Source organism: Aquitalea aquatilis, from assembly GCF_005155025.1.
In the GTDB taxonomy this organism is placed as follows: Bacteria; Pseudomonadota; Gammaproteobacteria; order Burkholderiales; family Chromobacteriaceae; genus Aquitalea; species Aquitalea aquatilis.
Genome location: NZ_CP039731.1, coordinates 2,802,590 through 2,855,586 on the forward strand (window position 1 = coordinate 2,802,590; position 52,997 = coordinate 2,855,586).

Annotated in this window: 64 protein-coding genes, 13 tRNA genes and 1 pseudogene (1 of these 78 cut by a window edge); 41 read left to right on the forward strand and 37 right to left on the reverse strand. The window is 54.7% G+C overall.

Annotated features, from left to right (window positions below):
• Window positions 1–863: the 5' portion of a PilZ domain-containing protein gene (locus tag FAZ30_RS13095; protein ID WP_233578515.1), read on the reverse strand. The gene continues 577 nt to the left of window position 1, outside the view; the window shows 863 of its 1,440 coding nt (coding positions 1–863); it begins with the start codon at window positions 861–863; the stop codon falls past the left edge of the window.
• A 209-nt stretch (window positions 864–1,072) separates the two neighbouring features.
• Between FAZ30_RS13095 and FAZ30_RS13100 the strand changes: the two genes are divergently transcribed.
• A complete protein-coding gene (locus FAZ30_RS13100; RefSeq protein ID WP_168190841.1) occupies window positions 1,073–3,274 on the forward strand; it encodes a patatin-like phospholipase family protein in 2,202 nt (733 codons plus the stop codon).
• A gap of 76 nt (window positions 3,275–3,350) precedes the next feature.
• On the opposite strand, the gene trpC is transcribed toward FAZ30_RS13100, so the two are convergent.
• The 4 genes from trpC to yjgA all read right to left on the reverse strand — a co-directional run bounded on the left by trpC (window position 3,351) and on the right by yjgA (window position 6,398).
• On the reverse strand, window positions 3,351–4,151 hold the full coding sequence (trpC, locus tag FAZ30_RS13105; protein WP_137009566.1) for an indole-3-glycerol phosphate synthase TrpC: 801 nt from the start codon (window positions 4,149–4,151) through the stop codon (window positions 3,351–3,353).
• A 119-nt stretch (window positions 4,152–4,270) separates the two neighbouring features.
• Window positions 4,271–5,254 (reverse strand): YheT family hydrolase, encoded by a 984-nt coding sequence (locus tag FAZ30_RS13110; RefSeq protein WP_137009567.1) that lies wholly within the window; start codon window positions 5,252–5,254, stop codon window positions 4,271–4,273.
• Complete coding sequence (gene mog / locus FAZ30_RS13115; RefSeq protein WP_137009568.1) at window positions 5,254–5,835, reverse strand: molybdopterin adenylyltransferase; 582 nt, start codon at window positions 5,833–5,835, stop codon at window positions 5,254–5,256. Before mog ends, FAZ30_RS13110 begins: the two co-directional genes overlap by 1 nt.
• Complete coding sequence (gene yjgA / locus FAZ30_RS13120; RefSeq protein WP_103526338.1) at window positions 5,835–6,398, reverse strand: ribosome biogenesis factor YjgA; 564 nt, start codon at window positions 6,396–6,398, stop codon at window positions 5,835–5,837. Before yjgA ends, mog begins: the two co-directional genes overlap by 1 nt.
• Before the next feature lie 126 nt (window positions 6,399–6,524).
• Here yjgA and pmbA point away from each other — a divergent pair, with 126 nt between their 5' ends.
• From pmbA to FAZ30_RS13135, 3 genes are all read left to right on the forward strand, one after another.
• Window positions 6,525–7,883, forward strand: a complete 1,359-nt coding sequence (pmbA, locus tag FAZ30_RS13125; RefSeq protein ID WP_168190842.1) for a metalloprotease PmbA — start codon at window positions 6,525–6,527, stop codon at window positions 7,881–7,883.
• A gap of 87 nt (window positions 7,884–7,970) precedes the next feature.
• The gene (locus FAZ30_RS13130) at window positions 7,971–9,110 is read left to right on the forward strand and encodes a patatin-like phospholipase family protein (RefSeq protein WP_124644220.1); all 1,140 of its coding nucleotides are present in this window, start codon (window positions 7,971–7,973) and stop codon (window positions 9,108–9,110) included.
• A gap of 60 nt (window positions 9,111–9,170) precedes the next feature.
• Window positions 9,171–9,665 (forward strand): disulfide bond formation protein B, encoded by a 495-nt coding sequence (locus FAZ30_RS13135; RefSeq protein WP_233578513.1) that lies wholly within the window; start codon window positions 9,171–9,173, stop codon window positions 9,663–9,665.
• A gap of 299 nt (window positions 9,666–9,964) precedes the next feature.
• On the opposite strand, the gene FAZ30_RS13140 is transcribed toward FAZ30_RS13135, so the two are convergent.
• From FAZ30_RS13140 to FAZ30_RS13195, 12 genes are all read right to left on the reverse strand, one after another.
• Window positions 9,965–10,041 (reverse strand) — tRNA-Asp (locus FAZ30_RS13140).
• 5 nt (window positions 10,042–10,046) lie between these two features.
• Window positions 10,047–10,122: transfer RNA gene (locus FAZ30_RS13145), tRNA-Val, on the reverse strand.
• 25 nt (window positions 10,123–10,147) lie between these two features.
• Window positions 10,148–10,224: transfer RNA gene (locus FAZ30_RS13150), tRNA-Asp, on the reverse strand.
• A 6-nt stretch (window positions 10,225–10,230) separates the two neighbouring features.
• Window positions 10,231–10,306: transfer RNA gene (locus FAZ30_RS13155), tRNA-Val, on the reverse strand.
• Window positions 10,307–10,331: 25 nt separating this feature from the next.
• Window positions 10,332–10,408: transfer RNA gene (locus FAZ30_RS13160), tRNA-Asp, on the reverse strand.
• 6 nt (window positions 10,409–10,414) lie between these two features.
• Window positions 10,415–10,490, reverse strand: a tRNA-Val gene (locus FAZ30_RS13165).
• A gap of 25 nt (window positions 10,491–10,515) precedes the next feature.
• A tRNA-Asp gene (locus FAZ30_RS13170) sits at window positions 10,516–10,592 on the reverse strand.
• 4 nt (window positions 10,593–10,596) lie between these two features.
• Window positions 10,597–10,672 (reverse strand) — tRNA-Val (locus FAZ30_RS13175).
• A gap of 26 nt (window positions 10,673–10,698) precedes the next feature.
• Window positions 10,699–10,775: transfer RNA gene (locus tag FAZ30_RS13180), tRNA-Asp, on the reverse strand.
• 5 nt (window positions 10,776–10,780) lie between these two features.
• Window positions 10,781–10,856: transfer RNA gene (locus FAZ30_RS13185), tRNA-Val, on the reverse strand.
• Between the two features lie 26 nt (window positions 10,857–10,882).
• Window positions 10,883–10,959, reverse strand: a tRNA-Asp gene (locus FAZ30_RS13190).
• A 4-nt stretch (window positions 10,960–10,963) separates the two neighbouring features.
• Window positions 10,964–11,039: transfer RNA gene (locus FAZ30_RS13195), tRNA-Val, on the reverse strand.
• 218 nt (window positions 11,040–11,257) lie between these two features.
• Between FAZ30_RS13195 and FAZ30_RS13200 the strand changes: the two genes are divergently transcribed.
• Both FAZ30_RS13200 and tilS read left to right on the forward strand, forming a co-directional pair.
• A complete protein-coding gene (locus FAZ30_RS13200) occupies window positions 11,258–12,223 on the forward strand; it encodes an acetyl-CoA carboxylase carboxyltransferase subunit alpha (protein WP_124643324.1) in 966 nt (321 codons plus the stop codon).
• Window positions 12,213–13,526, forward strand: a complete 1,314-nt coding sequence (gene tilS, locus FAZ30_RS13205; protein ID WP_255424576.1) for a tRNA lysidine(34) synthetase TilS — start codon at window positions 12,213–12,215, stop codon at window positions 13,524–13,526. Before FAZ30_RS13200 ends, tilS begins: the two co-directional genes overlap by 11 nt.
• A 46-nt stretch (window positions 13,527–13,572) precedes the next feature.
• On the opposite strand, the gene FAZ30_RS13210 is transcribed toward tilS, so the two are convergent.
• Window positions 13,573–14,262: a Bax inhibitor-1 family protein gene (locus FAZ30_RS13210; protein WP_137009569.1), complete on the reverse strand. Its 690-nt coding sequence runs from the start codon at window positions 14,260–14,262 to the stop codon at window positions 13,573–13,575.
• 166 nt (window positions 14,263–14,428) lie between these two features.
• Here FAZ30_RS13210 and FAZ30_RS13215 point away from each other — a divergent pair.
• Window positions 14,429–14,513 (forward strand) — tRNA-Leu (locus FAZ30_RS13215).
• A gap of 154 nt (window positions 14,514–14,667) precedes the next feature.
• The gene (locus tag FAZ30_RS13220) at window positions 14,668–15,669 is read left to right on the forward strand and encodes a site-specific integrase (protein ID WP_137009570.1); all 1,002 of its coding nucleotides are present in this window, start codon (window positions 14,668–14,670) and stop codon (window positions 15,667–15,669) included.
• Here FAZ30_RS13220 and FAZ30_RS13225 read toward each other — a convergent pair.
• From FAZ30_RS13225 to FAZ30_RS13310, 19 genes and pseudogenes are all read right to left on the reverse strand, one after another.
• A complete protein-coding gene (locus FAZ30_RS13225; RefSeq protein ID WP_137009571.1) occupies window positions 15,666–15,947 on the reverse strand; it encodes a helix-turn-helix transcriptional regulator in 282 nt (93 codons plus the stop codon). The two genes, FAZ30_RS13220 and FAZ30_RS13225, sit on opposite strands and share 4 nt — an antisense overlap.
• A gap of 60 nt (window positions 15,948–16,007) precedes the next feature.
• Window positions 16,008–16,472, reverse strand: coding sequence for a hypothetical protein (locus FAZ30_RS13230; RefSeq protein WP_137009572.1), 465 nt, complete (start codon window positions 16,470–16,472; stop codon window positions 16,008–16,010).
• 108 nt (window positions 16,473–16,580) lie between these two features.
• A complete protein-coding gene (locus tag FAZ30_RS13235) occupies window positions 16,581–16,799 on the reverse strand; it encodes a hypothetical protein (RefSeq protein ID WP_137009573.1) in 219 nt (72 codons plus the stop codon).
• Window positions 16,799–17,422, reverse strand: coding sequence for an ASCH domain-containing protein (locus tag FAZ30_RS13240; protein WP_137009574.1), 624 nt, complete (start codon window positions 17,420–17,422; stop codon window positions 16,799–16,801). The genes FAZ30_RS13235 and FAZ30_RS13240 overlap by 1 nt, the downstream gene beginning before the upstream one ends.
• The gene (locus FAZ30_RS13245) at window positions 17,419–18,138 is read right to left on the reverse strand and encodes a phiTE_015 family protein (RefSeq protein WP_137009575.1); all 720 of its coding nucleotides are present in this window, start codon (window positions 18,136–18,138) and stop codon (window positions 17,419–17,421) included. Before FAZ30_RS13245 ends, FAZ30_RS13240 begins: the two co-directional genes overlap by 4 nt.
• Before the next feature lie 36 nt (window positions 18,139–18,174).
• The gene (locus FAZ30_RS13250; RefSeq protein WP_137009576.1) at window positions 18,175–19,122 is read right to left on the reverse strand and encodes a phosphoadenosine phosphosulfate reductase domain-containing protein; all 948 of its coding nucleotides are present in this window, start codon (window positions 19,120–19,122) and stop codon (window positions 18,175–18,177) included.
• A pseudogene (locus FAZ30_RS20585) lies at window positions 19,119–19,825 on the reverse strand (DUF2786 domain-containing protein). The gene FAZ30_RS13250 and the pseudogene FAZ30_RS20585 overlap by 4 nt, the downstream one beginning before the upstream one ends.
• Complete coding sequence (locus FAZ30_RS13260) at window positions 19,822–20,742, reverse strand: DNA cytosine methyltransferase (RefSeq protein ID WP_137009578.1); 921 nt, start codon at window positions 20,740–20,742, stop codon at window positions 19,822–19,824. The pseudogene FAZ30_RS20585 and the gene FAZ30_RS13260 overlap by 4 nt, the downstream one beginning before the upstream one ends.
• On the reverse strand, window positions 20,739–21,242 hold the full coding sequence (locus FAZ30_RS13265) for a hypothetical protein (RefSeq protein ID WP_137009579.1): 504 nt from the start codon (window positions 21,240–21,242) through the stop codon (window positions 20,739–20,741). Before FAZ30_RS13265 ends, FAZ30_RS13260 begins: the two co-directional genes overlap by 4 nt.
• Before the next feature lie 71 nt (window positions 21,243–21,313).
• Window positions 21,314–21,568 (reverse strand): hypothetical protein, encoded by a 255-nt coding sequence (locus FAZ30_RS13270; protein WP_137009580.1) that lies wholly within the window; start codon window positions 21,566–21,568, stop codon window positions 21,314–21,316.
• A 79-nt stretch (window positions 21,569–21,647) separates the two neighbouring features.
• Window positions 21,648–22,298, reverse strand: a complete 651-nt coding sequence (locus FAZ30_RS13275) for an AAA family ATPase (RefSeq protein ID WP_168190843.1) — start codon at window positions 22,296–22,298, stop codon at window positions 21,648–21,650.
• Between the two features lie 625 nt (window positions 22,299–22,923).
• Entirely contained in the window at window positions 22,924–23,196 is a 273-nt protein-coding gene (locus FAZ30_RS13280; RefSeq protein ID WP_137009582.1) for a hypothetical protein, read from the reverse strand.
• Window positions 23,193–23,435, reverse strand: coding sequence for a helix-turn-helix domain-containing protein (locus FAZ30_RS13285; RefSeq protein WP_137009583.1), 243 nt, complete (start codon window positions 23,433–23,435; stop codon window positions 23,193–23,195). The genes FAZ30_RS13280 and FAZ30_RS13285 overlap by 4 nt, the downstream gene beginning before the upstream one ends.
• On the reverse strand, window positions 23,428–23,730 hold the full coding sequence (locus tag FAZ30_RS13290; RefSeq protein ID WP_137009584.1) for a hypothetical protein: 303 nt from the start codon (window positions 23,728–23,730) through the stop codon (window positions 23,428–23,430). The genes FAZ30_RS13285 and FAZ30_RS13290 overlap by 8 nt, the downstream gene beginning before the upstream one ends.
• A 114-nt stretch (window positions 23,731–23,844) precedes the next feature.
• Window positions 23,845–24,198 (reverse strand): hypothetical protein, encoded by a 354-nt coding sequence (locus tag FAZ30_RS13295; protein WP_137009585.1) that lies wholly within the window; start codon window positions 24,196–24,198, stop codon window positions 23,845–23,847.
• A 95-nt stretch (window positions 24,199–24,293) separates the two neighbouring features.
• Complete coding sequence (locus FAZ30_RS13300; protein ID WP_137009586.1) at window positions 24,294–24,482, reverse strand: hypothetical protein; 189 nt, start codon at window positions 24,480–24,482, stop codon at window positions 24,294–24,296.
• Complete coding sequence (locus tag FAZ30_RS20420) at window positions 24,479–24,628, reverse strand: hypothetical protein (protein ID WP_168190844.1); 150 nt, start codon at window positions 24,626–24,628, stop codon at window positions 24,479–24,481. Before FAZ30_RS20420 ends, FAZ30_RS13300 begins: the two co-directional genes overlap by 4 nt.
• Window positions 24,629–25,403: 775 nt before the next feature.
• A complete protein-coding gene (locus FAZ30_RS13305) occupies window positions 25,404–26,555 on the reverse strand; it encodes a type I restriction endonuclease (protein WP_137009587.1) in 1,152 nt (383 codons plus the stop codon).
• Between the two features lie 20 nt (window positions 26,556–26,575).
• Entirely contained in the window at window positions 26,576–27,292 is a 717-nt protein-coding gene (locus tag FAZ30_RS13310; protein WP_137009588.1) for a S24 family peptidase, read from the reverse strand.
• A 260-nt stretch (window positions 27,293–27,552) separates the two neighbouring features.
• On the opposite strand from FAZ30_RS13310, the gene FAZ30_RS13315 reads away from it, so the two are divergent.
• The 33 genes from FAZ30_RS13315 to FAZ30_RS13470 all read left to right on the forward strand — a co-directional run bounded on the left by FAZ30_RS13315 (window position 27,553) and on the right by FAZ30_RS13470 (window position 52,977).
• Window positions 27,553–28,338: a hypothetical protein gene (locus FAZ30_RS13315; RefSeq protein ID WP_137009589.1), complete on the forward strand. Its 786-nt coding sequence runs from the start codon at window positions 27,553–27,555 to the stop codon at window positions 28,336–28,338.
• 180 nt (window positions 28,339–28,518) lie between these two features.
• Entirely contained in the window at window positions 28,519–28,776 is a 258-nt protein-coding gene (locus tag FAZ30_RS13320; protein WP_137009590.1) for a hypothetical protein, read from the forward strand.
• Window positions 28,776–29,732: a hypothetical protein gene (locus tag FAZ30_RS13325; RefSeq protein ID WP_137009591.1), complete on the forward strand. Its 957-nt coding sequence runs from the start codon at window positions 28,776–28,778 to the stop codon at window positions 29,730–29,732. The genes FAZ30_RS13320 and FAZ30_RS13325 overlap by 1 nt, the downstream gene beginning before the upstream one ends.
• Before the next feature lie 119 nt (window positions 29,733–29,851).
• On the forward strand, window positions 29,852–30,349 hold the full coding sequence (locus FAZ30_RS13330) for a hypothetical protein (protein ID WP_137009592.1): 498 nt from the start codon (window positions 29,852–29,854) through the stop codon (window positions 30,347–30,349).
• A 370-nt stretch (window positions 30,350–30,719) separates the two neighbouring features.
• Complete coding sequence (locus tag FAZ30_RS20785; protein WP_246043357.1) at window positions 30,720–30,923, forward strand: hypothetical protein; 204 nt, start codon at window positions 30,720–30,722, stop codon at window positions 30,921–30,923.
• 226 nt (window positions 30,924–31,149) lie between these two features.
• Entirely contained in the window at window positions 31,150–31,647 is a 498-nt protein-coding gene (locus FAZ30_RS13340) for a P27 family phage terminase small subunit (protein ID WP_246043358.1), read from the forward strand.
• Between the two features lie 92 nt (window positions 31,648–31,739).
• Window positions 31,740–33,350 (forward strand): terminase large subunit, encoded by a 1,611-nt coding sequence (locus FAZ30_RS13345; RefSeq protein ID WP_137010233.1) that lies wholly within the window; start codon window positions 31,740–31,742, stop codon window positions 33,348–33,350.
• Window positions 33,350–34,615, forward strand: coding sequence for a phage portal protein (locus FAZ30_RS13350; protein ID WP_137009593.1), 1,266 nt, complete (start codon window positions 33,350–33,352; stop codon window positions 34,613–34,615). Before FAZ30_RS13345 ends, FAZ30_RS13350 begins: the two co-directional genes overlap by 1 nt.
• A complete protein-coding gene (locus FAZ30_RS13355) occupies window positions 34,578–35,369 on the forward strand; it encodes a head maturation protease, ClpP-related (protein ID WP_137009594.1) in 792 nt (263 codons plus the stop codon). Before FAZ30_RS13350 ends, FAZ30_RS13355 begins: the two co-directional genes overlap by 38 nt.
• 69 nt (window positions 35,370–35,438) lie before the next feature.
• The gene (locus tag FAZ30_RS13360) at window positions 35,439–36,641 is read left to right on the forward strand and encodes a phage major capsid protein (RefSeq protein ID WP_137009595.1); all 1,203 of its coding nucleotides are present in this window, start codon (window positions 35,439–35,441) and stop codon (window positions 36,639–36,641) included.
• Between the two features lie 56 nt (window positions 36,642–36,697).
• Entirely contained in the window at window positions 36,698–37,087 is a 390-nt protein-coding gene (locus FAZ30_RS20590) for a hypothetical protein (protein WP_205676600.1), read from the forward strand.
• 52 nt (window positions 37,088–37,139) lie between these two features.
• Window positions 37,140–37,694, forward strand: a complete 555-nt coding sequence (locus FAZ30_RS13370; RefSeq protein ID WP_137009596.1) for a head-tail connector protein — start codon at window positions 37,140–37,142, stop codon at window positions 37,692–37,694.
• Window positions 37,687–38,022 carry a head-tail adaptor protein gene (locus FAZ30_RS13375; protein ID WP_168190845.1) on the forward strand — a complete coding sequence of 112 codons (336 nt, stop codon included), beginning with the start codon at window positions 37,687–37,689 and terminating at the stop codon, window positions 38,020–38,022. Before FAZ30_RS13370 ends, FAZ30_RS13375 begins: the two co-directional genes overlap by 8 nt.
• Window positions 38,000–38,488 (forward strand): HK97-gp10 family putative phage morphogenesis protein, encoded by a 489-nt coding sequence (locus FAZ30_RS13380; RefSeq protein WP_168190846.1) that lies wholly within the window; start codon window positions 38,000–38,002, stop codon window positions 38,486–38,488. Before FAZ30_RS13375 ends, FAZ30_RS13380 begins: the two co-directional genes overlap by 23 nt.
• A complete protein-coding gene (locus tag FAZ30_RS13385; RefSeq protein ID WP_137009599.1) occupies window positions 38,485–38,904 on the forward strand; it encodes a hypothetical protein in 420 nt (139 codons plus the stop codon). The genes FAZ30_RS13380 and FAZ30_RS13385 overlap by 4 nt, the downstream gene beginning before the upstream one ends.
• 58 nt (window positions 38,905–38,962) lie before the next feature.
• Complete coding sequence (locus tag FAZ30_RS13390; protein ID WP_137009600.1) at window positions 38,963–39,490, forward strand: hypothetical protein; 528 nt, start codon at window positions 38,963–38,965, stop codon at window positions 39,488–39,490.
• A 78-nt stretch (window positions 39,491–39,568) separates the two neighbouring features.
• The gene (locus FAZ30_RS13395) at window positions 39,569–40,300 is read left to right on the forward strand and encodes a J domain-containing protein (RefSeq protein WP_137009601.1); all 732 of its coding nucleotides are present in this window, start codon (window positions 39,569–39,571) and stop codon (window positions 40,298–40,300) included.
• A gap of 40 nt (window positions 40,301–40,340) precedes the next feature.
• Window positions 40,341–40,640: a hypothetical protein gene (locus FAZ30_RS13400; protein ID WP_137009602.1), complete on the forward strand. Its 300-nt coding sequence runs from the start codon at window positions 40,341–40,343 to the stop codon at window positions 40,638–40,640.
• 117 nt (window positions 40,641–40,757) lie between these two features.
• Window positions 40,758–43,931, forward strand: coding sequence for a tape measure protein (locus tag FAZ30_RS13405; protein ID WP_137009603.1), 3,174 nt, complete (start codon window positions 40,758–40,760; stop codon window positions 43,929–43,931).
• The gene (locus FAZ30_RS13410) at window positions 43,924–44,478 is read left to right on the forward strand and encodes a hypothetical protein (protein WP_137009604.1); all 555 of its coding nucleotides are present in this window, start codon (window positions 43,924–43,926) and stop codon (window positions 44,476–44,478) included. Before FAZ30_RS13405 ends, FAZ30_RS13410 begins: the two co-directional genes overlap by 8 nt.
• Before the next feature lie 9 nt (window positions 44,479–44,487).
• Window positions 44,488–46,713, forward strand: coding sequence for an Ig-like domain-containing protein (locus tag FAZ30_RS13415; protein ID WP_137009605.1), 2,226 nt, complete (start codon window positions 44,488–44,490; stop codon window positions 46,711–46,713).
• Window positions 46,714–46,715: 2 nt separating this feature from the next.
• Window positions 46,716–47,105, forward strand: coding sequence for a hypothetical protein (locus tag FAZ30_RS13420; protein ID WP_137009606.1), 390 nt, complete (start codon window positions 46,716–46,718; stop codon window positions 47,103–47,105).
• A 5-nt stretch (window positions 47,106–47,110) separates the two neighbouring features.
• Window positions 47,111–47,431: a hypothetical protein gene (locus tag FAZ30_RS13425; RefSeq protein WP_137009607.1), complete on the forward strand. Its 321-nt coding sequence runs from the start codon at window positions 47,111–47,113 to the stop codon at window positions 47,429–47,431.
• Window positions 47,428–48,105 (forward strand): hypothetical protein, encoded by a 678-nt coding sequence (locus FAZ30_RS13430; protein ID WP_137009608.1) that lies wholly within the window; start codon window positions 47,428–47,430, stop codon window positions 48,103–48,105. Before FAZ30_RS13425 ends, FAZ30_RS13430 begins: the two co-directional genes overlap by 4 nt.
• Window positions 48,102–49,181 (forward strand): hypothetical protein, encoded by a 1,080-nt coding sequence (locus FAZ30_RS13435; protein ID WP_137009609.1) that lies wholly within the window; start codon window positions 48,102–48,104, stop codon window positions 49,179–49,181. The genes FAZ30_RS13430 and FAZ30_RS13435 overlap by 4 nt, the downstream gene beginning before the upstream one ends.
• A 69-nt stretch (window positions 49,182–49,250) precedes the next feature.
• Complete coding sequence (locus FAZ30_RS13440) at window positions 49,251–49,802, forward strand: hypothetical protein (RefSeq protein WP_137009610.1); 552 nt, start codon at window positions 49,251–49,253, stop codon at window positions 49,800–49,802.
• 1 nt (window position 49,803) lies between these two features.
• Window positions 49,804–49,968: a hypothetical protein gene (locus FAZ30_RS20425; protein WP_168190847.1), complete on the forward strand. Its 165-nt coding sequence runs from the start codon at window positions 49,804–49,806 to the stop codon at window positions 49,966–49,968.
• Window positions 49,969–49,979: 11 nt separating this feature from the next.
• Window positions 49,980–50,468, forward strand: a complete 489-nt coding sequence (locus tag FAZ30_RS13445; RefSeq protein WP_137009611.1) for a hypothetical protein — start codon at window positions 49,980–49,982, stop codon at window positions 50,466–50,468.
• Between the two features lie 349 nt (window positions 50,469–50,817).
• Complete coding sequence (locus FAZ30_RS13450) at window positions 50,818–51,243, forward strand: hypothetical protein (RefSeq protein ID WP_137009612.1); 426 nt, start codon at window positions 50,818–50,820, stop codon at window positions 51,241–51,243.
• Between the two features lie 75 nt (window positions 51,244–51,318).
• Complete coding sequence (locus FAZ30_RS13455; RefSeq protein ID WP_137009613.1) at window positions 51,319–51,618, forward strand: hypothetical protein; 300 nt, start codon at window positions 51,319–51,321, stop codon at window positions 51,616–51,618.
• A 17-nt stretch (window positions 51,619–51,635) separates the two neighbouring features.
• A complete protein-coding gene (locus tag FAZ30_RS13460) occupies window positions 51,636–52,220 on the forward strand; it encodes a transglycosylase SLT domain-containing protein (RefSeq protein ID WP_137009614.1) in 585 nt (194 codons plus the stop codon).
• Window positions 52,221–52,229: 9 nt separating this feature from the next.
• Window positions 52,230–52,496, forward strand: a complete 267-nt coding sequence (locus FAZ30_RS13465; RefSeq protein WP_137009615.1) for a hypothetical protein — start codon at window positions 52,230–52,232, stop codon at window positions 52,494–52,496.
• A gap of 1 nt (window position 52,497) precedes the next feature.
• On the forward strand, window positions 52,498–52,977 hold the full coding sequence (locus tag FAZ30_RS13470; protein WP_137009616.1) for a hypothetical protein: 480 nt from the start codon (window positions 52,498–52,500) through the stop codon (window positions 52,975–52,977).
• The last annotated feature ends 20 nt before the right edge of the window (window positions 52,978–52,997 follow it).

A 52,997-nucleotide genomic window follows, 5' to 3' on the forward strand; every position in this document is an offset into this window, starting at 1 on the left:
TCAGACCAGCGAATGGCCAGTTTTTCGCATAGCGCCAGCCATTCATCCCGTTCCAGCTTGGCATCCAGGGCCCTAAGCGAGGCCGGGATGGTACGGTCGAGATCGAACATCAGGTCGGCCAGGCGGCTGGTCAAGTCGCTGGTGGACCAGTAACGCAGCCATTTGCCGGCCATGCCACGCAGCAGAGGTTGCGGGTGTTCCGGCATGCTCAGGTTGATGACGAATACCGGTTCTTGAGCGGGAGCCTGTTTTTCCAGGCGTATGCCCTGGCTTAGCGGCATCATCATCTGGTCGACGGCAATGATCTCGCGGTGCAGCATATTGTCAGTCTGTGCCAGATAGAGCATGCAGCCCTGCAATAGCAGCTGTTCACAGCTGACTTCAACGGAGGAGTCGGGGTACAGCATCAGAGGCGTGCGGGCAACGCCAGCATCTTCCGCCTGCATGTAGAAGCGGAAGCCTTGTTGCCAGACTGAGCCTTCCGGCTTCAGATAACGCAGCGAATTCCAGGCAATCAGTCGCATCTGGTGATGCAGGCCACGCGCCGTGATCAGCCGGATGTCGGCTTCCATGGCATTGTTGGGAGAGGCCTGATACAGGCGCAGGCAAATCTGGTAGGCGTTGGCCAGTTCGTGCCAGAAGGCCAGAATGGTGGGCAGATAGTTTTTGCTGCCGGGGGCTGCGGCCAGAAAATCCTGACACAGCTGGTGATGAATGTTGTGGGCCTTGTCATCGACGTAGACCAGGGTCTTGATGCGCTCCTTCAACGGAATATCGGTATCCGCGTTGATCTTGGAGACGGCCTTGATGATTTCAACCAGGGCAGTAAAGTATTCCGCCTGCGGCAAATCCCTCACCAGCATGGTCGCTGATTGAGCGATACCGGTTGCCAGGGAGTTTTTAGTGAGCAGGGAACTGACCAGAGATTTAAAATCGAACATTGTGCCTTAAGCTTTATTGGGCTCTATGTTTTGTCGAATGTATGTCACTATATCTTACGTCACCGTGCAGCTTAGGTGAAATAGTAAATTTCCGTTTTTTACTGAATATGCATCCTGCTACAAAAAGAATTTTGAAATTTTCGCTGAAACTGCTGATTCTGGCGCTGCCGCTGTTGGTCGCTGTGCCGCAGGCCCGCGCTTTCGAACTGCCCGCAGATGAAGGGGTGGGTGTAGTGCTGGGTGGCGGCGGTGCGCGCGGTTTTGCGCACCTGGGGGTGCTGCGTGAGTTGCAGCGTCTGCATATTCCCATTCGCTGCATTGCTGGTACTAGTGCGGGCGCGCTGGTTGGTGGCATGTATGCCAATGGCTTGGATCTGGATCAGATGGCTGCGGATTTTCGCGATGCCAACTGGGATCAGATGCTGTCCGGACGCCTGCCGCGCACGGATATTCCCTACGACAAGAAGCGTGATGATTACAAAAACTATCTTGATGTGACCTTTGGCCTGCAGGATGGGCAGCTGCGCGTGCCGCGTAGTGCCATCAATTCGCAGGAAATCGAGATGTTCATCCGCAAGCTCACCCGCGACCGTCAGCTTGATACCTTCGAAAAACTACCCATTCCTTTCCGGGCGGTGGCGACCGACCTGGCCAATGGCGAGGCGGTGGTGTTTGACAAGGGGCCGCTGGCCGAGGCTTTGCGGGCCAGTATGGCGGTGCCGGGGGTGTTTGATCTGGTGGAGACGGATGGTCGGCTGTTGGTGGATGGCGGTCTGGCGCGCAACCTGCCGATTCAGGATGCGCGGCAATGTGCGCGGCACCTGATCGTGGTGGATGTTGGTACGCCACCATTGAAGAAAGACCAGATCAACAGCTTGTTTGATGTGGTGGCGCAAACTTCCAACCTGATGGTCAGCCGCAACGTCAAAGAGCAGATGGCGCTGCTGCAGGCCGGTGATGTGTTGATCCGTCCGGATCTCAATGGCTATAGTGCCGCAGCCTTTGTGGATAATCAGGCCATTATCCAGCGCGGCAAAGCGGCGGCACTTGCTCAGGAGCAGGCCTTGCGCCGCTTTTCTGTCAGCGCCCAGCATTATGCCGCCTGGCGTGAGCGCTTGAAGTTGCCGGCTTATCCTGTGGTGGATGATGTCCAGGTCAAATCAGACAGTCGCTTTGTCAATGTAGATGGGCTGGCAAATAGTGTGGCCGGGATGAAGGAGGGGCAGACGGTTAACGATGTCCGTGAAAAGCTGCGCGAGCTGTTTGCTGCCGGCGATTATGATCAGCTCAGCTACGCCATTGACTCCAGCAACGGGCGCAACATCATGACCGTGATGCCGCTGGAAAAGAATATTGGTCCGAATACGGTACATTTTGGCTTGAGCCTCAATAGTTCTACGCCAGGGGATTCCAATTTCAGCTTTCTGGCGGCGCATCAGCGTAACTGGCTGAACCCGGCTGGTGGCTCTTGGCGTAACGAGATGGTCATCGGCAAGGACAAGCTGTTCAAGACCGAGTTGTATCAGCCATGGTCGTATGACAGCCCCCTGTTTGCGGCCGTATCGCTCAGTTATCACCAGCAGCCTTTGTCATTTTATGATGACAATCACATAAAATATGCCGAAGTGAGCAACGATATCACCATGGTCAATGCAGATATCGGCACCGTACTGGGCCGTTACGGTGAGTTGCGACTTGGCTTGTTTGATTCGCGGGTGGGGAGCTATCTGTCGCTAGGTGATTCCGCACTGTTGAGCGGCACAGTCAATCACAGTTATGCCGGGGTGCGCGGCAAGTTGGTATTCGACCAGTTTGATAATCCGCGCTGGCCGCGATCCGGGTATTTCCTGAATGCCGTGCTGACCTCGTCCTTGCCGGCCATGGGCAGCTATACCGCGAGCCGTGACTATGATGCGGTAGTGGAAGGGGTGAAAACCTTTGGCGACCTGACATTCAGGCTCACTGGCAAGGCCCGGGGCATTGTCAATCGCAAGCCGGATGACTACCGACTGGAGTCGCTGGGCGGCTTTCTGAATCTGACCGGTTATCAGGCGGGGGAGTTGCTGGGCGAGAAGGTGGCCTTGTCACGGCTGATGGTGTACTGGCGCGCATCGTCGCTGCCATCGGCCTTGGGCAGCGGTTTGTATGCTGGGGTGTCGGGCGAGGTGGGGCGCGTGTGGGGTAATCCCTTCGATGGCCATACCACCCAATGGATCCCTGCTGGCTCGGTGTTTCTTGCGGCAGATACCATTTTTGGCCCTTTCTTCCTGGGCGTGGGCAATGCCAAGAATGGCAAACTGAGCGCTTATGTCTACCTGGGTGCGGATTATTGAAACTGGGCACTCGCATAGAAAGCGGCCACCGATTAGGTGGCCGTTTTGCTATTGCCATCTGCGCGGAGGGCGCGCTTCAGTCTTGCGGAAAGAACAGCCCGGCAAGGGCTGCGCCAGGGTCGTCCTGACGCATGAAGGCTTCACCTACCAGGAAACTGTGAACCTGATGGCTGCGCATCAGGCGTACGTCATCGGCGCTGAGGATGCCACTTTCGGTTACTGCAATGCGGCCATTGCTGATGCCAGGCAGTAGCTTGAGCGTAGTGGTCAGGCTGACTTCGAAGGTGCGCAGATTGCGGTTGTTGACGCCGATCAGTTCGGTATCCAGCTGCAGGGCTTGTTCCAGTTCTTCCTCATTGTGAACCTCGACCAGTACCGCCATGCCCAGCTCGCGTGACAGGGCTTCGAAATCGCGCATCTGGGCCAGCGGCAGCGCGGCGGCAATCAGCAGGATACAGTCGGCACCCATGGCGCGGGCCTCATACAGCTGATATTCATCGACCATGAAGTCCTTGCGTAGCACCGGCAAGTGGCAGGCGGCACGGGCGGCTTCCAGATAGGCGGCATCGCCCTGGAAATACTGCTTGTCGGTCAGTACCGACAGGCAGGCTGCACCGGCTGCGGCATAGCTGGCGGCTATGGAGGCCGGGTCGAAGTCGGCACGAATCACGCCCTTGCTCGGGCTGGCTTTCTTGATTTCGGCAATCACCGCCGGCTGACCCAATACATGCTTGGCGCGGATGGAGGCGACAAAGTCGCGTTTGTCGGTGGCACGCAATTCGGCCGCGCGGCGTACTTCGGCCAGCGGGCGGGTTTGCAGGGCGGCGGACACTTCCTGATGCTTGGTGGCAACGATGGTATTGAGGATGTCGGACATTCTGTAAGCCTGTGGTAATGCGTTCAGCCAAAACGGACATCATGCAGAACTGTGCCGGCTTTGGCAATCTTGCCGCAGTGGCCCTGTCTGGCGGAGCCGTTTCGAGGGGGCGGCTGACGCTAAGGTTTGGCTAACGGGTTTGCCTGGCTGCTGCTGTTTTGCAGATGGGGCAGGAAGAAGTCGAGTAGGCGCTGCGGCAGCCAGTGGATATGGCCGGGAAAGCAGCCACTGACAAAGCCGACATGGCCACCGTGCAGCGGGAAGTCTAGCACCACGGTGGGGCTGACCTCGGTCGCGGCAGGTAGGGCCGAGGCAGGCAGAAAGGGGTCATTGCGGGCATTCAGTATCAGTGTGGGGCAGCTGATCTGCCGCAGACGTGGCTTGCTGCTGGCGCGTTGCCAGTAATTGAGTGCCGTGCCATAGCCGTGCAGGGGGGCGGTGACTGCGTCATCAAATTCGACAAAGGTGCGGGCGCGGCGTACCCGCCTCGCGTCGAACAGGCCGGGATGCTGGCGCAGCGTGGCCAGCGCCTTGGGTTTGAGCGTGTTCATGAACATGCGGGTATACAGCAGCCTGCCCAGTCCCCGGTCCAGCCGGGTGCTGGCAGCGACCAGATCCAGCGGGGCAGAGATGGCTGCCGCTGCGAGGGGGAGGGCTGATGGGCCTTCTTCGGCCAGATAGTTCAGCAGCATGCTGCCCCCCAGCGATACCGCAGCCACCGCCATCAGCGGATAGCGTAGCGCCAGGCGCTGGAGAATCCAGCGGATTTCTGCCGCATCACCCGCGTGATAGGCGCGTGGCAAGGGATTATCCATGCCGCCGCAGCCGCGAAAGTGCGGTACGACGCCATGCCAGCCACGTGCGGCTACCGCCTGCATCAAGGCGCGGGCGTAGTGACTGTCGCTGCTGCCCTCCAGGCCATGAAACAGCACGACCAGCGGGCTGCCGCGCCGGCCATCGACAAAATCCAGTGCAATGCTTGCCCCGTCCGGGGTTGGCCACTGTTCGCGCCGATAGGGCGGCCGTGGCGTGCGCAGCATCAGTGCTGGCCAGATGGTTTGGCTATGGCCGTCTGGCAGCCATGCCGGGGCACGGTAGGACATCAGGCCGAGGCGGGTTTCTGTGCCGACTTGGGGCGGAAAGCCTTGACTACCTGTGGCACGGTTTCGACATAAGGGCCGCCGATCAGGTCGAGGCAGTAGGGGACGGCAGCAAAGATGCCGGACACCAGTGTTTCGCCCTGTTCGCCCTTCAGCCCTTCCAGTGTTTCCTTGATCGCCTTGGGCTGGCCGGGCAGATTGAGGATCAGCGTGCTTTTGCGAATGACGCCGACCTGGCGCGACAGGATGGCCGTCGGCACAAAGCGCAGGCTGATCTGGCGCATTTGCTCGCCGAAGCCGGGCATTTCGCGGTCGGCTACTGCCAGCGTGGCATCGGGGGTGACATCGCGCGGAGCCGGGCCAGTGCCGCCCGTGGTCAGCACCAGATGACAGCCTTCCTCATCCACCAGTTGGCGCAGCGTGGATTCGATCTCGGCCTGTTCGTCCGGAATCAGCCGGGTGACGGTGGCAAACTGGCTGGCCAGCGCCTGGGTCAGCCAGTCTTGCAGGGCCGGAATGCCCTGATCCTGATATACGCCGCTACTGGCGCGATCCGAAACCGAAACCAGGCCTATCTTCAGCATTACTCATCTTCTCCGTATTCGTTTGCTTGCTCATCCTGCTGTGCTCGCGGCTTGCCCGGCTCCGGGATGGCCTGCTTGATCAGCTGGAACAGCAGACGGAAGGATTTGGGCGGCTTGTTCTCGGCCTGTTCCTTGCGGGCATTGCGAATTAGCGTGCGCAGCTGCTGCGGGTCGGTGCCGGGGAAGTCGTTGATGAAGGCAGCCGACATCTTGTCATCGCTCATCAGGCGTTCGCGCCAGCGTTCCAGCAAATGTTGCCAGGCAATGTGCTCGGACGATTCGCCCTTGATCACCAGCAGATACTGGCGGATCGGTTCTGCGTCGATGTCGCGCATCAGCTTGCCGATGTATTGCAACTGGCGGCGCAGTGCGCCATGGGCGGTAAAGCGTTTGTAGTCCAGAATGGCAGTCAGCAAATCCTCCGGCAGCTGCATTTTCTTCAGCGTATCCTTGGAGAGTTCGACCAGCTCCTTGCCCAGATCCTGCAGCGCGTCCATGTCGCGTTTGCGCTGGGACTTGCTGATCATGCCGTCAGGCAGGCTGTCGTCCTGGTAATCAGTCATCGTTCAAAAGTCTCTACGGTTTTCAAGGCTGGTATGATACCGGAAAAGACGTGTCGCTTCCCGTGCAAACACGTCGGAGGCGGTGGTGGCTGGCTGCACCACCGCATCGGCAAGGCAAAATACATCATGGTAGATAAGACATTGGCAGACAACACATTCAGTTTCAGCAAAGACGTATTAGCAGGCATCGCCAGTCGTGTACTGGAACTGGCGCAACAGCATGGGGCTTCTGCCGCCGAAACCGATGTTTCCGAAGGGCTGGGCCAGACGGTCAGCGTGCGCCTGGGTGAGGTGGAAACCATCGAGTACAACCAGGACAAGGGTGTATCGGTCACCGTGTATCTGGGGCAGAAAAAAGGCCATGCCAGTACCTCTGATTTTTCCGAAGTAGCCCTGCAGGATACGGTGAAGGCTGCGCTGGATATCGCGCGCTTTACTGCCGAGGACGAGTGTTCCGGGCTGGCTGACCCGCAGTTGCTGGCCACCGATTTTCCCGATCTGGACCTGTTCCACCCCTGGAATCTGCCGGTAGAGCAGGCCATTGAACTGGCGCGTCAGTGTGAAGACGCGGCCAGGGCGGTGGATGTGCGCATTCGCAATTCGGAAGGGGCTTCGGTATCGGCACAAGCCAGCCATTTCATCTATGCCAACAGTCATGGTTTCCTGGCCGGCTATCCCGGCAGCCGCCACAGTATTTCTGCTGCGGTAGTGGCGGAAGAGGCTGGCGCGATGCAGCGCGATTACTGGTACTCGGCTGCGCGTCATCCGGCTGATCTGGACGATCCGCTCAAGATCGGCCGTATCGCCGGCGAACGGGCAGTGCGTCGCCTGTCGGCCCGCCGGGTGAAGACCGGCCAGTACCCGGTGCTGTTCGAGGCACCGGTGGCGGCATCCTTGCTGGGTCACCTGGTATCGGCGATCAGCGGCGGTAATTTGTACCGCAAATCTTCTTTCTTGCTGGATTGCCAGGGACAGCAGATTTTCCATCCCCATATAACGGTCGATGAGGATCCGTTTGTGCTGCGTGGCATGTCGAGCGGGGCTTTTGATAGTGAAGGGGTGGAAACCTCCTCGCGTCGGCTGGTTGATCAGGGGGTGTTGCAGGGTTATATGCTGGCCAGTTACTCAGCCCGCAAGCTGGGTTTGCAGACTACCGGCAATGCTGGCGGCCCGCATAATCTGCTGGTGCACAGCACGGGCGAGAGTTTTGACGAGCTGCTGCAGCAGGTTGGAACCGGTTTGCTGGTCACCGAGCTGCTGGGGCATGGCATCAATACCGTTACGGGTGATTATTCGCGTGGGGCTGCTGGTTTCTGGGTGGAAAATGGTGTGATCGCCTACCCGGTGGAAGAAATCACCATCGCCGGCAATCTGCGCGAGATGTTCCAGCGCATGGTGGCGGTGGGGACGGATACGCTGGCCCGTGGTGGTAGGGTTATGGGTTCGGTGTTGATCGAATCGATGACTGTGGCGGGCGAGGGCTGAGGCCAGTGTGCTGCGGCTGCTTGTCAGAGCAGCCGTTTTCCGGCTATGCCTATAACAACAGATAATGCATCCACAGCGAGGTGCAAGATGGCGGGGAAGAGCAAGATCGGTCTGGTACTGTCGGGAGGCGGTGCCCGCGCCGCCTATCAGGCGGGCGTATTGCTGGCCATTTCGCGCCTGTTGCCGGAGCCGGAGCGCAATCCCTTCCCCATTATCTGCGGTACTTCGGCCGGAGCCATCAATGCCGTGGCCGTGGCTGCCGGGGCGGGGAATTATCGCCAGGCAGTACGATATCTGGCCCAGATGTGGAAGCAGTTGCACATCAATAACGTCTACGATGCCAGCCTGGCGTATTTTCTCAAGACCTTTTTCCATTTTGGCATTTCCATCGCCACGGGTGGCCGGGGGTGGCGTAACCCGCGCAGCTTTCTGGACAATGCGCCATTGCGCGATTTTCTGGCCCGCACCATGCCGCTGGACGGTATTCAGGATTCGCTGGAGCAGAATGCCCTGCAGGCACTGGCGCTGACCGCATCCTGTTTCAGCACCGGCATGTCGGTGACTTTTTTTGAGGGGCAGTCCAGCATCAATGAGTGGTCGCGTCATCAGCGCATGGGCGTACGCGAGAAAATTTCACTGGATCATCTGATGGCCACCTCGGCCATTCCGCTGATCTTTCCCTCGACCCAGATTGGCAAGCTGCATTATTGCGATGGTGCTATTCGGCAGATGACCCCCTTGTCGCCGGCCTTGCATCTGGGGGCGGAAAAGCTGTTTATCGTGGGCTTGAGCAGCCAGCGGCCGACAGGGGTCGAGCGCCGTACCACCGGCCTGGCGCCAAGCCCCGCGCAAATATTCGGCCACCTGCTCAACAGTGTTTTCATCGACAGCATGTCGATGGATATGGAGCGCTTGTTACGGGTGAATCACACGGTGTCTTTGCTGGAGGGTCATCAGGAATTGTGTACGCAAACCAGCCTCAAGCAAGTGGACATTTTCATGTTGAATCCCAGCAAATCACTGGAAAGCATTGCCTACCAGTATGCGCACGAGTTTCCGCCGGTATTGCGCTTTCTGATGAAGGGGGCGGGCGGCACGCGTCAGCGCGGGATGACGCTGGCGACATATTTGCTGTTTGAACCCGGTTATTGCCGCGCATTGATTGCGCTTGGCTACAAGGATGCGCTGAACCAGCGTGAGGCCATCAAACAATTTCTGGAACTTTGAGTCAGTACTAAAATCTCAGAGTTTTTGTATTTCAGCCCAAAACATAAATAAGGGGATGTTGTGAGTATTCGTTTATCGCGCCGACAAGGGTTCTTTCTGGTGGCTGCCGGTTGTGCCGCCGCCATGGGCTTTGCCCTGTATTCGCAGTATGTTTTGCAGCTGGAGCCTTGCCCGTTGTGTATTTTTCAGCGCGTTGGTGTCATTACCGTCGGCCTGATCGCCTTGTTGGCTGCTTTGCATAATCCGGGTCGTGGTGGCTATCGCCTGTGGGCTGGGCTTGGCGTGCTGGCTGCGCTGGCGGGTGGGGCGGTTTCCGTGCGGCAGCTGTGGTTGCAGAGTTTGCCGGAAGATCAGGTGCCGGCGTGTGGGCCTGGGCTGGACTACCTGATGGAAACCTCGCCACTGTGGGATGTGCTGTCCAAAGTATTCAAGGGGAGTGGTGAATGCGCCAAGGTGGACTGGACTTTCCTGGGCCAGGCCATGCCCTTCTGGGTGGCGGTATTTTTTGTCGGCGTCATTGCCATGCAGCTCTGGCTGGCCATGCGCAAGGATTAAACTGCATCATCAATCACAGCCGCTTCGTGTAGCTGACAGAGCCAGTGGTCAAACTGCTGGCGGCATCATTCGGCGAGAAACAACAAAACCCGGCCTGGCCGGGTTTTTTTACGTAAATGGCTGATTATTTCGCAGTCCTGCTCGAATTTCTTCCCCCTGTCGATTGCGGAGGGGCTGCATTCTCGTGATGCTCATGGCGTGAAACATCAGACAACTGGCTGGTCTTGGCAGGAAGGGGCTTGGCGGCGGATAGTGAATGGAAATGCAAAAAAGCAGCCCATGGCTGCTTTTTTTGATATTGGCGGAGTGGACGGGACTCGAACCCGCGACCCCCGGCGTGACAGGCCGGTATTCTAACCAACTGAACTACCACTCCAACCTTGGTGGGCGTTGACGGAGTCGAACCGCCGACATTCTGCTTGTAAGGCAGACGCTCTACCAACTGAGCTAAACGCCCGAAAGGGTTACTGCGACTAATCTGTTGGCGGAGTGGACGGGACTCGAACCCGCGACCCCCGGCGTGACAGGCCGGTATTCTAACCAACTGAACTACCACTCCAAACCTTGGTGGGCGTTGACGGAGTCGAACCGCCGACATTCTGCTTGTAAGGCAGACGCTCTACCAACTGAGCTAAACGCCCGAAAGGGTTACTGCAACTAATCTGTTGGCGGAGTGGACGGGACTCGAACCCGCGACCCCCGGCGTGACAGGCCGGTATTCTAACCAACTGAACTACCACTCCAAACCTTGGTGGGCGTTGACGGAGTCGAACCGCCGACATTCTGCTTGTAAGGCAGACGCTCTACCAACTGAGCTAAACGCCCGAAAGGGTTACTACGACTAATCTGTTGGCGGAGTGGACGGGACTCGAACCCGCGACCCCCGGCGTGACAGGCCGGTATTCTAACCAACTGAACTACCACTCCAACCTGGTGGGCGTTGACGGAGTCGAACCGCCGACATTCTGCTTGTAAGGCAGACGCTCTACCAACTGAGCTAAACGCCCGAAAGGGTTACTGCTACATAATCTGTTGGCGGAGTGGACGGGACTCGAACCCGCGACCCCCGGCGTGACAGGCCGGTATTCTAACCAACTGAACTACCACTCCAACCTTGGTGGGCGTTGACGGAGTCGAACCGCCGACATTCTGCTTGTAAGGCAGACGCTCTACCAACTGAGCTAAACGCCCGAAAGGGTTACTGCTACATAATCTGTTGGCGGAGTGGACGGGACTCGAACCCGCGACCCCCGGCGTGACAGGCCGGTATTCTAACCAACTGAACTACCACTCCAACCTGGTGGGCGTTGACGGAGTCGAACCGCCGACATTCTGCTTGTAAGGCAGACGCTCTACCAACTGAGCTAAACGCCCTGAAACCTTTTCGCTGTCTGCGTTTGCGTCTCAGCGAGGAGGCGAATTAAAGCACAGCCTTTTTTTCAGCGCAAGGGGTAGGTTTCATTTTTTTGCATAAAACGGGCAAATCTCAAATCGGCAGTTCATGCTGATTGAATTTTGTCAGACAGGGGCGTGACGGATTCTTTTGCACTCATGTATGATTGCCCGATTCGCTTAATCGGATGATGTGAATAATGAAGCCGACCTTTCTCGATTTTGAGCAGCCGATTGCCGAGCTCGAGAACAAGATAGAAGAGCTGCGTTTCGTGCAGGATGACTCCGTACTGGATATCTCCGAAGAAATCGCACGCCTGCAAAAGAAGAGTCTGGAACTGACCAAGACTCTATATGCCAAACTGTCCCCCTCGCAGATCTCCCAGGTGGCTCGCCACCCGCAGCGTCCTTATACATTGGACTACCTGCGCAGCATCTTCACTGATTTCGAAGAGCTGCATGGTGATCGATCCTTTGCCGACGACCCGGCAATCGTGGGTGGCTTGGCGCGTTTCAATGGCCAGTCCGTGATGGTGATTGGCCATCAGAAGGGCCGTGATACCAAGGAAAAGATCTACCGCAATTTCGGTATGCCGCGCCCGGAAGGCTATCGCAAGGCCCTGCGCCTGATGAAGCTGGCCGAAAAGTTCGGCATCCCGATCATGACTTTTGTCGATACCCCGGGTGCTTATCCCGGTATTGGTGCAGAAGAGCGCGGCCAGTCCGAAGCCATTGGTCGTAATCTCTACGAGATGGCAAGACTGCGTGTGCCCATTATCTGCACCATTATCGGTGAAGGTGGTTCCGGCGGCGCGCTGGCTATTGCCGTGGGCGATCAGGTCAATATGCTGCAGTACTCTACCTATTCGGTGATTTCGCCCGAAGGCTGTGCTTCCATTTTGTGGAAAACCGCCGAGCGTGCATCCGAAGCGGCCGAGGCGCTGGGCATCACGGCCAATCGTCTGAAAACCCTCGGTCTGATTGACCGCGTGGTGAGCGAGCCGGTTGGTGGTGCACATCGCGATCATGCGCAGATGATGAATGCCATGAAGCGCATGTTGCAGGAGCAGTTGAAGGATTTTGCCAATCGTCCGATCGAGGTGCTGCTGAAAGAGCGTTTCGAGCGTTTGATGAGTTATGGACGTTACAAGGAAGATGCAGCCTGATCTGCTGAAAGCCCTGTTAGCCCACTGGCCGGACAATTTGTCCGGCCTTTGTGCTTTTGAGCTTGGACTGAGTGGTGGGCTCGACTCCATGGTGCTGCTCTCGCTGTTGGCGCGCGCGCGCCAGTACCGGCCGCAGTTGCGGCTGTCGGCGGTGCATGTACATCATGGCCTGAATACGGCGGCAGATGACTGGGTTCTGCACTGTCAGGAAGTGTGCCGACAGTTGGATGTCCCCCTGCGTGTGGCGCGGGTTGCTGTCCGTTGTGCTGCAGGGGAGAGCCTGGAGGCACGGGCTAGGCAACAGCGTTATGAGGTGTATGCCCAGTCGGCGGCCGAGGTGCTGGTGCTGGCGCACCACCTGGATGATCAATCCGAAACCGTGCTATTGCAGCTACTGCGTGGCGGCGGAGTGCGTGCGCTGTCGGGAATGCCGGCATTGCGCAGGCTGGAGCAGCTGCAGCTGTGGCGACCATTGCTTGGTTTTACCCGGCAGCAGCTGGAGCAGTACGCCGCGGAGCAGGGGTTGAGTTGGGTTGATGATGACAGCAATGCGGACATTGCCTACCGCCGTAATTTATTGCGGCACCGCATCATGCCGCTACTGCAGCAGCATGTTCCGTCTTATCGGCAACAGCTTGGTCGCAGTGCCTGGCATATGGCGCAGGCATCGCAGTTGGTGGATGAGGTGGCAGCCGCAGATTTGGCCAGTTGCGCGACAGGTGCTGCGCTGGATGTGGCGCGTGTGCTGTCGCTGTCGCCTGTGCGCCAGGGGTTTTTGCTGATGGCTTGGTTGCGCCGTCTGGGGCAATCGCAAGTGGCACCAGAGCAGCTGCAGGAATTTTTGCGTCAATTGCATATGGCGGCGGCTGCCAGTCAGCCCTGTTTGCAATTGCCGGAGCTGGCCGTGGTGCGTTATCGCCAACAGCTGCATGCGGTGCCGGTGCTACCGCCTCAGTCGGCATGTGCATTGCGGTTTGATCCGGCGCAGCCAGTGTGCCGCCAGCCTGGGTGGGGTGGCAGTTTGCGCTGGGTACAGCGGGGTGGTTTGACTTTGCAGTCACTTGCTGGCGATTTGCAATTGCGTCCGCGCTTGGGTGGTGAGGTGTTGCAACAGGCGGTGGGGCACAAGTCGGTTAAGAAGCTGTTGCAGGAGGCGGGTATTCCACCCTTGCTGCGGCGGCAATGGCCCTTGCTGTATGCCGCGGATGATCGCTTGCTGGCCCTGCCCGGTGTGGCGGTGGCCAGTGATTGTTTCAGTCCTGACGGCTATTGGCCGGAATGGCAGCCTGGATTGAACGATTAAAAAAAGCGCCTCGATGAAGAGGCGCTTTTTGCTGGGGTACTCAGGTTCAGTCACGTTCGCCGCTGAAAGCCATCAGCAACTGCAGCAAGCTGGTAAACAGATTGTAAATGCTGATGTAGATCGACAGTGCGGCCGATACGTAGCTGGTTTCGCCGCCATCCACGACCACCTTGACCTGCCACAGAATCATCAGCGAGCTGAACAAGGCAAAAGCTGCGGCAATGGCCAGCTGCATGCCCGGCATTTGCAGGAAGATGTTGGCCACCACGGCGACCATCAGCACGATGGCGCCGATGGTAAGGAAGCTACCCAGTGCGGACAGATCGCGCTTGGTGGTGCTGGCAATGCCGGCCATGACGACAAAAACCAGCGAAGTGGCTGCGCCGGCAGTCATGATCAGCTGGCCGCCATTGCTGAAACGCAGTGCGAATTGCAGCAAGGGGCCCAGCAGCAGGCCCATCATGAAGGTAAAGCCCAGCATCAGGAACACGCCCAGCGAGTTATTGCGGTTTTTCTCGATGGCAAAAACCAGGCCGTAAAATACCGCCATGATGGCTAGCATGCCCATGATCGGGCTGGCTGCCATGAGGGCGAAATTGAGATGCGTGCCAATCAGGGCACCCATGACAGTGGGGATCATCGAAAGGCCCAGCAGCGCATAGGTATTGCGCAGAACCTTGTTGCGTAGGCCGCTGGTCGTGCTGGTCTGGTAGGTATTGTGCAGGTCCGGTTGCATGCTGCCCTCTCTTGATTTGGATGTTTGTTGCGCTGTTGCAAAACAATATGCCTGCATTGTGACATGAAAACATGACAATGGTTCATTTGACATGGCGCTTGAACCGCAGGGAATCCTGAGGTATATTTGCGGCCTCTTTCGCGGTGCTTTCGAGTGCTGCTGGTGGGCGAGCGTGGCGGAATTGGTAGACGCACTGGATTTAGGTTCCAGCGCCGCAAGGCGTGAGAGTTCGAGTCTCTCCGCTCGCACCACAGAGTTTTTGTCTAGTTGTTCATGTTGTCCTGTAATGCACGCCAGTAAAGGCTTCTAGCTGCTTTCTGGCCCGGCTATCTCCCTGCTTTAATCTGTAAAATTCCGCATTATCCTGTACCATGTGTCGCAATTTTGTCGCATGGATTGTCGCATATGGCTACGTTTGAAAAGCGTAAGGCTGGCTGGCAGGCTCGCGTCCGCAAGGGTGGGCTCAATGAGACAGCCACCTTCAGAACAAAGGCGGAAGCTGCTGCGTGGGCTGCTGCTAAAGAAAATGATCTGGCTGCGGGTCGTGCTGGCTTAGCGCCTAACAGGACGTTCGGCGAATTGCTGCAGCGGTACTCTGAAGAAGTATCTCCATCAAAGCGTGGTGGCCGCTGGGAGCAGATTCGCATTGCTATGCTGATCCGCGACTATACCGCGCTATGTGATACCAGGCTGGCTCAGTTCAATACTGAGACGGTTGCTACGTGGCGTGATGAGCGCCTGAAATCTGTTTCTGAACTATCTGTGATCCGTGAGTGGGCAATTTTGCAGAATGCCTGCAGTGTGGCAGCAAAGGAGTGGCGTTGGTTGCCTCATAATCCAATGCTGCAAGTAAAGAAGCCTACCGCACCAGCGGCAAGAAGCCGCCGGCCGACGGATGATGAGATAGCCAGATTGCAGCTGGCTACTGGGTATGTGTGTGATGAGCGGCCTGAAACGATGATGGCCAGGGTAGGGGCGGTATGGCTGTTTGCAATCGAAACGGCCATGCGGGCGGGGGAAATTTGTAGCATTACGCTGGAGCATGTCCATTTTGATGACAGGATTGTGTACCTGCCAAAAACAAAGAATGGACATGCCCGCGAGGTGCCGCTGACAAGAGAGGCGCTCAGGATACTGAGGCAAGTTGCTGAGGTAACTGATGGCCATGCCACTGTTTTCGGGATTGCGGCGGCGTCGCTTGATGCGCTATTCCGGAAAGCAAAAGCCATGGCCTTGATTGAAGATCTGCACTTCCACGACTCCCGTCGTGAAGCGCTGACTAGAATGGCGAAAAAGGTTGATGTTATGACCTTGGCTAAAATAAGCGGCCATCGAGATTTGCGAATTTTGCAGAATACGTATTACGCTCCGAAAATGAAGGAGTTAGTACATTTGCTGGATGATTAGGCGCGTTTCTTCTCTTGGCGGCTATCTACCCATCTGATTACCTCTGATGCTCTCCAGCGTGGGTTTCTGCGTCCGCCTGTCGATATGTCGATGCATGCCGGGAAATCCGGCTTGCATGCGATATGTTCGGTAAATTGCCGTCGGGAGACAACTAAATATTCTGCGCAGCTATCTGCATCCCATATCTGTTTATCAATCGGCACTACTGGTCTTGGCTTGGATAGTGCAGCAACAAGTGATTTAACAGATTCAGCCAATTCATTCAGATTTTCTTGCATTTCATTTTCCCAATAGAAAAGGCCGCAAGCGGCCTCTTATCTTTTCGTTTGTCCTGGTCGTCAGTCGATAGATTGCATGGCTGGATCTGCTATCAGGGTGATTGGCAGGGCATTCGGATATAGATCGCAGTGAGCAAGTGGCCATTGCGATGGATTTCCGCTTACCTGGTGATCCATCCTGATGAGCTGCACGGCATCGAGCAGTGGGCCATGAACAATGATTGTCAGGTCGCCGCCATGAGAGTTTGTCCGGGGTGTTGCGGGGATGCCGTGCCGCTGCAGCCGGCTGGCCAGCGCTTCTAGCCGGTTGATGCAGCGCTGACTGGCATCGATGGACTGCAGCGCCCAGATTGTTTGCTGAATGACCGACTGTGCAGCCTGGCGCGCTAGTAGGCCGGCTTGCTTCTCTTCCAGCTCCAGCAGGATCTCGGCCAGGGCTGTTTGGAATGGAACGCCCATGGTCGGGATCGCTTTGCGCACCTGATCGAGTGTTACGTCATATTTTCCGTAGGTCCGTTCAGTCATAGCGGCCCCCTATCTTATTGAATTTTTTGAGCGCAATAAGCAAGTTGATAGTTGCAATGACGACTAAGGCTAGTACTGCGAGTCCGCACCAGAAAAGTATATTTTCCATCAGTAATCCCTCTTTTTCTCGTCAAGCACAATCACCAAGTCAACAGATGGCTGTCCAATAACCTTTGCTTTCAGCTGACTGCCTCTGATCATGTGCCCGATACTGGCGATGGCTGAGCGCGTGGCCTGTTCTTTGATTTGCCGTACAGCACAGTCATCACCCCAGCTGCTGGGCACGGTGATTTCAAGGGTTACGGTAACGCGGGCTGTAGCACTCATCACTCACTCTCCACGATTTTGAATTCCACCACCCATACCCAAGGATTCACATCCCAGCTGCCTGGCCCGTTGATTGTTTCCCAAAGGTGTCGATATCGATCTACCCGCCCAACCTGCCCCAATGTGCAACCAGACATACCTTCTGCTAGTGCATCCACTTCGCTGATGTCCTGTAGCCGCTCCATGCGCACGCTGACGATTTCCAGCAGGATGCGGCTGGCCCAGCGCGGCATGTGTATAGAGGGCTTGCACGCACTGGTGATGTTATCGTCTGGATCGATGTATTCATGTATGCCATCTGTTGCCGGATAGCTGATGGCATAGCCTTTGCCAGTATCCCAATCGACAGATCGGAATTCATATCCTTCTGCATACAGTGGCTGAAATTTCTCTCGTACCCACAGCCGGTCACCGGACTGGCCGTATGGGCATTCAGCAAGAATCTGCCGCAGTGCGTTCGGGTACACAAAGTGGCCTGGCCCGCGCAGGCTCTTTACCCCGAGCCAAGGGAAATGCTCTGACGTAGTAGGCGGGTTTTTCATGACTCGCCGTGTCTGCGTTTTGCTGCCATCCAGCAGTGCGCGTACCATAGAAGCGCTAAATAAAATTGGACGTTCTTTCATTCCTTGCCTCCCTTCGGCTGCGGGGTGGAAAGCATGGCTGCGTCAATTGCAGAATCCAACGTGGTTCCAACCAATACTTCCCCATCACCATCTACCGCGCTAATCGGGCAGTCACTGGTTTCGCACAGCCAGCGGTATCGGGCTGCATCAAGCATGGTCGTATCCGGCACCTGCGAGGGCGGGGCAGTGGAGAGCAACACCGTAAAACCATGCGCCATGAAAATTTCGCGGATATGGTCGCGGCTCAGTGTGGACGCCACCGCCTCACCGGCAGGCTGGGCAGTATCGCGCTGTTCTTGAAATAATTCTGTCGTGTAGTCATCAGCAACACTGCAAACGATTTCTGGCAGAGTATTCGGCTTGCTGATTTTCCCGCCGGTTACGTGCATGTAGACCTTCGGGGCAGCGTCCAGCAGCATTGAATAGTCAGCCAGTTCTTTTTTAAGCTGAGAAATGTCGATGGTGCCATTTGGAGCTACGATGTCACGCCACGTCTCATTCCATTCGCGCTCCACTTCATCGGCCACCGCCTCACCGGCAGGCTGGGCGCGGGCGGCTTGCCATGCTGCCCACATTTGCTGTTGATGCAATGGTCCGTATTTTTCGTCATACACCCCGTTATGCATGTCGCGAGTTGGCTGACCTGTGCAATGTTTTGTTGAAAACTTACCGCGATGCCACTCCTCAAACTCCGCCCGCATTTGTTCGTTGCTCATCTCACTCTCCAAAAAAGTTGAGGCCCGGAGGCCTCGTTATTCACACAATCCATAAGCACTGCTACACGCCGTTGGCTCATCCAGATCGGCCAACAAGTCGTACTGACTGCCGCCGCGTGTTGTTCGGCTCCACTCGACCCGAGCCCATACGCTCCCGCCTTTTCGCGCTCGTTCTGCATCGGTGTCATAAAAGAACGATGCCGCGCCTGGCTTACTGGCAAGTCGGACAAGTCGTTCCCACTCGGCAATGCGCTCAACCTCATTCGGCCAGCGCTGGCTGATGGTGCGCAGTTCGTCCTTGCTGACGTTGATGCATGGCATGCAACCGACTCGGCTGCAGCCTTGCAGATAGAGCGGGTTCGGCTGGATGCTGCGCTGGGCGCAGTAGTTGAAAACATCGAGTGCAGTCCACTCGACCAGTGGGCGGAAGGCATGCATGCGCGGGCCAATGCGCTCGGCCAGCTTGGCATTGCGGCGGTTCTCGCTTTCATCCCGGCGAACGCCCTGCCAACTGATTACGCGATAGCCGGCGTCTACAAGGTCGATCTGGTAGGCCACAGCCATATTGCGTTTCAGTTCCTCGGTGCAGAACTGCCCCTTACGGCTGGGGAAGCGCCCCTTCCATATGCAGAGGTCAAGAAACGGATTGCCAGTCGGGTGAAGAACAGCCAGTGCCCGGCGCTTGGCCTTGTTCGTCCAGCGTACCTTGCGACCGGTTTTCTTATCGCGTCTGGTGCGTTTGTCACGGGCAATGAACATGCGCTTGTTGGCAATCTGCTCACTGAAATCAGCCTTTAGCCTGTCGATCTGGATATCAAGCGCCTGCTCCAAGTAGAACAAGTACTCGTAGACGGCCTGATGCTCGTTGCCGGTGTCGCAGAAGATTGCCCGCATGTTTTTCCGGCCCACGCGCTCCAGCGCTAGCAGCAGGGTGGCAGTGCTGTCTTTTCCGCCACTGACGCTGACAACGTGTATTTTCTTCATGGAATTGTCTCAAGCAGGCCGGCATTGCTAGCGGTGTTGATTCCATGGTGCAGCTGTGCATCAGCGCCGCTGGATTTTCCCGCCGCAAATGCCCTGGCTTCTGCTGCTGTGACTTGCCGGCCTTTTTGTCGATCAGTTGGGGAGAGTTCGCCCAGTGAGTCGATATTTTTTTCGATATAGGCTGAAATGACTGCCTCATCCTTCCGGGTATTCGCGTGCTCATGGACTTGCCGATAGATTGCTTCATTCCATCCCATGCAAAACATATCGGCTTTCCTGGTCTTACTTGCTTTGCTCTCTCGCTGTCCGTCGCACTGATTTGCAATGAATTCACTGCGTGCTTTTTCAGTTGCCGGTAAAGCTGCGCAAATGTGTGACTGGCAATGGCAGGGTTGGCATCGCGGCCAATGAAAACCCACTTTGCAGACTGGCCGCGTCTGGCATGTAGCGACTGGCATGCGAATGCTCTACAGATCAGCTGGACAAGAATGGCCTCCCATTTTGCGGGCTTGCGCAATGCGCCTGCAGCGCTGGTGGCTTCTTTGATATCGCTGATAGCAACATCGCCCTGATTGAGCCCATGCTTGGCCATAAGTGCTTGAGCCTGCCGCATTGCGGCTGCAGCTTCATGTTCATTACTGCTTTCTGCCAGCTTCAGGCATTTTTTTATCTTGCGAAGGATGTTGTCATTTTCGGTGCTCATGCTGCCTCCTTGATGGAGTTGATCAGGTCGCACATAACGACAGGGCAAACGGCATTGCCAATCATGTGGACTGCGAGGGAGTGTTGTTCTGGGAGGATGTAATCGGGAGGGAATCCCATGGCCGCAGCGCATTCATGCTTTGTGAGCATTCGCATGCGGTCGCCATCGATGACTGCCCATCTATCCCGTGTGGTGATCGTTCCAATCGGTCTGGTGATATCCCGGCCGGTCTGGCCAGATCCTGTCCCGTAATAGGGCGCAAGGAATCTGTTACCGAAGCGTTCCCGGCCTGCTGCTATGCGATGCAGTGTTGCAGCGCTGCGGCCTGGCTTGTCGATCTTGCTCCAGTTGCCCTGGCTGAAATCAATGAAGCTGTCAGCGCCTATGTGTGGGCGATTGGGCAGTGCCAATTCAATAGGGTGCTTGCTCTTGGTCATTACCAGATACAGGCGTTCCCTGTTCTGGGGTACGCCATGATTAGCCGCGTCGATGATATAGGGGGAGATTGCATACCCCAGTGCATGAAGTGCCTGCAGCCATGCTGGATAAAGAGCCCACTTGGTAAATGCTGGCACGTTTTCAATAATGATGACGTTTTCTTTGTGATACTCGACAATGCTCAAAACTGACCATGCTGTTGCTCGGCTGCTATCGTGTTGCGGGTTGCCGTTGGCTTTCCCTCTGGCTGGGCTGTGTCCCTGGCAACAGGGGCTTGCAAGGAAAATGTCATGCTGCGGAATGAGGGCGGGATTGACCTGATGCATGTCCTGGCAGGTATGCATTGCCTGAGGGTGGTTTCTGGCGTGAATCTCAACTGCTGCTTGCCAGTGGTTCCCGGTCCAAACAATTTCCGCTCCCGCCATCTTTGCGCCTTCGCTAGATCCGCCAATGCCGGCGAAGCCGTCTGCGACTCTCATGCTTGTGCCTTCCTGGCAAAGACTGCTACCGGCCCATCCTCTGTGTCGGTGATGAGAACAAGGAACCATCCATTCTCTATGGGTGGAGTTGGGTTCCAGTTTGAAAAGTGGCCACCGCTAAAGTAGGCGTCTACCTGCTCCTGGGGGGCGTCGTGCTCCATCCATTCGGTTGCTGACTCATAGCCGTATTTCTTGAGCCATGCTCTGATATCAAAGGATTCATCATCTGTTCGTGGTAAAGCTGGATGGCTCCAGGTGCCGTACTGGTCCCGTTCAATTTCCACTGATGCGAGTACGTTCTTAATCAGGTCTTGATGGAGTTGGGGATAGTCGGTCGCGCAAGCGTTGGCATAAGCAAGTAGGGCGCTGGGTGCAAACTTGTCGTGGGTCATGTCCAGTACAAAGTAGCTAGCGCCGTGGCGGTCGCCGCCGGGCTGGTCGCGGCCATCGGTGCGGTTGACGATGAATTTCGGGTAGAGGCCGATTTTTTTTTGTTGCATGGTGTTCTCCATAGAAAAAGGCCCGGTATCTACCTGGGCCTTTGTGCTATCTAGCGGCTGGCGCTGGTGGTTTATTTGTTCCGGATCTGATCGCGGCGGCGGATCAGCTCGGGTAGCAGGATGTCGTCGAGCAGCTTCTGCTTGCTCTTGACCGTGCTACCGGCAAAGACTTCTTCCAGCAGGTCAGAAGTGGCTTTGTTGAAGCGCCACGGGAAGTTACTGACGTGCGGCGCGTTGTTGGTGTGTTCGGCCTCACCGGTCTTTCCTGCTTGCGCTGTAAAGCTTGCAAGTGCTTGCGGGTCAATCTTGTTCTTATCAATTCGCATCGTTTCATTCCGTTTTATGTGCAATGCAATCACATGCAATGACACGCAATGACGTGATGCGATGTGAAATGAAATGATTTCATTGCATTGCAAGGATTTCATCAGCAAGCAGTTGGATCTCGGCGCGGGCTGCGCTGGCCTTGGCTGCTCGGGTGTCGGCCACGGCAAGGCCATCTGCAAACAGATGGCGATACAGTGGCCGGTCGCGGATCTGACTGCGCAGTACCGGGATAAGCCCGAAGTCGGCCAGGGCGGCGCGGGCATCGGCTGTTTCCCGGTTCTGTGGGCTGGTGGGTGTTCTGGTGAGCAGGATGGCGGAGAGCAATCCGGGGTTAATGCTGCGCTTGGCATCTGCGATGATGCTGGTCAGAGATTCCAGCGCCTCAAGGTCGGGCTGGCTGGGCTGCATCGGGATAATCATGATGTCGGCTGCTGCCATGGCCTCACGCATCTGTGGGCTATCCCAGCCGCCTGCATCGATGATTACGACAGTATTGCTTGCCCATTGAGTGGCGGATTTGAGCACATTGGCCGCTTCGCAGACCGCAATCAGGTGGGTGGCGCAAGGGCGTAGTGCAAGCCTCCGCAGTGCCCATTTGTATGCTGTTTCTTGCGGATCGGCATCATGCAGCACGGTTAAGTGTTTGCGCCTTTCAAGTTCTGCTGCCAGGTTGACCGCTGTCGTCGTCTTGCAGCAGCCGCCTTTGGTGTTCGCTATTGCAATGATCATGTGGGCAGCCTTGAGAGAAGTAATGGCATGCAGAGTGCTTCGCCGTTTCCTGAGAATGTGAAGCGCACCGGAGGTTGTTGGAGCGGTGCGAGATTGTTTGGGCATGGCATGGTACTGACTGCTATGCCTGGCAGGGTAGCGAGGAGTAACAGATATCGCCGGGCTATGAACTGGCCATTCGGCATCTGCACCGGCTGATGTTCCTTGTTCCCGCTACCGTCGCAGTGCCAGCAGCTGGCAACTTTTCCATCAGCCTTATTTTCCACCTTCCCTGACCCATTGCATTTGGGGCAGTCCTCTTCATCTGGCGATAATGTCCCCTCGCCATCACATGCAGTGCATTCATACTGAACGCCCGTTCCTTTACAGTCTGGGCAATCCTCTGCGGCAGGAATCTCTGGCAGTGGGATGTACTCGTACCCATTGCAGCCGGCCGCAAACTTTTGGAAAACTTCAGGGACTGGAGATTCGCCCAGCAAGACTGCAGTTGCGCCTTCAATGACGCGGGGAATGCGGATAGCCAGTTTTCCATTGCTGCAGTAGGTATTCGTCCCGTCGTGGTGAACGAATTGCAACGGATGGCGAATGTCGAGGGGGTTGCAAAACTTGAGTAGATCATTACGGGTCATAGTTGTAGATCCAGTGCTTGTTGCTCCAGCGCCCCGAGTGCTGCAAGGTCAGAGGCTGATGCGACTATGGTTTTGTGAGTGGCGGCATCGGTCAGGATCATCGATACCGCATCTTTTTCGCACGTCCCGCCATTGCGGCGGCGTGTGACGGTCTGGCCTGCCAGGTGTTTCCAGTCGCCATCGCTGTTGACTGAAAACAGGGTATCGAAGGGAATAAGCCGGGCATCATCCTGGGCGAGCGCCAGTTGCTCGGCTGTGCCGTGGTTCATGCTGTTTTCCGGATGTGATCGGCGCTGATGGTACGGAAATCGATGTTTTCAACGTGAGTCAGGCGCAGCGCGTGTGTAATCGCCTCGGGCGCGTATCCTGACGCTTCGTAGCGGCTACCAGCAGCCTGGCTGACGCCAACTGCTGCCCAGAATTGTGCCTGGCTCATGCCCAGCAGCTGGCGCAGCAGTCCATAGTCACCAGCGCTGAATAGTTCGCGGCGGCGCTGCAGGTTATTCATTCAGTGTCCCCAGCTTTTCGTAAACGGCGGCACGGCAGCTGCGCTTGGTGACGCGGCAGATCAAGCCGGCATGCTGTGAATCAGAAATGATGCCCTTCGCGCCTTCGCGAGTGAGACCGGTAGCGCTGGCCAGATCGTCAGCGGTGAAGCGCTGGCCGACCGTCTCCAGCCGTTTTTTCAGCAAGGCGGTGGGGCGCATCCGTTTGCCGGTGGGGGTGGTATCGACAACGGGCGGCTCCATCCGGCATAGCAGCAGCTGGGTGACGATGCCGGCGAGTGGTGTTTGCAGTTGCATAGCGAGAGTCCTTACATGCGGCTGATGGCTTCAATGATGGAATCCATCAAGACAAAGGCGGCGGCGCTGGTGAGCCCGATCAGAATGGCGCGGCTGAAAATGTGGGTGAGGACTTCAAGCAGCAAGATCGCTCTCCATTGCATCGCTGGTGATAAACACGCCAACACCGCTGGTTGTGGTGATGAGGCAGTTGTTGATGGGGAGTGTTGGGTGAGTCCATATTTGCTGCCGGTCAATATCTAGTAGGTACTTGTTCGCGATCAGCTGCAGCATTTCTGGTGTCTTGCCTGCTTTTGCCTTGATGCGGATGTTCAGATCATTAAGTTGAATCTGTGTTTCAACCTCGCCATCAAGCTCAGTGGCAATCATGTTGATGTTCTTGGCCAGCTCAGGCGTGACCTTCTTGATGTTGCTGACAAGTTGCTTGTGGATATCGGCCAGCATCTGGCCGTAGTCGGTTTTAGGCATAGCTTTCTCCGGTGGTTTTGTTGGCCGGTCTCTATCCAAAACGGATAATGGCAGGCCAAAAAAACGCCCTCGGGTGAGGGCTTCGGGAGGCGGCATCACTGCCAGTATTCGCGGTTAAGCTGGGCCAGTTCGCGCCGGTCGTCGGAGTCATGCTTGCGGCGGCGGGTGGCCTGCTCCTGCCGGATGACTGAGGCGGGCAGGGCTGCCGGGACTTTTGCGTAGAGATCGCTAGTACGTGCTTCGCGTATCGTTTTGCCGATGTGGGCAAGGGTGGGCCGGGTCATGCATATCTCCGGATGATGTGTTGTGCCTGGCCGGCGCTGTTCCAGCCGATGAAGCGCAGCCGCTGGCCGCGTTGTTTCAGTTCGGCGGCAAGGGCTTCGCCAATGTCGCCAATGATCAGATCCTCAAAAATCCAGTTGATGCGCATTGTGTTCTCCTGGTGAGTTAAACCAATACGTAGGGCGGCTGCCGGATTTCTACCGGATGCGCTCTACTAAAGACCGCTAGAGCCTTGCGGGTCAGGTCTGACTTTCAGCGCCAGTCGCCCTACGTGTTGGTGCTGGCCCGGCTGGGCCAGCTGTACTGCCATTGCATGTATGAAGGCCGGTTTATGCGTTCAGGGGTTGCCATGCCCTTTAGTACCTGGTGCCGATGGCTCGATGCCCAGTAACTCGCCTATCACATCCCGCTATTCGCTGAGCTTGCTGCGGTGGCCTGGTGTGGTGGTAGTCGCTATTTCATGGGTTTCCCTCCGTGCTGTTTTCCTGCTGAATTCATCCTGCAGCGCCCCGTTTCCGAGTCGCTGCGAGATGCTGACCATACGACCCTGATCAGTTGGGCTCTCCGTGCGGGCGCTGCGGTATTGCGTGCAGGGCTGCGTCGTCATCTGCTGGGCTGCGGCTGTGGCAGCCTTTGGCATGGGCGCATGCAAGGCGTTGTTGTCCTGGCTAAGCGAGCCAGTGGCGCATTCCTGAGTTGTTAGAGAGCGGTGCTCGATTGGTATTGAGCTAATGAGCGAACAATAGCGATGCGCTAGCATTAAGTCAATAGCGAAAAGCTAGTTGTTGCATTGATGTAACGATAGCGTGGATGGTGGGGTACTAGCGCGAGGGGCGGCTTGAGGAATGAGGGGGCGATGTCTGGGGGGTCTGTAGGCGAAAAAAAACCTGCCAGGGGCAGGTTTGGTGTCAATCATGCTGATGCTATTTGCGTCTAAAGTTCTCGTTGTTGGATGCATAGCTCAGTGCGTCAAAGAGTAGACCTGGTAGTCTAAGCAGGTTCTCAGGTCTGTCGATGATTACCTGCTCGCCAGATCCAATCTCTAGGCCGGCTCGTGTTATCTCTGCTTTGGATTGGTCAGAAAGCTGGAAGGGGAATTGTATGGTCGGGCGTTGCTTGCCATCATAGTAGCGAAGTAGCCATCTATTTGTTTTGCCTTGGAATAGTATGCTGAAGTAGCTTTCAGTATCTTTTGCTTGGATATCCGCCTCATCACCAAGCACTAATTTCGCATTATCAAAAATCATGCGCTCAGCCGGTGTTGTTATTATTCTCGGATTGGCTGGATCAACAACTAGGTCGTCAGTCGAACTGTCATTTCCTTGGCTATTGTTCTCACCTTGTTCGGTTACTTCTCGTATTGGTGCTGATAACCCTGATACGACCATTGCGCTTACTGATTGCTCAACCGCTTGTCTAACTAATGGAGTAATGCTTTCAACAAATCGCTGATTCAATTGGCGTTCAACATTGGCTCTATTGGCAACGTACTTTACAAAGTCTTGGTCAACGTCACGCAGGCTATCAATAATGGCCTTTGTAAATGATGTGAGATAAATACTTTCTTCTGCTAGTACTCGAAGAGATTCCGGCTGGAACTGATCATGTCTAAATCTATTTAGCTGCTGGATGTCATTTTCTGTTATGTCGAGCAAGTCAATGGTCAGGAATGGGGACTTGTCCATGACATTTTTATTAGTGAGGTCGGTAAAGAAGCGCCACTCACGACCATTTGTTATGGCTGAAACTGCAACCTCTGGTGATGCGTTAAAATATCGTGATAACTGCGGGCAATGATTGTCTAGCTTTTCCCCATATGGTTTTGCCTCAACATACATAACCGGAAGCCCGTTGCAGAATAGTGCGTAATCAACACGCTCTCCTGCCTTTGCTCCGGGGAAGTCTGCTTGGTACTCTGCTTTTATTTTACTTGGATCAAATGCGCTAAAGCCGAGAATGTCTAGCAATGGGAGTATTAACGCTTGCTTCGTAGTTTCTTCAGTACTACACAAGGCCCCATTCTTTTTTACATGATCAATATGTGAAAGTACTCTGTCTTTAAAAGCGCTACTCATTATATTTCTCCATATTTAGACTACCCGCCCCGCCAGACCATTTTGCCTAGGCATGTAAATTTTTCTGCTTCTGAATTTGGTACTGCAATAGGGTCATATTTATCATTGAGGCTTACTAATTTCACGCCATCAGCGTAAAAGGCAATTTTCTTTATGTAAAGTCTTGTGTTAAATACGACCGCAAAAATATCACCTTCAGTTAATTCGGTATCGCTAGTGTCAATTAATACGGTATCCCAGTTGCAAAGAAATGGTTCCATGCTATCGCCGCGAATATACATCGCTTTGCAATATTCTTTTGCATAGCCTTTTCTTTCAAACCAGTTCTTTCTAAATACAAGTGGGTCAACTCTCTCGGGAATCCACTCCACAGCTTGCCCGCTTCCTGCAGAGAGCTTTACGTTGAATCGCTCGACTTGGACGTAGCACTGCTGGTCAAGCTCGTCTATGGAGTCGTAGGTTCGAATAGATGCATGGGCGGGGACTATCTGGCTTTGGTTCGATTCGGAGTCATGAGCAGCATCCATCCATCCTCTAGGCTTGCTACACCCGACCTCTAGTTTCCTCGCTAGTGCATCCCCTACGCCTCGGGGGCGACCGCTAGGTAGTGGGACCCCGTTTGAGATTTGGGATAGGTAGGCTTCTGCTGTCCCGCTGGCGCGTGCGACGTTCGCGATGCTGCCCATTTCGACGAACAGGGCTCGCAAGTTCTTCAGACGTATCTGTTTGATATCCATTTGAGACTTATAGCAAAGAGCTAGTCACATGAGAATGTGCGTATTGCTATTGAAATAGCGATAGCGATAAGCTAGCATTCGGCTTGAATTTACAAGGATTGCTATGAGACTTAGCGAGTTGAGTTCGGCTGAGCGCAATGCGCTAGCTGTGAAGGTTGGGAAGTGCTCCCAGTATTTGTGGCAATGCTCTGTCGGGTTGCGTCGTCCCAGCTGGCGGCTTTCCCGGCAACTGGTTGCTGCGGATAGTCGGCTGACATTGCATGAGCTTCGCCCTGATGTGTGGGATGCCCCTGATAGCAGTACACCGCCAAACAGGTAGCGCATGGCTGGTTGTATTTCCAGCCATGCGCTGCCCCGGTTCCCCCGCCTGCACCTTGTCCGTGCTGGCTTTTGCCGGCTTGTCCCGGCGCTTTTTATTCACTGCTGATGCCTGTCGAGCATCTGCTTTCACTATAGCGAGTCGTCATATGAATAGCATGCGGAATCGCCCGCACAAGACCCTGATTGGCGTACTGCGAGATGCCGTGCATGCGTGGCGGCAGCGTGAAAGATGGTCGATGGAGTCCGTCACGGATGAAATCGTCCGGCAGTACTACAGCCGTGGGCTTGATGTGGTTTGGCTGATTGATTTCCATCGTCATGTTGAAGGCGGTGATGCCGTGCGTGTCATTAAAACCAACTGTGATCGCATCACGCGTTGGCTAGATGACCAGACCAAAGATACCAACCTGATGTCGGCCAATTTCGTGCCGATGCTGCTGCAGGTGTTGCCTGCCGACCTGCGCCTGCAGGTGATGGTTGAGGCATTTACGCCGCTGGGAATCGATGTGTCTCTACGTGTGGCGGATGAGGTGACGGATAGCCATGCGGCGCTGATGTCGGCGCTGGCTAAAGAGAGCGGCGAGGGCATGGCTGCTTTCGCGCTGCTGGCTGACCGCTGCACTCACGATGAGCTAAACCGCGCCCTTGTTGAGATCGAAGAGGGCGCGGCGGCACATCAGGATGCTGCTGCATTCATCCGGCAGCGCCTGGGCCGTGGTGGCTGATGATGCCGGCGCTGCCTCCTGGTGAGTCCTTCCGCTTCCGACTTGTGGTCGGTAAGGCATATAGCGCTAAACGCGCTGCGCGTGCTGAAAAGCGTGAGCGCGGCCAGCAGTGCCTGAAAGCATTGCTTGATCTGCTTGAGGCGCGTGTCCGTCAGTCAGAGGAGCGACGAAGGGAGCGCGATGATTGAGTGGATGCAAGTGTCTGGCGATGCCGCTGCCGATGCCAGGTATCTGGCTTCGCTACGCGGTATGAAGAATGGTGTCGCTCTGCGTCAGCGAGAATTACGCCGGCTGGCTGAGCTTTATGGCCAGGGTTATCGGATGAATGTTGAACGTGTGCTTGTGGATGGCGGCATGGCTGGTGATGTGCCTGCTGGGCCGGCAATCAGTCGTCAGGATGCTATGCATGCGGCGCGTGAAATTTTAGGAAAGCGGTAATGGAAGGTATTTACCTGACCGGCAGTGAGCTAGAGGCGTTGGAGGGGTTGCCTGACCAAGACTTTCGCATGTACGTGCTGATGCGCCGATGGATGAACCTGGCCACTGGCGTGGTTGGCGGTGCTGCAGGCGCGATCATCAGCTATCGCCGGTTCCGTGAGTGGATGGAGGTGCATCGAGAGCGTGGCTCTACAGCTGCACCCACGGTGCGTTCTGACGATGTCCTGAGGGCGTCTATTGCGCGCCTGTCGCGCCGTGGATTGATCAAGCGCGTGGTGCGTACCGGGCTTGCGCGGTTTGTTTTCTGCTATCGACTGCTGCTGGCAAAAGTCCGTTCAACTGAGGAACCCCGCGTAAATCGTGACAATGTGCGGCCTGTTGGATATCACCCGCAAAGCCGCGCCGATAAAGGAAATTCAGGCGTTAAGCATGCTGGGAAATATGCTGCTGGATATGGGCGGGAACCCCAGCCATCAGGGAACCTCATTGATAAAAGAGGGCGCGTAGTCGCTGCTGTTGTGGATAGCTCTGATCCGTGGATTGCGGCGGCAGGCAAACTGCTGAAAAAACAGCTTTCTGACAATGAAATGGGGGATTGTGGCCTGTTGCATGCTGCTGGCCGGCTAGCGGACATCATGAAAAATCGGCAAGTCTCTGAGCAGGAGTTGTCGCTGTGCGTTGCGATGGCGCGGCGCATTCGTGGCGTGCGTTCAGTTGTTTCCTATGCTGTCGCCGTGGTTGGTCAGGGAACGATAGAAAAGCGTCTGCAGGGGACTAAATCGCATGGCTGGCCGCCAGCCGCTGAGGTTGTGGCACAGTCACGTCCAGCGCCAGCGCCTCAGCCTGAGGCTGCCGTTCCGGTTCAAACAAAGCGCGGGGTTAGTTCTGGTGTTCGTTGGCTGAAGGCGTGGCTGAAAAAGCAGGGGCATGAGGAGGTTGTAGAAGGCAATATCTAGTAGTTCCTCATGTGCGTGTATCGTGCATGATGTGGTTTGCGTGGTAGAGTTCGAGCATATAAAAGCCCGGCATTGACTGGGCTAGGGGATTCTTCAGGACAGTATCCGGAGGATTCAAGATGTCGTTTGAAATTGTAAAAAAGGATGATTTTCCTGAGTATCTTTATGCTCGGCTCAAAAACTGGGGTCGTTGGAGTTTGTACTCTGGGCAAGATGGCCGTGCTGGCGGGCTAGAAGGGAAATTCAGATCAAACAGATGCGAGGAATGCTATGAGGATGAGGTTCCTTGTGAGCGTTGTAGATACTTGCCTGAGCAGGCTGGCACCGTAGATGTTGCTGATGCTGAGCTTGTTGAGGCGGCTTGGGTTAAATTGAGTGGCCGGCTTAGTCAGGAAAAATTACAGCTGCGGGATTATTTTTGCTTTCAGGTATCCCAAAGTCGGCTAGTAAAGAAGTCAGGCCGGGATGGTCGTTTTTTTTGGTATGACCTTTTGCGTGCGGCAAAAGAGATTGAGCAGCATGCGGCAATGATCGCTTGCAAAGAAAATGCAAACCGCCTATCATCCGTCTCACATGGTCGTGAACCCGCCGTATGGCGTGAGAAACTGGTGGCGTAAGCCACCTTTGTTGCGCCTGAAAGCCCTGAGAAACCCTCAGGGCTTTTTGCGTTTCTGGGTGCGGGTAGTGCTTTGTCTCGTTGTTTCCTCTTGGTTTGAATGCCCTGGCTTCGGTCGGGGCATTTCTTTTTCTGGAATCGTCATGCCGAAAGCTGCACCAACTCCCTGCCGCCATCGCGGTTGCCGTGTCCTGGTGCGTGATGGAAAGGGATTCTGTAAAGAGCATCTGCGAGAGAGCAGACGAGAGGTTGATCAGCGGCGTGGATCTGCTGCTAGTCGAGGGTATGACGGGCGATGGGCAAAAGCGCGGGCAACATTTCTGCGGGAGCGGCCATTGTGTGAGTGTCCTGACTGTAAGGGTCGAGGGCTGTTGACGCCAGCTGAAGTTGTTGACCACATCGTCCCGCACCGTTTGAAGGATGCTTTGGATAGTGGTGATGTCGAGACTATCCGCCGGGCTCAGTCGCTGTTTTGGGATTCGGGCAACTGGATGCCGATGGCGAAACGCTGTCACGACAAGAAGACGGCGGCTGAGGATGGCGGTTTTGGTAATCGAAAGCGAGTGACCGGCTGAATGAAGCAGGTCAGGGAAAAAGGGGCGAGGCGCACCAAAATAGGGCGGGTTTTGGTGGGGGGGTGTCCAAAAGTCTAGGGCCGACCGATCAGAACCGCGTGCCTAAGTTCGAATTTTTATGGCCACCTGTTTTTAAGCAGGGGGGGGTTAGGAAATGGAGGGCTTCTAAGCCGTTTTTACGGTGTCGGGAGCCTTTTTTTATATGTGCGAATGATTGGAGTGCGTAGTGAGTCAGGAAAAGCCGCCTTTTACGGTAATTCCTGGTGGTGGTGGACAGGCGGCTACTGCTGCTGCTGGCAATGGAATTGACAGCCCGTCCTCGCCGCCGGGCGTCAATTTTAGTAGTCGTGAGCGCAAGGCGTGGGATTACATCTGCGAAAGTCTTCGCCTGGCCGGCATCGAGCACATGACTGGGGGCTTGGCTATCAGTGTTGTGGTGCGGACATGGATTCAGTGGCAGGACGCTGAGAATCAGTTGTCCGGCCTGATGGAGAAAAATCGGGGTTCCTATATGGTAACCACGCCAAACGGCCACCAGCAGCCGCATGCCATTTTCTACGTTGCGCGAAATCTGAAAAAGGAGCTGCTCCAATGGCTACCGGAATGCTGCCTGACTCTGCCGTCAGTGGCGACGGTAAAAGCCAAGCTTCCAGCGGCAACGCCGCAAGACGATCTGTTCGACGGTCTAGTCGGTCACGCAAAAAGCCACCCGTCAGCCGCTTAAAGCTGATTCCGGCTGAGGCTGATTGGCATGAGTGGGATCGGGTTTATGGTGTGCCGGTCCTCCGCGGTGAAATCGTTGTTGGTCAACTGACCATGCTGGCTGTTGAGCGACATTACCGTGATCTGCAACAGGGTGCAAAACGTGGGCTGTATTTCAGTCCCGGCCATGCCTGGCATGTAATCAACTATATCCAAGGCTGGTTTGTTCACATCAAAGGGCCGCTTGCCCGGCAGCCAATCATGCTGGATGGCTGGCAGCTGTTCTGGACGGCGGTAATTTTCGGCTGGCGGCGGTCATCTGATGGATGCCGCCGCTTCCGGACGGGCTATGAAGAAGTTGCCCGGAAAAATGGTAAGTCTACCTGGTGGGGACCGATTGGCTCTTACTTATGGATGATGGATGGCGAGGGTGGCGCTGAGGTTTACTCGATTGCGACAACGCGAGAGCAGGCAATGTCTGTGTTCAAGCCGGCATTCGACAACATCAAGCGCTTGCGCCGCCAGTCGCCCAGGCTGGCCAAGTCAGTCAGGATTTTTGACGGTGCTAATCAAGAAAAAATGTCGATTGGCGAGTCAGTTTATAAGCCGCTTCCGGCCAATGCTGAGTCTCTGGACGGTCTAAACCCATATGCCTGTCTCGTTGATGAGCTGCATGCCCACAAAACCCGCGAGGTTTGGGACGTAATGGAGTCAGCGCTTGGTGCTCGGACTCAGCCGCTGATCAATGCAATCACCACTGCCGGGTTCATTTTGGATGGTATTTGCATTGAAATTCGCACGTATTTGGTGCGAATACTGCGCGGCGAAGCGCACGATGACAGTTTTTTTGGGGTTATTTACACGATTGATGAGGGGGATGACCCTTTTTCACCGGAAAGCTGGCCAAAAGCTAATCCCAGTCTTGGTTCAGCAAAGACATACACATATATGGAGGCGCAGGCCGCGAAGGCGAAGATTATGCCGTCAGCCCGGGCGAACTTTCTGACAAAAGACTTGAATGTGTTCGTCGGGGATTCGTTGTCCTGGTTTGACATGCTAGTTTGGGACAAGGGAAAGAAGAAATTCGATCCTGACATGCTGCAAGGCCGTGAATGCTTCGGCGGACTCGATTTGGCGAGTACGCGAGACATCACGGCCTTTGTGCTTTTGTTCCCGCCGCCAGCTGGCGATGAGGATGGCGAGTGGTATGCATTGGTGTGGTGCTGGGTTCCCCAGGCGAAGGTTGATGCAGCGGATCAGGACAATGGGTCTGATTACAAGGCATGGGAAAAGCAGGGCTGGTTGACGGTAACTGAGGGTGATGTGACCGATTACGACCCAATTCGGGAGGTTATCGAGCAGGCATGCCGTGATTTTGATGTGCGGGAAATCGCATTCGACACATGGAACTCCACGCACCTGGCGAACCAGCTGCTGGAAAAGGACGTGCCGATGGTCAAGCTGCCGCAAAACTTTGCCGGTTTGTCACCTGGTGCCAAGCATCTTGAGCGCTTGGTTTACAGCAAGCGGCTGCGTCATGGTGGAAATCCGTTGCTTCGCTGGTGCGCTGGGAACGTGACGCTACTGATCGACAGTAACGAGAACATCAAGCCGGACAAAAAGCGCAGCCAGGGCCGGATTGACCCGATTGTTGCACTTTCCATGGCGGCCACGCGAGCTATGACATATCTGGATGATGAAACTGAGATAGAGGTGATTTGCTGATGGGCTTTTTTGACCGATTGTGGGCGGGTAAGTCTCCGCCTGCTGCTGATACTGAGCAGCGAAAAGAGCCGACTGTTCAGAATCTGGGTCAGGGCTCTGGCGGGCTTGGCGAAATGTTCGGGCTGCCATCTGTTACCGGTGTTCCGGTCAATGAAACGACCGCAATGCAGGTCGGTGCTGTTTATGCCTGCGTGCAGCTGCTTGCGGGCATTGTCAGCACACTGCCACTACAGTTCTATCAGAAAACGACAGGCGGTCGAAAGCAGATCGACCATGATTTTTGGTATCTGTTCAATGAGTCCGCAACGAATGAGTACACGGCATCTGCTATGTGGGAATACGGGATGCAGTCCCGATTGCTGGATGGTGATTTTGTTGCCTGGATCATGCGTGATAAGCGGGGTAATCCGATTGGTATCCAGCCACTCAATCCGCGAGCCACAACAGTGCAGCGGATGTTGGATCAGGGCGGTTGGCGCTGCTATACGTTTTGGCTTCCGAACGGGCAAGTACATAGCGTGCATGAGGATGATGTCATTCATGTGCCTGGCCTTGGCTATAACGGGTTGCGCTCGCTTTCTCCTGTGCGGCACTACGCCAATCAAGCGATTGGCTTGGCGCTCGGTCAGCAGCAGTTCAGTGAGCGGCAATTTGGGCAGGGAACTGGCGCATCGTATCTGATCAGTACGGCTGGAAAACTGAATGATGAGCAAAAGCAGCAAGTTCGAGCAGAGGTTGAAGCGCGGGCGCATGGCTTGAGCAATGTTGGTCGCCCAATGGTTCTATCTGGTGCGGACTGGAAGCTTGATCGGTTGCAAATTTCTCCGGTTGACATGCAGCTGCTGGAGGGCCGCGCATTTTCTGTTGTTGAGATAGCGCGGATCTACGGTGTTCCGCCGCACATGATTGGTGCTACGGATAAGGCGACAAGCTGGGGGACTGGCCTGGAGGCAATGACTCAGGGCTTTGTGAAATTTACGCTCAAGCGCCACCTGATGGCTATCCAGCAGGAGGCGAATCGCAAGCTGTTTGTGAAGCCGGGTATTTATTGCGAGTTTGGGCTGGACACTCTGCTTGAGGGTGACAGTACTGCCCAGGCGGCGTACTTCAGTAAGGCGCTGGGCGGGCCTGGCTCGCAGGGCTGGATGACGATCAATGAAGTCCGGCATATCAAGAATCTGCCTCCTGATCCTGATGGGGGAAAAATCGTGAAAGCAGGGAGTGGGAATGGCAATCAAAAACCTTCTGATCCGGCCCAAGGCTAAGGCTGCCCGGCCTGTTTACCCGCGTGCAGAAGTCACACAGGGTGGGGCTGAGGCAACCATCTGGCTCTATGACATCATCGACGAATGGTATGGCGTTGATCCTGGCCAGCTTTGCCAAGAAATCGCTGCGATGATTGGTGTTGAAACCATTCATCTGCGCATCAACAGTCCTGGCGGTGATGTGTTTGGTGCTCGCGCCATCATCGCTGCCTTACGTGCTTCCGGTGCGAAGGTGATCGCGCATATTGATGGCCTGGCGGCTTCGGCAGCGACTTTCATTGCAGTTAATTGTGATGAGGTGCGCATTACCGATGGCGGTATGTTCATGATCCATCAGGCCGCTACCGTTGCTGCTGGTGATGCTGAGGATTTGCGTCAGGTCGCTGATCTGCTGGACAAGGTAGATAGCACGATCTGCGCTGATTACGTGCGAAAGACTGGCCAGACGGCTGAGCAGGTCGCTGCATGGATGGAGGCGGAAACCTGGTTCACGGCTGATGAAGCAAAAGCCGCTGGCTTTGTTGATGTGATTGATGGTGCTGGCGCGGCAATTGTCGATAACAGCTGCTGGGATTTCTCGTCTTGCAAGAATGCGCCGAAGGCGCTACTACAGCCTTCCGCTGCGCCTACGGCTCTGGTGGAAAAGCCTGTGCTGGTTCCTGAACCAGTTGTTGATCCTGTCGAAAACTCTGTTCCTGATGATGGCCGTGAGGCCGCCAAGCGCCAACTTGTGCTGCTCAATCTGAATTGCTAACGCGGGGCTTCCGCGACAAACCCTAATACCCGCCACTGGCGGGTTTTTTCATTTCTGGAGACCCAAAACATGAAGCTGCAAGCTCTGCGTGTAAAGCGTGCTGAAATCGCAAACAAGATGAAAGCACTGGTAAATGCTGATGGTGCCTGGAATCAGGATCGTCAGGCAGAATTTGGCGCGATGCAAACTGAAGTCGAGCAGATCGATAACCAGATTAATGCCATTCAAGCTGCCCTGGCCATTCAGGAGGGCTTGGCTGCTAATGATGGCGAGACCCATCGTTTGCGTGGTATTTCTGTAGAGAATGCTGCCGAAATGCGTCGTGATCTGCTGGTGGCGTTCCTGCGAGGTGGTGAAAGTGGTGTTCAAGCCCTGCAGCAACAGCCGCGATTCAGCAATGTTCAAACCATTGCAGATCCGACTACTGGTGGTTACCTGGTTCCGTCTGAAATGTTCAATGCCATCCTGCAGGCCATGAAGCTGTGGGGCGGCATGCGTGAAGTAGCTACTGTAGTTGCTACCCAGGGTGGTAACCCGCTGTCCTTCCCGACTGCTGATGCAACTGCTGAAGAAGGTGAAATCCTGGCAGAAGGTATTCCGTCTAATCCGGGTGGTACTGCTTTTGGCCAAGCTACGCTGAATGCATTCAAGTACTCCAGTAAAACGGTAGCGATCTCCGTCGAGCTGCTGCAAGATTCTGCGTTCGATATCGAGTCCTACGTTGTAAACCTGCTGGGTTTGCGCCTGGGTCGTGTAACCAATCGCCATTTCACTGTTGGTACTGGCGTTGGTCAGCCGAAAGGCATTATCACGGCGGCACAGGTCGGTAAAGTGGGTGCAGCAGGTCAGGTTGCGAGCATCCTCTATGATGACCTGGTTGATCTGGAGCACAGTATTGATCCGGTTTATCGCAATAGTGCAAAGTGGATGCTGCATGACAGTATGCTGCGCCAGATCAAGAAGCTGAAAGACTCGATGGGCCGTCCGCTCTGGCTGCCTGGTCTGGAAGTCAAAGCACCGGATACCATCCTGGGCTATCCGTTCCAGATCAATCAGCATATGGCAGCTCCGGCGGCTAATGCGAAGTCGCTCAGCTTTGGTGACCACAGCAAATACCTGATCCGTGATGTGATGAATACGGTGATGTATCGCAATACCGACTCGAAGTACAACGAGCTGGGTTTGGTAGGCTTCCATGCGCTTTCTCGCCATGACGGCAATATGCTGGATATCGGCGGTGCGGTGAAAACCTTCCAGCAAGCTGCGGCCTAATCGGCCTTCATCCATAAAGCCCCTCAAGTGAGGGGCTTTTTCTTTTGAGGTGCCATATGGCAACAAGATCGAAGCTGGGTAGCCTGGTTGCCCGCGTTCTGTATTCCCATCGGGTTTTCGTAGTGGCCGATCCTGATCCAAAGGAGGTGATGGTTCGCCCGAATGACATCGTGACGGGTGACCCATCCGCCATTCTAGCTAGCCCGGATCTGTACTGCACCGATTCTGCCGGTGTCGAGTTTGCCCGTGGCCTGGGTGGTGCTGACTACCTGTTGGCGCTGAGTCCTGCGGCTCAGGCTGCTGCTGATACCCAGGCTACTGCCGAAGCCCAGGCTGCTGCCGAAGCTCAAGCTGCTGCCGAAGCTCAAGCTGCTGCCGAAGCCCAGGCTGCTGCCGAAGCTCAAGCTGCTGCCGAAGCCCAGACTGCCGCTGGTAAGAAAAAGTAATTTCCTGGTCGATGCGGCATAGCGATATGCCGTATCAGCGAGGGGGTGAACTATGCGTGAAAAATTGGTAGCTACTGCAGCGCCGTTATTTCCTGATTTGTCGGTTGTGCGTGTTCAGTGCCGGCTGGATGAGGATGAGACTGATCTTGATGCCTTGCTGAATCTTTTTCAGTCGGCGGCTATGGCTACTGCTGAGCATGAGATGCAGCGGCCAATCCTGCCTCAGTCTTGGCAGCGAACTTTTGATGATGTCGGTGTCGCACTGCTGGCCTTGCGTAGCGATGTGTTGGCGGTTTCTTCGGTTGTAGCGCGTGATGTTGCAGGGATTGAAACACCACTTCCAGTCCACGCATGGCGGCTTGCTCGCGGCAAGGACTTGATCTTGTTTGATGGCTGGCCGGTCGGTGCAGTTGAAGTGGATGTATCGTTTTCCTGCGGAGCATGGACAGTTGAAACTGTGCCGGATGCCATCAGGCAATGGGTGCTGATTCGAGTTGCCACGGCTTTGCGGAATTCGGAGGAGGTTATTCAGGGGGCGTCTGCGGTGGCCATGCTGCCGCGTTCGCATGTTGATGGCCTACTTGATCCGTGGAGGCGCTATGCGTAGTGACCGTGTGTGCAGGGGGGAGATACAGCAGCGGGTAAAGGGGAAGAATGGCGCGGGTGAATCTGTAGATGTCTGGCAGCGTGTTGGTCCGCGCCGCTGGATGGATGTACGCGACTTGACTGGCCGGGAACGGGTCGGCGATTCAACAAACTATGTTGCCGATGCGCGAGGCTTTTGTAGTTGGGTTGATGGTGTAGATGCTGACATGCGTGTTGTATGGCGCGGGCGCACGTATCGAATCGTTGCGCCGCCGATTGATAAAAATGGCCAGCGCCGGGATATGGAATTGCTACTGGAGTATGACCATGGACATCAAGGTAACAGCTGATGATGCGCAGCGACGTGTATTTGTGCAGCTTGGTGGCCTGGGTGATTCCTTGGTGGATCGTCGGGCTCTGTCCAAGCCGCTACTGTCTGGCGTGCAGATTATTCAGCGCGAGGCAAAGCAGCTGGCTCCCCGGGATAGTGGTTTTCTCCGGTCGCAGATCATCGCGTGGACAAACTGGAGAAAGACTGATGCGCCGCTGACTGGTTTTGTGACGGTGGCAACGCGGGCCAAGCGAATGCGAAACGGCAAGCTCAAAGCTCAGCGTTTAGCAGACAAGGCCAGTAAGGGGCGGTCATCAGCAGTGGTGACAGCATTTTATGGGCGATTTCTGGAAGAGGGGACTGAGAAAATGGCTGCTGAGCCTTTCATGTCCCCATCTATCGAGCGTGTAGGTGAGCAGGCAACAGAAACCGTAATGGCGGGGGCGCGGGTGGTACTGTTGCAATTGATGGAGGCCAAGCTGTGAAAGATTTTGATCTTGCCTATGCCGTTGAGCAGGCTCTTGGCTCGGTTTTGGGTGATCGAGTCACCGTTGGTGATCTGATAGTGAAGCCTGAGGATATCCGTGAGCCGGCGTCTGTTATTCACCTGGATGAATCTGTGCCTGAGGACAAGGAAGGCATGGCGGTTCGTAATGATCAGGTTGATATACGTATTACTACGCTTATTGATGCTGAAGGTGGGCAGGTTTATAGCAGAATTAGACCGCATCAAATGCGTTTACGTAAGGCTCTTTTTGCAACTCATAATCTGAATGGTGTTCTGCATATTATTTCATTGAAGGAGCGTCGGACTCTTTACCAGTTCAATCGAGATGAAATGGTCTACATGATTCATTTGGATATTCGTATCCGTCACCGACGAGCGGCTGAGGAGCCGTGATATCAGTATTTAATGTCCCTGCTTCGGCAGGATTTTTTTTGCCCAAATAGGAGGCGAGATGAGTACGATTCAAGAGCATAGCTTTATCGGTAAGGGTGTGGTTACTCTGATCGATGGGGTGGTTGAACGTCCGCTGGGTAACTGCAGTTCTCTGGGGCTGAAGTTGTCTATCGATGAAAAGAAGTTGGCAAATTACAAAACTCCCGGTGGTGGTAACCAGAATACGGTTTATCGCATCAATGATGTAACGGCAGAAATGGATCTGCGTGAGCTGTCTCCGGAAAATATGGCGCTGGCCACTTCTGGCGGTGTCACCACCGACCCTGCTACCGGGGTGGCCTCTATCGAGGCACTGACGCAGGTTGGGAAGGAGTTCTCGTTGCGTTTCGATGGTCTGAACGAAGCGCAAGGTGGTGCATCTGTTGTTGTTGAAATCTATAGACTGAAGGTGTCCCCGGCTGACAGTCTCGATTTGATTAGCGATGATTTCGCTACCTTGAAGGTCAAGGGTGCGATCCTGGCGGACTCATCTAAGCCGGTTGGCAAGAGCCAGTACTTCAAGGTCGAGATGGCTACCAAGGTATAGCATGTGTTGCTCCCGGTTCGACCGGGAGTAACTCCTGTGATAGTCTGATGTCATGGATTTTTTAAGAAGGTTCATGACATGAGTCAGTCACTTTATGATTTTTTAGGAGTGCAAAATAATTCAGGTCCAGAAGTAATAAGATCTGCAATTAATGCTATGGCTGATAGGCATAGAGCTGATGGAGCTGATGCTACGCAAGCTAGAATGCTTTCTCTATGTGCTGAAATATTGCTTTTCCCAGAAAAAAGAATTGAATATGACAGGCATCAGGCAGCAAAAAAATCAACCGTAAGTAGTCCTTCCGTATCAGTTGAAAGAGTGGATTATGGTGTTTATCTTCTAACCCTGCCAATTGCTTTTTCATCATCTGTATTGTTTTTCATTGCGATGAGTTCTTGGCCTATTTTTGCTAAGGCAATCGTTAGCGGTCTATACAGTATTATGGCAGTTGTGGTTGGCATTATTGCTGCAAATGAAATTTTCAGAAACAGTAGTGATAATGATCCATTGCCAAGCTTTTATATGTTCTTGTTGATTTCCGGAATTTGGCCTGTTGGATATATCTGGTATATGTCAGGCCGTGGCAGGTATAAATTAAAGAGTTTGTTGGTTGTGCCAATAATTATTGTAATAGTATCATTGCTCTCATTTGTGTATCCTGTTGTTAAAGTTGAAAGGGCAATTCAGGAAGCTGAGCAAAAAAGGCAACAGGCGATTGAGCAAATTAAGCATGATCAAGAAGATTTAAATAGGAAGGCTGATGAGGGATTAAGAAACTTATTATCTCCTCAGCCAAGTTATCAGCAGTAAATAAAGCCCGGTTATCCGGGCTTTTTTAATTGGTGCTTCCATGGCAAGTAAAAAAAGTAAAGTTGTCAAATTTGGTGATGTTGACATTGTTTTTAAGGAACTTGACGTTAGCGAAGTGCGTTCGCTGATGGGCATTAAGCCTGTTGATTATATAGATGCTTTTGCATTGGATGGGATTACCCTTTCTGAATTGGCTTATATGGCTGGTATCGCGGTAGAGGAATTTGACCGCGCATCTAGTGGTGATCTCGATGAATTATGTTCTGCTGCAAAAGAGGTAAACCCGCTTTTTTTCGGGATACGGGATCGTCTCGGAAAGTTAGTCGAGAGAGTGCAATAGCGTCACTGGATCGTGCAATCTGCGCACTGGTGACACTGGGGCATGCAAATATTTTGACGTATCCCTATTCCCTGTTTTCAGTAGCCTGCAAGGAGTCATCCAGTGGCAAGTAATGACATGCTGATCCGCCTGGCGCTGCAAGGTGATGCTAGCGGCTGGGTATCTGAAGTAGCTGCAGCGGAAAAGAAATATGGTTCTGCTTTGCAGGGTATGGCCAGGCAATCTGCTCAGATAGAAATATTTGGCAAGCTTCAGAAAGATGCAAAAGCGGCGTCTAGCGAGTTTTTCAGGCTGAAAAAGGAGGCTGAGGGATACCGTACTGCTATCAGTCAGGCTACTGGGCCAACTGCTGATCTTGAGGCCGGTTTGGGCAAGACGGAAAAGGCGCTGGCAAGGGCAGAAAGCCGTATGCGTAAGCAAATATCAGCCTGGCGTGATGTGAAGAAAGAATTGGTATCCGGCGGGGTGGATGTCAGCAATTTGCCGGCTGCGCAAGAGAAAATTCAGAGCAGAGTTCGTGATGTTGGTTTTTCCTCTGTTCGTGAGAAGTCGGTTTCATCCTCGCGTGAGGTATTGGGTGTAACTGATCCGCTGGAAATGCAATCCAAGGTGGAAAAGCTGCAGCTGGCATATGACAGGCTTCTTGCAAGTGGGAAGCTGTCATATCAGGAGCAGGCTAAGGCGGCAGAGCAGCTGCGTGTAAAGCTTGCTGAGCTTCATGGCCAGGCTTCTACGCCTGTTGGTGCAGGTTTCTTGTCTGGTATGCGTGGTGAGGTCGTTGGTGCTGTTGCTGCACTGGTAAGCCTGTCAGCGGCCTTGTATTCGGCATCTAATGTCGTGCTCGATACGGGGGGGCAGTTTGAGACGCTGAAGGTACAGCTGGTCGCGGTTGAGAAGTCCGCAACTCTTGGTACGCATGCATTTGCTGCCATGAAGCAGCTGGCGCTTGATTCGCCGTTTGGCGTAAAGGATTTGACTGGGTCGTATATCCAGCTGCGGAACTTTGGCCTTGATCCCATGGCTGGTTCGTTGCAAGCAATTGTCGATCAGTCTGCAAAGCTGGGTGGTGGTCAGGAGAAGTTGACCAGTATTGGCCTGGCTCTTGGCCAGGCATGGAGTAAGCAGAAGCTGCAGGGTGATGACATCTTGCAGATGATCAATGCTGGCGTTCCTGTGTGGGACTTGTTGGGGAAGGCGCTCAATAAGACCACTGCGGATCTGCAGAAAATGTCCGAGGCTGGCCAGCTAGGTCGGAATGAAATCACTAAGCTGATTCAAGCGATGGAGGCCGACGCAAAAGGTGCTGCAGCTGGTCAGGTTTCCACCTGGCAGGGGGCATTGTCTCAGTTGTCGGATATCTGGGAGCAGTTCAAGGCGCAGCTGGCTGATGCCGGCCTGATGGATGTTGCTAAAGAACAGGTTGCTAAGCTCACTGAGATGATTCGCACGGCAATGGCTGACGGTACTGCGGAGAAAATGGGCCAGCGTATGGCCGATATCATCAGTGCCATGGGAGCTGTTGTTGAGTCAACGGTGGGTTTTATTCGTGAGCATGCTGATGCAATCAAGCTGCTGGCTGGCAGCTATGCTGGCTTAGTGGTTCTGCGGTCGGTTACTGGATGGATTACGGCGATAGGCGGTACGCTTAATGCATTGCGGGTAACGATGTCTGGTCTGAGCACTGTCGGTGCAATTGCTGATGTTGTCTTGGGTGAAAATGCATTGGGGAGATTGGCGGCGGTTGCTGGCCAGATTCGTACGCTTACATTTGAGGTTTCTGCATTTCGTGTTGCTACTGCTGCTGCATTTGGCCTGGCGGGCTTGGCTGTTGTTGCCGGCATCAAGGTGATGTCAGATGAGTTAGATCGATACAATGCCAAGACTGAGCGGGCATTGGCGCTTTCTGCTCAGATAACGGCCAAGATGGTAGCTGGGCGGACCGAGGTTGGCATCAGGACTGATGAGCAGCTGAATGGCATGAGCAAAGAGCAGGTTGCTGAATATGGCGATGACCTAAGGCGCTCGCTTGAGAATAAGCAGCTGATGTTGCAGCGCCGTGCAGAGGCTGTTGCCAATTCTGGTGGCGATGCGTCGAAGGATCAGCAGTCTCGACAGCTGGCCCGTGAAATGCTGGCCTATCAAAAAGCTATGGATGGCTTTTCGGGATATGCGCAGCGAAGGACGGCAGCAGAAGATAGGTTTGGCAAGAATGTGGATGCCATCCGGAACGGTGCGCTTGCCAATTTGGCTGTTGATCTTGCTAAGGAGCAGAAGCTATATGATCGGGCCAATGATGATCTGAAAAAGGCGACTGATGAGCGGATAAAGCATCAGAATGCCTGGGCCAGCAATAAAGCAGTTGATCCAGCTGCAAAAAATGCAGATCCGCAGGGAGTTACTGACTATTACACGAGTCTGAGGAAGGCTGAGGAGCTTTCTCGCAAAGCTGCTGATAGTCAAAAGACGGCCGGGGCAACTGGTCTGGATAGTGATTTCCAGAAGGCTACACGGGATGCCACTGCTGCTGAGGCTGCATTCAGTCGTGTGATGGAGGTTATCAATCAGCTGCGTAGCGCTGGGAAAATCACTGAAGGTGAATTCAAGCTATTCAATGACCAAGCCGGAAAGTCGCAGGATAGTTTAGATGCCGGTCGGGAGCAGGTTGGTAAGGATCAGTTGCAACGGGCTATGGAAAAGGTTGAGGCGCTGAAGCGAGCGGCTGAGGCTGTCAAAAACATGCCGATTGGTTTTGATACTGAGAAGGGTGTTTTTGATCTTGAAAAATTCATGGCGCAGATTGAGGAAAAGGCCCGAGCTCATCCGCTGACTATTCCGGTCAAGTATGTTGGTCCGGATGGTAAGTTGTTGCAAGATGCGCGTGCGGCTGTTGGCTTGACGACGCCCGGCTATGATACGGGTGGCTATACAGGTGATGGCGGTGTTAAAGAGCCTGCTGGCGTTGTGCATCGTGGCGAGTATGTTCAGCCGCAATACCGGATGCGTGAGCCCGGGGCGCTGGAATTCATGCAGGATTTTCATGTGCGAGGGATGAAGGCAGTTCAAGATCGGCGCGGTTATGGTATGGGTGGTTTGGTCGGCGCTGATTTCCCGTCAGTTGCTAGCCATCTGGATATTCCGTCACTGTCATCTTCGCCTGCAGCTATGCCGATGGGTTCGCCGTTAAATCTATATTTCCCTGGTATGTCTGATCCGGTAAAGCTACACGGTTCTAGTGATTCTGTTTCGCAATTGTTAGATGCCGCCCGGAAATTTAATTTAAAACATGGATAGCCCACTTCGGTGGGCTTTTTTATTTGGGGGAAACATGTCGCCTGAGCATTATGTTTATGTGGACGGGTTGGTTATTCCCCTGCTTGCTGGTTTGGAAATATCGCAAACCTATGCAGTGGTTGATGGCGGTAGCAGTATATTTCGTGCGCGCAGTGGTACTGCAAGAAAGCAAACGAATTGGACAAAGCTGAAAACTACCATTTCTGGATCGGGCTGGATGCCGGCTGGTTTGGCGCAGTTGGATCAGTCAATCCCGCATGAGTTGGATTGTATCGTCCCAAGAGTAATAGCTAGTGCGTCGCGGATGATTGCTATTCCATCGTACCGCTTGGATATTTCCCTATGTGGCCATGCAGTGGTTGGCGGTGAGCTGGTCCCGGCTGATGTTTCTGTTTCGGGTGGAGTGGTGACTATATCTGAGGTGGTAGGCGCACAGCAGTATCAGTTGACTTACTGGCCTCGCCTTATGGGTTTTGTGACTGCTTCTAGTTCTGGTAATCCCATGGCAGCTTCTTGGGGGTGGGAGCTAGTATTTGAAGAAAAATAAGGGGATGTAATGATTAATGGCTCAGCTATAAATAGTGCGGCAATCAATGCATCTGCCGGTAGCGAATCCCCTGTATCGAAGGCAGAAAAGATTTCTGTTCCTGTTGTATTGATGGTCACTGCGCTACCTTCTGGCTTTATGTCGGTGCCAATGGGCTTGAATGTATTGCCCGTATCGCTTCCTGCGGAGAGCTGGAATGTTCGGGTACTGGTTGGTGGTGTGGATCTGTCAGATCGGGTGGAAGGCGAGCTGGAGATTGAGGCAGAGGAAGGCGCAGCACGGATTGCATCGGTGGTGCTGAGCCTTGCGGCTGGCGATAGCCTGGCTAGTTTTGGTGGGCAAAGCCTGGTTATCGATGTCCGGCCGATTATTGATAGTGCGTGGGTTCGCCGGTTTACTGGCCGTGTAGTACTGCCCCAGTTCGATTTGGAGTCTGGCCGGGTTGCTCTGCATGCCGCTGATCGTCGGCGTGATTTATTGGCACAATCCAGCCGCTCAGCGCTGGCCGCTATGCTTGGTGGTTATTGGTCCGATCATGTGGGTGGCGAAGCTGCTGACAGCTTGCAGTATGCCGAAGGTCGGCTTGCTACCGTCGCCGGCAGCTTCGATCTGGATGCCTACGGAAATCCGCGGCTTACTGAATGGGCTGGATCTGGCCAGTCTACGACTGTGACTGATGACGATATCAAGGCCAATTCGCTTGAGGTCAAGCCGGTAGCGCTGAGCGATGTCACCAACCTGGTAACCAATGACCAGGTCGGGCTGGGTACGGTTTCGACGACCAGCATTTGCGGGCTGATTCACGATAGTGCGAACGATACCGGCAAATCGACAACAGACAATCTGACTGCTAATACCCGGCCGCTAATCGGCGGAACGGTTGAGCCAGGTGCAACGGTCACCCTGACCATTGGTGGGCAGTCTGTAGTCACCACGGCGTCAGGTTCGGGATATTTTGCGGTACAGCCGCCCTATGCGCTGGCCCTCGGCATACATACCCCGCACATCACGGTGACCAGCAGCTGGACGTGGGAAGCCTGGGGAACCTCATTCACCGTGGTCACCGCTGCCGAGGCGAACGAAGGAGCGGTATCGTCGGCGGCAAGCGAAAAAGTGGCCAGCACTGATTGCACGCTGGAATATCGCTACCCGCGCCTGCACCTGGCAGAAACGGTTTACCAGTGGTCGATGGGAATTTCCTACCCGGAGCTGGTACTCGGCCGCAATGGCCATGCCTTCATTCTCCCGGAGCGGTCGCTGTTTGAGTCGGCCGCTAGCCAGTCCAGCTGGATCGTGGACAAGACGACATACACATCACCGAAACAAGGCAGTGCTGTAGTCGGCTATATCGACCGCAACGGTAATGTGATCAACGGTGCCCCCGGCCCGGCTGCAGATGTCGTCGAAGTGTTGATATTCAAGAACGAGTACACCGGAGCTGCCGAACAGGACCCGCGCTGCGAGGCCGCAACGCTGTGGCTGCATCGTCGCATTGCCCAGCCGGTGACTGAGCGCTGGCGTGTCACAGTATCCGCGCCTGATTCTGTCGCGGCACTCGGCACCCGTAAAACCCAAGGGGCGACGGCCGCCGTGGATGCCACCAGCAGCTTTAATGCCGATGCCTGGGAAAAGGATTTGAAGGTCGATCCGGTCATCAAGGCCAGCACCGATTACACAAGTCTGCCGACTGTTTCACGCGCCGATATCGATGCCGCTTTGGTCTGCCTGGCAGCCAAGGCCCGCCGTCAGATACTGGCCAGCCATCGCGCCAGTCGGGTGACATTCACCACCGTGGCCAGCGCGACGCTGGACCTGTCACAGCGGCTGCAAGTTGACTCGGCCGACCTGCACGCTATCGGTAAGGTTGCCAGGTTTGTCGAGCGCTACGCCATCGACAGCGGCCGGGCCGAGACTGACATCGAGCTGGCGATCAGTGCGCTGGTGGGTGTCGGTACAGCCCAGGATGAGCCGCTGCAAAGTCCAGTCATTACCGGTGCAGCTAATCTGTCGCAGTCGGCCACTGTGCCGGTACCGAGCGCGTGGGAAGGCCAAGGAGACCTGATTGCAGGTACGTCCTGGACTACGGGGGCAACGGGTGACACGACTTCGCAATACCCGCGCTCTGTCGCGCTGACCACTAATGCTATTCACCCCTACATGACCGACCCGATTGATCGCCCGCTGACGTATGCCGTCACTGTGGCCATCCCGGTAGACCCATTTGAACTGAGGTAGCCATGCCGCTCACTTTTGCACTGTATTACGACGCTGCCCGGACCCAGCCAGTCACCCAACTGGCGCTAGCCGGCATTAATGATGCCCAGGCTAGCCCGATACAGCAGCGGCTTTTTGTTGGTCCAGCTGCCGGCAAGCGGGTCATGTCCACGGATGGTCAACCGATCCACCTTTCTGTCGTATCAACCAGCGATGTCCAGCCTGGTGTATTCCGCCTGGCGCTGACACAGCCGGATCTTGCTGGAGCCGTACCTGGTGCGGACTTGTCGCTTGATGCTCAGATGGATGGGATGGTGCAAATCTGGCTGCAAGTAGATTGCTCACAACTCACGACGGGCAGCCATGCTGGCGTGACGCTCACCAGCACAGAGGTGAAAGAGGTAACCCTATGAGCGGAATGACTGAACAAGATGCCCGCACTATTGGCAAGGCGCTGCAGCAGCCGGGAGCATCGGCCAAGCGTTTGCCGGCACTGCCGGCGCGTGGTGGGATTCCCAGCGCCACGGCAACAGGCATGGCCACTCAGACCGCTAGTCCAGCAAGCGGCGGCGAGATTGACTCGCCGTTGACTGAGCAGTCCAGAACGTATTACCCACAGCAATACATCACGACTAGCGATGGCTTGTTTGTCATCGGATACATGCCAGTACAGTCCGTCACGATGAAAGACGCTTCTAAACGAGTCGTGGTTTTTAACTATTCGAAGCCGGAGGCATGATGAATCTGCACAAGAACAATCTCAAGGTAGAGCGAGATGGGATAGCCGCTGCGGTGTGGAATTATTTCCCGGATCGGTTTTTCAGTTTTGTATTCGGTTATGAGCTGGCAGAGGCTGAAAAAGTACGCAGTCAGATGCTGGTGGCCGTTGAGGCGCAAGATGGTTCGGCGCGTGAAGTCATTCGGCTTGATTTTGGGTTGGGTATGACAATTCGTGCTGTAGAGCCGGTCGTTATTTCTGGCGTTGAGGTACAGACTCAGTTTGACTGGTCAGCGCGACCCTGCATGATTTATTCGACACTGACTGCAGGTGAGTTAGGGGTTGATCTGTTCAAGCCGACTGAGAGTTATCAGACAGACATTTTTCCGCGCTCGCCAGTGATGGAGATTGATCTGTCAGTACTTCCAGTCGATGTTGTGCCGTATATTGTGCTACCCAGCAATTCAGCAGTAGCGATGCCGACGTGCAAAATGCGGTTGCGCAATTCTTCTGATACTGCACGAGCTATTACTGGGCAGCTATACAAACAAGATGGCTCATTGGTTGAAATGCCAGTGCTGGGGCGCGGTCATGTCAAAACATGGTATCTGGAGCTGCTGGTGCATTGCCCGGATATTTGGGATGACCTCAGTGATTCGCCGCGATTGATCGTACTGCAGGACGTGCGGCTATGACTCCGCTACGCCAGCCGCTGCCGCTCAAGTTGTCTGGAGCCGCAGGCCATCCCTTCCACGGTCTTGTCGAAGGGGGATATCTAAAACGGCCAGGCCTGGCTGATCGTAGCTATCGACAGCCTAGTACTGCCGTTTCTTTTGTGCTGCGCGTACCGGGCCAGCCAGTAGCAGATCCTCTTGCCGATGTGGCGGCTGGCTATCAGTTTCTTGATCATGCGATGCTGAGCCTCAGCGATGGTGCTATTCAGCTATATGGCAGGCTGTGGCCATGTGAGTGGATAGTAGCGCTGGGTGTTGGTGATGTATGGGGCGTCACTACCGAGCAGGCTGGTATCGTGCTGGTTCCGCTGCGGGGGGGGGACCCAATTCACCTGCCGATGGACTGGGGTGCTGCTGGCCAGCGCTGGACGGGAACCGATAGCATATATACATCGGTCATCGGCCCTCGCGTAGTAGAGGTATCTCAAGCTGGTGAACAGGCCTTGCTGGAGTTCTATCTACGTAATAGAACCGGGGATGTTCTGTATTTCTATCAAGTTACTGTGACGTTGAGCAGGTCCAACGCTAGCGCAATCGTTGCGGAGTTTGCTAGCGTCTATGATCGGCAGGGCTCTGCATTTGCATACCGCCGAATGCTGTTAAGCGTGCGAATGCAGCCGACGTATATACAGTCTGTCATTACTGAGCGTTCTGACTATCAGGTCGGCAATATTTCGTATGCACGTGCAGTCTTGCGCTGGTATGTCGGCGACGTAGATATCGGCGGTTTTACAATGGTGACGAATAAGACCATGGCCGTGGTTGAAGACCTTACCCAGCAGCCGGATGGCCGGTTTGGCCGGGATGATTTACTGTTGTCAGATTACATGATGTTTGAGCAGATCGGGCAATCGGCTGTACTGGTCAAGGGTAAGCGCATCATTGGCCCTGGTGCAGTTGTTGATCATGTATTTGGTGTGGTCGATGCCTTGTCTGGTGTAATCACGCCCTGTCCTGAACAGAGTAGGGGCTATGCCGCTGTGCATCCTGTTTCGCGTGAAATAGCATGGTCGAACCAGTCCATAGCGTGGGTGTGATCCTGCTCTAATAAAATAAACAATTCGTAAAACCCGCTTCGGCGGGTTTTTTTATTTCAGGGCAAAACGATGAAGCAAATTCGTGGAGATACATTTCAGCGGCATGTCAGGTTGGAGTCTGGTCGGCTGAAATCGATGGATGTAATTGAGGTTGATGTATCCGGAAATTGTGCGCGGTTGAAAATTCCAAACCATGGGCTGCCTCCGGTTTGGAGGGTGGCATTCATTGGGGTCAGCCTTCCTGGGCTGACTGCCCGTAATCGCCCACCGTTACCTGGTGATTTTCATCAGGTAACAGCAATAGACGCTGACTGGCTGGAGTTGAGCAATCTATCTGGGGTCGGCTGGCCGGAGTATTCCGGTGGCGCAGTAGTGCAGTTTGGTCAGCCGCTGGATATTTCTGGGGTGCTAGCATCTGCGCGTTTCTGTCGCCCTGGCGGGGCAGTGCTCGCTGTTCCTGCGGTCATTGTGCAGCAGGATGGTGGTTTGCTGGTGACCGTGTCTGCTGATGATACGCGGCAGTGGTTGCCTGGCCCTTTGTTGTTCCAGTTGGTATTGCACTGGCCGGATGGGACTGTGCGAACTGTGCAGGGTAGTTCATTCGAGGTTGTGGAGACCTGACATGGATATGCCGGTTGTTGTTGAAAAGGAGCTGGTCATTACTGCAATTGTTGATGATCCAGCACCTTGTCATGTTGTTGAAGGTATTCCGGGTCCGCCGGGCGCATCGGCGGCTGATGCTTTCGATATGGATATTGAATTGCTGTACCAAATTGCAAAACTCTAGAGGAGATATGTATGTCACTGGCAACACGTATTACCGAGCTGGCTCAGGCTATTGCCGCAGATGTTAAATCACTCAAAGCTGCGCAGGGTAATTTGTCTGTCCTGAATACCACGGCCAAGACCAGTCTGGTTGCAGCGATCAACGAGGTGCTGCAGTTGGCCCAGGCGGCTGGATCTTCGTCCGGTGCGGCAATCAATGATGCCGCAGCTAGTGCAGGCTCGACGTTCTCATCCAGCCATATCATTACATTACTGGCAGACCTGAAGAACCAGATTCTGGGCGGTGCCTCCTCGGCCTTGGACACGCTGGCGGAAATTGAAGCTAGGTTCGGTACTGATGAGACCGCAGTGGCCAATCTGCTCACGGCGGTTGGTAACCGGCTCAGCTTTGCCGATGCCCAGTCACTGACGGCCGCGCAGCAGCTCCAGGCGTGTGCCAATCTGGGTATCGGTGATCCGACAACCGACTTTTTGGCTGCGTACACTGCGGCTAAGGGCTGACTATGCCCTCGATGTCTTCACGAATTGCGTCTGTTTTTACAGCAATCGGTAGCGACATAAAAAGCTTATTCGCTAATAAGCTGGCGACGGATTGTGGGGCTGGGCAAATAGGCTCATTTGCGTTGATGTTCTACTCTAACGCGAATACCCAAATTGTGGCGGGAACCCTCTACTCTGGGGCTAAGCTGTATTACGCGCAGCTCTATACTGCTGGCGCGTCGCAGTCGGTAACGCAGGGGTCAGTGGTCTATTCGATTGTGGGTGTCTCTGCTGTAGGTACTTGGAGAGCCATGCACTCCCTGATTGCGGCACCGGGTAATTTCACGATTTTTTTAGCGCAGAGGGTCGCATGAAGCTTGAATATACAGCGGTAACTGATCTGCAGTGGGCCAATGAATCGCACTCAGCGATAACCATGACTGTAAATTTCAAATCACTTGGAGAGGTCCCTTTTACAGCCTCTCCTGATGATGCGGCGGATCATGGTCGGGAGTTGTTTGCACGAGCAGTTGCGGGTGATTTTGGTAATATTTACCCTGCTGATCAAGATGATGTGAATGACTTAAATAGTCATTCCTTGCGGCAGCTTCTTGATAATGCGCGAATTGCGCTATCTACAAGTGATGCAACATTGCTGCGTTGTTATGAGGTGGGAATTGCATTGCCTGCAGAATGGGTTGCTTATCGTAAGGCGCTGCGCGAGGTAATACGTGCGGGGGTAAATGGGATTGTTATGGAGATTCCGAATCGGCCGTCATATCCAGTTGGAACGTAGGTATCGTAATATTCAGGTGAGTTTATATTTTTAAAATATCCCGCTATTGCGGGTTTTTTCATTTATGGAGGCAGCATGTTGATTATTCTTCGTCGATTTTTTGATAACCGGCTTTTCCTTCTTGTTGTTCCTGCTGTTCTTGGCCTAGTGTGCTTTGATCAAGTATTGGCAGCTACTTGGGGTGCGCTGTTGCTTATTATTCCTGCTGTTGTTGGTTTGGCTTTGCTGCTCAGAAAAATCATGTTTCATGTCGATATGTCGCTTGTCACTGAGTTAGCCATGACAAGCCCTGTCGGTGCGGCGCTGGTTGTCCTGGCTGATCGAATTTTTGTAGCCGCAATCATCATCGGTGCAGTGCTGTGGCTGGGCCGATAGCTGCAAGTGCGCTGGCATTGCTGCCGCTGCTCTCAACGTCGATTCAACAATACTGGCCGGATATACCGGCCAGATCTGTTTTAGCGGCTCAGGTTGAGCAGGAGAGTGGCTGGCGGGCTGCTGCTACGCTTCGGACAAGCCGGGAGATTGGTGCCGGCCTGGGGCAATTTACGCGAGCGTACCGGGCTGATGGCTCGGTTCGCTTTGATGCAGTTGCTGAGCTGGCTTCTGCTCATCCTGAATTGCGGGGTTGGTCGTGGGCGAATGCATATGATCCACACTATCAGTTAGCGGCGGTAGTGCTGAAAAATCGCACATCGTACCGGGCGATAGGCTGGGCGGCATCGCCTGAGGATCGCATGGCGATGATGGATGCCGCTTATAACTCCGGGTTGGGCTCTGTAATAAAGCGCCGGGCAAAGTGCAATGCAATACCTGGTTGTATTCCTGGTCGCTGGTTTGGCCATCTGGAGCGATCTAGTACGCAAAGCAAGTCGCGTGTAGCTGGTTATGGCCAGTCATTCGCAGACATTACAAATACGCACGTCCGGAATGTCATGGTTGTGCGCCGTCCCAAATACAAAATCTACTTCAAAGAATAGGGGTCTTTCATGTCCGGTGATAACCATTGCGCAATGCCCAGCGATGTCGTTGTGCTGCCGCGTGAGCAGTTTTCTGAGTTGCTGGAGGAGGCGGCGAAGCAGGGTGCGGAAAAGGCGCTACGTGAGGCTGGGGTTGATGGTGCAGTTCGCCTGGCAAAGCGTGTAGATGGCATCAGCGACAAGATTATTGCAACGGTTGTTAATAGTCTTGTTATGGGCCTAATGGTTGCAACTTTAACTGGCATTGTTTTGCTATTTAGAGCGAAGGGTGGTTGATATGCGGGCATTTATCGTTGTTGGTGTTATTGCTTCCCTGGTTATCTCTGGAGTATGGCTACGCGGCGCTATAGACCGGCCGGTGATTGCTAGTGCAAAGGCGGATGCCTCTGCGGCGCGTGGTGTAACTACTGCGGTACAGAAGGCGCGGGATGTCGAGTACAAGATTGCTGCAAGTGATGCCGCCGCGAGTGCTGAATATCAGAAAGGATTAGATGATGGAAAAAAAGATCTCGATGGCGCTCTTGCTCGGCTGCGCGCTGCTGTCCGGCTGCGTGACCAGCAGCTCACTGCCGCACGCTCCGGGAATCTGCCCGCAGCTGGCTCCGGCCCCGGCGGACGTGATGGTGAAACGGGAACCGACTTTCTTGCAGCGCATGGAGAAGATGCTGAACGACTCGCTGCCGAGGCCAACGAAGTCGTCAAGCAGCTGAGCGCCTGTCAGGTGATTGTTTCGAATGACCGGAAATTGTTGCAGTAGGAAAAATAAAATCCCCGACT

What these genes read in the sequence shown, in the direction of transcription:
- trpC (WP_137009566.1), bottom strand. Translation starts at nt 4,151, where the DNA reads ATGTCCGACATCCTCAATACCATCGTTGCCACCAAGCATCAGGAAGTG.
- FAZ30_RS13110 (WP_137009567.1), bottom strand. Translation starts at nt 5,254, where the DNA reads ATGTCCTACCGTGCCCCGGCATGGCTGCCAGACGGCCATAGCCAAACC.
- mog (WP_137009568.1), bottom strand. Translation starts at nt 5,835, where the DNA reads ATGCTGAAGATAGGCCTGGTTTCGGTTTCGGATCGCGCCAGTAGCGGC.
- yjgA (WP_103526338.1), bottom strand. Translation starts at nt 6,398, where the DNA reads ATGACTGATTACCAGGACGACAGCCTGCCTGACGGCATGATCAGCAAG.
- pmbA (WP_168190842.1), top strand. Translation starts at nt 6,525, where the DNA reads ATGGTAGATAAGACATTGGCAGACAACACATTCAGTTTCAGCAAAGAC.
- FAZ30_RS13130 (WP_124644220.1), top strand. Translation starts at nt 7,971, where the DNA reads ATGGCGGGGAAGAGCAAGATCGGTCTGGTACTGTCGGGAGGCGGTGCC.
- FAZ30_RS13200 (WP_124643324.1), top strand. Translation starts at nt 11,258, where the DNA reads ATGAAGCCGACCTTTCTCGATTTTGAGCAGCCGATTGCCGAGCTCGAG.
- tilS (WP_255424576.1), top strand. Translation starts at nt 12,213, where the DNA reads ATGCAGCCTGATCTGCTGAAAGCCCTGTTAGCCCACTGGCCGGACAAT.
- FAZ30_RS13210 (WP_137009569.1), bottom strand. Translation starts at nt 14,262, where the DNA reads ATGCAACCGGACCTGCACAATACCTACCAGACCAGCACGACCAGCGGC.
- FAZ30_RS13220 (WP_137009570.1), top strand. Translation starts at nt 14,668, where the DNA reads ATGGCTACGTTTGAAAAGCGTAAGGCTGGCTGGCAGGCTCGCGTCCGC.
- FAZ30_RS13225 (WP_137009571.1), bottom strand. Translation starts at nt 15,947, where the DNA reads ATGCAAGAAAATCTGAATGAATTGGCTGAATCTGTTAAATCACTTGTT.
- FAZ30_RS13230 (WP_137009572.1), bottom strand. Translation starts at nt 16,472, where the DNA reads ATGACTGAACGGACCTACGGAAAATATGACGTAACACTCGATCAGGTG.
- FAZ30_RS13235 (WP_137009573.1), bottom strand. Translation starts at nt 16,799, where the DNA reads ATGAGTGCTACAGCCCGCGTTACCGTAACCCTTGAAATCACCGTGCCC.
- FAZ30_RS13240 (WP_137009574.1), bottom strand. Translation starts at nt 17,422, where the DNA reads ATGAAAGAACGTCCAATTTTATTTAGCGCTTCTATGGTACGCGCACTG.
- FAZ30_RS13245 (WP_137009575.1), bottom strand. Translation starts at nt 18,138, where the DNA reads ATGAGCAACGAACAAATGCGGGCGGAGTTTGAGGAGTGGCATCGCGGT.
- FAZ30_RS13250 (WP_137009576.1), bottom strand. Translation starts at nt 19,122, where the DNA reads ATGAAGAAAATACACGTTGTCAGCGTCAGTGGCGGAAAAGACAGCACT.
- FAZ30_RS13260 (WP_137009578.1), bottom strand. Translation starts at nt 20,742, where the DNA reads ATGAGAGTCGCAGACGGCTTCGCCGGCATTGGCGGATCTAGCGAAGGC.
- FAZ30_RS13265 (WP_137009579.1), bottom strand. Translation starts at nt 21,242, where the DNA reads ATGCAACAAAAAAAAATCGGCCTCTACCCGAAATTCATCGTCAACCGC.
- FAZ30_RS13270 (WP_137009580.1), bottom strand. Translation starts at nt 21,568, where the DNA reads ATGCGAATTGATAAGAACAAGATTGACCCGCAAGCACTTGCAAGCTTT.
- FAZ30_RS13275 (WP_168190843.1), bottom strand. Translation starts at nt 22,298, where the DNA reads ATGATCATTGCAATAGCGAACACCAAAGGCGGCTGCTGCAAGACGACG.
- FAZ30_RS13280 (WP_137009582.1), bottom strand. Translation starts at nt 23,196, where the DNA reads ATGAACCACGGCACAGCCGAGCAACTGGCGCTCGCCCAGGATGATGCC.
- FAZ30_RS13285 (WP_137009583.1), bottom strand. Translation starts at nt 23,435, where the DNA reads ATGAATAACCTGCAGCGCCGCCGCGAACTATTCAGCGCTGGTGACTAT.
- FAZ30_RS13290 (WP_137009584.1), bottom strand. Translation starts at nt 23,730, where the DNA reads ATGCAACTGCAAACACCACTCGCCGGCATCGTCACCCAGCTGCTGCTA.
- FAZ30_RS13295 (WP_137009585.1), bottom strand. Translation starts at nt 24,198, where the DNA reads ATGCCTAAAACCGACTACGGCCAGATGCTGGCCGATATCCACAAGCAA.
- FAZ30_RS13300 (WP_137009586.1), bottom strand. Translation starts at nt 24,482, where the DNA reads ATGACCCGGCCCACCCTTGCCCACATCGGCAAAACGATACGCGAAGCA.
- FAZ30_RS20420 (WP_168190844.1), bottom strand. Translation starts at nt 24,628, where the DNA reads ATGCGCATCAACTGGATTTTTGAGGATCTGATCATTGGCGACATTGGC.
- FAZ30_RS13305 (WP_137009587.1), bottom strand. Translation starts at nt 26,555, where the DNA reads ATGAGTAGCGCTTTTAAAGACAGAGTACTTTCACATATTGATCATGTA.
- FAZ30_RS13310 (WP_137009588.1), bottom strand. Translation starts at nt 27,292, where the DNA reads ATGGATATCAAACAGATACGTCTGAAGAACTTGCGAGCCCTGTTCGTC.
- FAZ30_RS13315 (WP_137009589.1), top strand. Translation starts at nt 27,553, where the DNA reads ATGAGCTTCGCCCTGATGTGTGGGATGCCCCTGATAGCAGTACACCGC.
- FAZ30_RS13320 (WP_137009590.1), top strand. Translation starts at nt 28,519, where the DNA reads ATGATTGAGTGGATGCAAGTGTCTGGCGATGCCGCTGCCGATGCCAGG.
- FAZ30_RS13325 (WP_137009591.1), top strand. Translation starts at nt 28,776, where the DNA reads ATGGAAGGTATTTACCTGACCGGCAGTGAGCTAGAGGCGTTGGAGGGG.
- FAZ30_RS13330 (WP_137009592.1), top strand. Translation starts at nt 29,852, where the DNA reads ATGTCGTTTGAAATTGTAAAAAAGGATGATTTTCCTGAGTATCTTTAT.
- FAZ30_RS13345 (WP_137010233.1), top strand. Translation starts at nt 31,740, where the DNA reads ATGCTGGCTGTTGAGCGACATTACCGTGATCTGCAACAGGGTGCAAAA.
- FAZ30_RS13350 (WP_137009593.1), top strand. Translation starts at nt 33,350, where the DNA reads ATGGGCTTTTTTGACCGATTGTGGGCGGGTAAGTCTCCGCCTGCTGCT.
- FAZ30_RS13355 (WP_137009594.1), top strand. Translation starts at nt 34,578, where the DNA reads ATGGCAATCAAAAACCTTCTGATCCGGCCCAAGGCTAAGGCTGCCCGG.
- FAZ30_RS13360 (WP_137009595.1), top strand. Translation starts at nt 35,439, where the DNA reads ATGAAGCTGCAAGCTCTGCGTGTAAAGCGTGCTGAAATCGCAAACAAG.
- FAZ30_RS20590 (WP_205676600.1), top strand. Translation starts at nt 36,698, where the DNA reads ATGGCAACAAGATCGAAGCTGGGTAGCCTGGTTGCCCGCGTTCTGTAT.
- FAZ30_RS13370 (WP_137009596.1), top strand. Translation starts at nt 37,140, where the DNA reads ATGCGTGAAAAATTGGTAGCTACTGCAGCGCCGTTATTTCCTGATTTG.
- FAZ30_RS13375 (WP_168190845.1), top strand. Translation starts at nt 37,687, where the DNA reads ATGCGTAGTGACCGTGTGTGCAGGGGGGAGATACAGCAGCGGGTAAAG.
- FAZ30_RS13380 (WP_168190846.1), top strand. Translation starts at nt 38,000, where the DNA reads ATGGACATCAAGGTAACAGCTGATGATGCGCAGCGACGTGTATTTGTG.
- FAZ30_RS13390 (WP_137009600.1), top strand. Translation starts at nt 38,963, where the DNA reads ATGAGTACGATTCAAGAGCATAGCTTTATCGGTAAGGGTGTGGTTACT.
- FAZ30_RS13395 (WP_137009601.1), top strand. Translation starts at nt 39,569, where the DNA reads ATGAGTCAGTCACTTTATGATTTTTTAGGAGTGCAAAATAATTCAGGT.
- FAZ30_RS13400 (WP_137009602.1), top strand. Translation starts at nt 40,341, where the DNA reads ATGGCAAGTAAAAAAAGTAAAGTTGTCAAATTTGGTGATGTTGACATT.
- FAZ30_RS13405 (WP_137009603.1), top strand. Translation starts at nt 40,758, where the DNA reads ATGCTGATCCGCCTGGCGCTGCAAGGTGATGCTAGCGGCTGGGTATCT.
- FAZ30_RS13410 (WP_137009604.1), top strand. Translation starts at nt 43,924, where the DNA reads ATGGATAGCCCACTTCGGTGGGCTTTTTTATTTGGGGGAAACATGTCG.
- FAZ30_RS13415 (WP_137009605.1), top strand. Translation starts at nt 44,488, where the DNA reads ATGATTAATGGCTCAGCTATAAATAGTGCGGCAATCAATGCATCTGCC.
- FAZ30_RS13420 (WP_137009606.1), top strand. Translation starts at nt 46,716, where the DNA reads ATGCCGCTCACTTTTGCACTGTATTACGACGCTGCCCGGACCCAGCCA.
- FAZ30_RS13425 (WP_137009607.1), top strand. Translation starts at nt 47,111, where the DNA reads ATGACTGAACAAGATGCCCGCACTATTGGCAAGGCGCTGCAGCAGCCG.
- FAZ30_RS13430 (WP_137009608.1), top strand. Translation starts at nt 47,428, where the DNA reads ATGATGAATCTGCACAAGAACAATCTCAAGGTAGAGCGAGATGGGATA.
- FAZ30_RS13435 (WP_137009609.1), top strand. Translation starts at nt 48,102, where the DNA reads ATGACTCCGCTACGCCAGCCGCTGCCGCTCAAGTTGTCTGGAGCCGCA.
- FAZ30_RS13440 (WP_137009610.1), top strand. Translation starts at nt 49,251, where the DNA reads ATGAAGCAAATTCGTGGAGATACATTTCAGCGGCATGTCAGGTTGGAG.
- FAZ30_RS20425 (WP_168190847.1), top strand. Translation starts at nt 49,804, where the DNA reads ATGGATATGCCGGTTGTTGTTGAAAAGGAGCTGGTCATTACTGCAATT.
- FAZ30_RS13445 (WP_137009611.1), top strand. Translation starts at nt 49,980, where the DNA reads ATGTCACTGGCAACACGTATTACCGAGCTGGCTCAGGCTATTGCCGCA.
- FAZ30_RS13450 (WP_137009612.1), top strand. Translation starts at nt 50,818, where the DNA reads ATGAAGCTTGAATATACAGCGGTAACTGATCTGCAGTGGGCCAATGAA.
- FAZ30_RS13455 (WP_137009613.1), top strand. Translation starts at nt 51,319, where the DNA reads ATGTTGATTATTCTTCGTCGATTTTTTGATAACCGGCTTTTCCTTCTT.
- FAZ30_RS13465 (WP_137009615.1), top strand. Translation starts at nt 52,230, where the DNA reads ATGTCCGGTGATAACCATTGCGCAATGCCCAGCGATGTCGTTGTGCTG.
- FAZ30_RS13470 (WP_137009616.1), top strand. Translation starts at nt 52,498, where the DNA reads ATGCGGGCATTTATCGTTGTTGGTGTTATTGCTTCCCTGGTTATCTCT.